Source organism: Pseudomonas sp. 05N432, assembly GCF_056396945.1.
In genome coordinates this window covers 57672-113356 of the sequence record NZ_JBFTMM010000007.1, presented here as the reverse complement: position 1 = coordinate 113356, position 55685 = coordinate 57672, and the positions used below count along the sequence as shown (strand labels likewise).

Genomic DNA, 55685 nt, shown 5'->3' with positions numbered 1-55685 from the left:
GTGCCTGCCCGCTGCGTAACGAGCTGGCGTCATCTCGCCCTGGCTCAGCGGATGCCCTTTTCGCACAACGCCAATGAAACGGTCCCTGAACAGTGCCTGCGTACGCACCTCCGGGCCTTCAGTCTTCCCCACCACCCCCGTTTCCAGATCGACGCTCCCGTCGCGAAGTGGCGTGCTGTCTTTATCGGGTTTCTGCACAAACCGCAGCCGCACGCCGGGGGCTTGCTCGCCGACGCGTGCAATCAACTGCGCGCCGAAACTCTCCACAAAACCTTCGCTGGTGCGCAGCGTGAACGTGCGGACCACCTGTTTGAGGTTGAGTGTTTCAGCCGGGCGCAGAACCGCCTCGGCATCCTGCACCAGTTGACTGACCTGCTCGCGCAGTTCGAGCGCTCTCGGGGTGGGCACAAGACCGCGTCCGGCCCTGACCAGCAGCGGATCGCCGGTGGTTTCACGCAGTCGCGCCAGCGCCCGGCTCATCGCTGACGGGCTCAGCCGCAAGCGCTTCGCGGCGCGTGCAACGCTGCCTTCTGCGAGCAGCACATCAAGGGTGACCAGCAAGTTGAGATCGGGTGTCGACATGGATCGCCCCTGGAATAACGTGAGGGTGATAAGGCGTTAGACGCACGAATTAAGTGCAAATGCTGCGTCTTCCGCCATGTTATGCGCCAGCGTAGATTTCTGACAGCTCCGTTTCGGAAGTCGCCAAACAAAGGGAACATGATKAAGCCAATCAGTGCAGCACGAGATGAGGCCGTCGCCGGCAGCGCACCACGAGTACCCTCGGTTCGCTGGGCGCTCGCCAGCCTTTCGTTATCCATGTTGCTGTCCTCGCTCGGCACCAGCATCGCCAATGTCGGCTTGCCGACGTTGGCACAGGCGTTCAACGCCTCCTTCCAGGAGGTCCAATGGATCGTCCTCGCTTACCTTCTCGCCATCACCACCCTGATTGTCAGCGTCGGACGCCTCGGCGACATCACCGGCCGTCGACGGCTGCTACTGGCCGGCATTTTCTTGTTCACGCTGGCCTCGGCCCTGTGCAGCGTCGCACCCACGCTCTGGCTGCTGATTGCCGCCCGGGCGCTGCAAGGCCTCGGTGCGGCCATCATGATGGCCCTGACCATGGCCTTTGTTGGCGAGACGGTTTCGAAGGCAAAAACCGGTAGTGCCATGGGCTTGCTCGGGACGATGTCTGCGATTGGCACCGCGCTGGGGCCGTCGCTCGGCGGCGTGCTGATCGCCGGCCTTGGCTGGCAGGCGATCTTCCTGATTAGCGTACCGTTGGGAATCCTGACGTTTCTGCTCGCGCATCGTTACCTGCCCGCCGATCGCCAAGCGCCGAAACCCGAGCGCGCCGGCTTCGATCCGTTGGGTACGTTGCTGCTGGCGCTGACGCTTGCGGCTTATGCACTGGCCATGACGATTGGGCGCGGCAGTTTCGGTCCACTCAATGGGGCCCTGCTGCTGGTGGCAGCCTTCGGCGTCGGCCTCTTCGTGCTCGCCGAAGCGCGAGTTGCCTCACCCTTGATTCGATTGGCGATGTTCCGCGATCCGCTGCTGAGCGGGAGTCTCGCCATGAGCGCGCTTGTCTCGACGGTGATGATGGCGACGCTGGTGGTCGGGCCGTTTTATCTCTCGCATGGTCTCGGACTTGATGCCGCTATTGTCGGGCTGGCCTTGTCGGTCGGGCCGATTTTCGCGGCGCTGACCGGGGTGCCCGCGGGTCGCCTTACCGACCGTTTTGGCGCACAACGCATGACCGTCTTCGGGCTGATTGCAATGGCGAGCGGTTGCCTCATGCTCTCGCTGATACCGGAGTCGCTCGGTATCGGCGGCTACACCGCCCCGATGGTCGTCATCACCATTGGCTACGCGCTGTTCCAGACAGCCAACAACACTGCGGTCATGAGCGATATTCGCCCGGACCAGCGCGGCGTTATCTCCGGCATGCTCAACCTGTCGCGAAACCTGGGGCTGATCACCGGTGCGTCCGCGTTGGGTGCGGTGTTCGTGCTTGCATCGGCAACAAACGACATCACCACAGCGCCCCCCGAGGCCGTTGCCAGCGCTATGCGGATCACGTTCGCCGTCGCCCTGGCGCTGATCGCCGCTGCGCTCGTCATCGCGCAGGGAAGCCGCACACTGGCACCCCGCCCTTCTCTCCCCGCCGACGCCTCGTGATGTGATAAAAATCTGCACATCATGTTTACGCTCCCCCCCGTAGCAGCTGCCGAGCCCGCGAGGCTGCGTTCGAGGACGAAGTCCTCGCCAATCCTGTGTACGTGGTTTGCTTGAAGGAACGCGTTGTCGGATTTTACGACCGCTGCGCCCGAGCGCGGCCCGCCTCTAACGCAGCCTCGCGGGCTCGGCAGCTGCTACRGAGGTAGTCGATGGTCATGAGGTAGTCCACGGTCATGGCGCGGAAAACAAAATCGGTTTCAGTCTAAAAAGGCATTGCGCTGGGTGGGGCTATTTCGCGCATCATGAGCGCAGTCAGCTCAAGGAGAGTTTCATGCGCGTCCTGTCATCCGTTATGCGTCTTGCCACGTTGTCGCTGGGGCTGGTGTTCGCCGCCAGTGCCGTGGCCACCGAAGAGTCGCAGCTGGTCGAGTCGATCAACACCTACCGCAGCCAGGTGCAGCGCTGCGCCAGCCTGGTGTCTCAGGAGTTGCCACCGCTAGCAGCCGATCCGCGCCTGATCCTGCCCGGCAGCAATATCGGCGACCTGCAGCAGGCGCTGGCGCGTACGGCTTATCCGATGGTCAGCGTACAGGCGATCACCTTGTCCGGCCCGCGAGATGCGCAGTCGGCCATGAAGGCAGTACGGGAGAGCTTCTGCCAGGTCGTGCTGGACCCGCAGTTCGTCGATATCGGCGTGAGCCATGAAGGAACTCTGTGGCGCATTGTGCTCGCGCGCCCACTGTTGGCCGGCCGCCTGGGCGACTGGCAGGCCGAGGGACAGAAGCTGCTCGAGATGATCAACAGCGCCCGCAAGCAAACGCGTCAGTGCGGCGCTCAGTCCTTTACCGCCACCCAACCGCTGGCCTGGAACGCCACGCTGGCGACAGCCGCCCAGGCGCACACCCAGTCCATGGCCAATCACAACTTCTTCGACCACAAGGACCGTGATGGCCGCACACCGGGGGATCGGGCTGAACTGGCAGGCTACGCCGGCCAACAGATCGGCGAGAACATCGCCGCCGGGCAAGACACCGTGCGCAAGGTGGTCGATGGCTGGCTGTCCAGCCCCGGTCACTGCGCCAACCTGATGAACCCGCAATTCCGCGAGCTGGGCGCGGCGTATGCGGTAGATCCGAAGAGTGATGCGGGCATTTACTGGACGGCGATGTTCGGTACGCCGTAAGTACTTTGGCGATCCGGCGATCGACCTATACTGTGTGGATTACCACACTCGATGCGCCACGCATTCGTGTTCGATGGGCTGCGTGACGTGTCGAGTGGTCCGTTCACGCAGGCGCAGGCCTGCCTTCGTATGAAGGAGAACATCATGTCGCGTAAATACATCGATTGCCGTGAATTTCCAAGCGGAATCAAGTGCTCTGTCGCACTGTCCGCCGATTCCGAAAAAGAATTGCTGGAGGCCGCCGCGCAGCATGCGGTGAGTGTTCACAAGCACGTCGATTCGCCAGAGTTGCGCGCACAACTGAAGACCATGTTTCACGATGGCACGCCGCCGCTGGAAGCCCGACGCGCTTGAGACAAAAGACCTGGTGGGGGATTCGGAGTCGTCTGTGGGGCTCATATCGATGAGCCCCACAGTTTTAACGCGTCTATCGAAGCCAGTCGCCCGCCTCGCTCAACCCACTCAACTCCCGGTTTTGACCTTGCTCCAGACCCGGGTGCGCACGCGCTCCATCTTCAGCGGCAATGGCTCAAGCGGGAACAAGGTCGCCATGGTTTCCTTGGAGGGGTACACCCCGGAGTTGTCGCGCACTTTCTGCTCGACCAGTGTGGTGGCGTCCTTGTTGGCATTGGGGTAGCCCAGGTAGTTGGAGGTTTCTGCAATGACCTCAGGGCGCAGCATGTAGTTGATGAAGCTCAGGCCTTGTTGCGGGTGTGGCGCGTCGTTGAGCAGCACCATGTTTTCCACCCAGACCGGCGCGCCCTCACGCGGGATGCTGTAGACCAGAGTGCGCACGTTACCGGCCTTCGCCGATGCCAATTGGGCGTCGTACACGCCTCCCGACCAGCCGAGCACCACGCAGACATTGCCGTTGGCCAGGTCGGAAATGAATTTGGAGGAGTCGAAGTAACGGATATACGGACGGACCTTCAGCAACAGCGCTTCAGCCTTGCGGTAATCTTCCGGGTTCTGGCTGTTGTAGGGCAGCCCAAGGTAGTGCAGCGCAATCGGAATGATTTCGTTGGGCGCATCCAGCATCGCCACACCACACTGACTCAACTTGGCGACGTTTTCTTCCTTGAAGATCAGGTCCCAGGAATTGACGGGGGCATCCGTTCCCAATAACGACTTAACCTTGTCCACGTCATACCCCACGCCCGTGGTACCCCACAAATAAGGCGCTGCGTAGCGGTTGCCGGGATCATTGTGTTGCACCTTGGCAAGGATCTCCGGGTCCAGGTGCGGCAGATTCGGCAACTGGCTGCGGTCCAGTTCCTTGAGCACACCCGACTTGATCAGGTTGGGCAGCAGATCGCTGCTGGCGACCACAACGTCATAGCCGCTGCGCCCGGCCATGAGTTTGCTCTGCATCACATCGCTGTTATCGAACACGTCATAAACCGTTGCGACGCCGGTTTCCTCCTGGAAATGCTTGGTCGCATCCGGCGCAATGTAGTCATACCAGTTATAGATAGAGACGTTCGGTTCAGCGGCTTCAGCGCAGGTCATACCCAGGCTGAGCAAAGAGGCCACAACCAGTTGCAAGCTACACAGAGGTTTCATCGGGAGACTCCAAAGCGATCGCGCGATCATCGACGAATGAGCGCGGCGTCTGCTGTTATTTGATTGTTATGGCAGCACCAAAATCGACTTAAGGTTCAAGCAATGCCGTGGTCAGGGAATCCGCAACTGACGCCGGCCATCGGCAAGCGCACTCTGCTCGCCAACGAGTTGCAAACGACGATCCTTGAGGTAGTCATACTCCTTGCGAGCCGTTTTCAGCAGTTCGAGATCCAGCTCGATCACCTGCCGGCATTCTTCGCGTCCGGCTTCGAACAACAGGCGCCCCGTCGGGTCGACCACCGCGCTTGCACCGGCAAACATCAACCCTTCATCCCCTGGACCGCAGCGGTTGACCATGACCGCAAAGGCCTGGTTTTCCTGGGCCCGGGCCATGATCGCGGTGCGATGCACGGGGCCGTAGGGGTCCATGTTGCCGTTGGTGACCAGGATCAGTTCCACGCCCAACTGACCCAAGGCACGCGCCGTTTCCGGCAGCTCGATGTCGTAGCAAATCAACAGCCCCACCCGCACGCCTTTCCACAGAGCCGTGGCAAAGCGATCCCCAGGCTGGAACAGGCCACGCTCCGATGGCCACAAGTGCGTCTTGCGATAACTCAGTGCCACGCCTTGCGGTATCAGCAGCAGCGAGGTGTTAAAGAAGCGTTCGCCGTCACGCTCGGCCAACCCCACCACCACCGCTACATCGCGCTCGCGCAGCGCACGCAGAACCGCCTGCACGGTAGGCCCGTCAACGGGTTCGGCCACGCGCTGCAGTTGCTCGGCACTGGCAAACCCCATCAGTTGAGTCTCGGGGAACACCAGCAAATCGATATCGGGCGCGCAGGTCTCGATGGCCTCCAGGGTTCGCTTGAGGTTATACGCCGTGTCGCCATCGCGACCGGCCAGCTGTACCAGTTCAATCTTCATGGCTTTTCCTTCGAGGTAATAGCGGACGCTACGCCGCCAGACTCAACAGCCCATACAGGCTGGAGCGGAGTATGAAGTGCGCATGAGAGCAACGTAATGACGTCGATGGGGTAACCCGAGAGGGGTAGAAAGGGGTATCGGAGGCCATCTGTCGTGGCGACCGGCGATCCCCTTCGGGCCGTCATTCCAGCGACTATGATGAGGGGGCAACACCACTGAGGAGTTGAACGATGTCGCTGACTCTTTACTACCATCCGCTGTCGTCGTACTGCCACAAAGTGCTGATCGCGCTTTACGAAAACGCTAACGAATTCGAAAAGCGGATCATCGACTTGACAGACGATGCAGACCGCGAGGAGCTTCAATCCCTCTGGCCACTGGTCAAGTTCCCGGTCATCAATGACCACCTGCGCCAGCGCGCCTTGCCAGAGTCCACGATCATCATCGAGTACMTGGATCACTACTATCCGGGTGAGCAACGGTTGGTTCCGAACGATTGGGAGGCCGCGCTGGAGGTGCGTCTGTGGGACCGTTTTTTCGACAACTATGTGCAGGGGCCGCTGCAACAGATTGTCGGTGATCGCCTGCACGGCACCAACGCTGACTTGAGCCAACAACGGTCCATGCTGGAGACGGCCTACGCCATGCTCGACCATCGAATGGCGTCGCGAATCTGGGTGGCCGGCGAGGACTTCAGCCTGGCCGATTGCGCCGCAACCCCGGCGCTTTTCTACGCCAGCACGCTCGTGCCGTTCCCGAGCGAATTCAAGCACTTGAGTGCCTATTTCGACCGGTTGACGCGCAGACCGTCCATCCTGCGAGTCATCGACGAAGCCCGACCTTACTTTTCGCTCTACCCGTTTGCGGACGCCATTCCCCAGCGGTTTCGCCAGGCACCGGACATCACTTGAGGAGCGGATACAAGCACCAGTGACACTCGACTAACGGTACTTGAGCGCACGCTCCCAGCTTCCTAGGATAGTTTTGCGCAACTGTTAAATGCTCCAACAGGTGCGTAGGTGGTGAGTGATCTGAACCCCTACCAAGCTCACCACTTGCTTCACGTGCATCTTGAGCCTCTGGGCTCTACTTCCTCCCCATCAAAGAGCTTTGAGGCTCTTTTTTTGTCTGAAAAACCCAAAAGCCGTTACGCGACCTGTAGCAGCTGGCGAAGCCTGCGTTCGGCTGCGCAGCAGTCGTAAATCCAGCGTTCGCGGTTAACCTGAAAAAACATGGTGTCTGATTTTACGGCCGCTGCGCAGCCGAACGCAGGCTTCGCCAGCTGCTACAGGGAATGTGTCGAGTGTGAAATTCATTCACTTGCCGACTGAATCAAAGTAACCGCCTCGCGAAGTCGAACGGCCGAGCGGTTACTCATTGTCAATCGCGGTGCAGGGTCAATCCTTTTGGGTTCGTGGCGGGTTGTCCTGACGATAGGTATGCTGGGGATTGATGACCAATTGCCTGACCTGACTGTCCAGCTCTTTGCTGTGATAAAGGTCCAGGCATTTGAGCAGTTCAAAGCGAACGCCTTGACGCTCTGATTCGACCAGTGGGTTGTGATAATCACGAGCCAGAAACTGGTCAATCAGAGGTCTACCGGCTTGAGGTGCTTGCTCCAGATCGAAATAGGTCCAGTCCATAAGCGCACTGGCGCTGCTTCCGGCATCCTGGGCCGCTTTAGGTTCGCTCTTGTAGGCGGTAGCGATGCAATCTGCCAGTACCATATCCTTGTAGTTTTGCGCGTAGGTGCGTTCGCCTGCCTGCGGAGAGTGTGTCGGATCATCCTTGGACCAACTGTTGGAAGGTGCGGCGGCCCAAGCCAGTACCAAKACCGCAGTTAAATATTTCATCAGGACAAACTCCAGAAGTTTGCGCGGTCGGTTTGATAGTTCACACCTGGCTCATTGAAATAGCAGTGGTCATAACACATCCTGCCGTCAAACAATGTGGCATGCCCCTGAGCGTCCGACCAGCCAGAAACCTCAAACAGAATCAGTCCCTTCCTGCCCGCCAGGGGGCCGCCATCTGCGGCCGGGAAACTGACGGTCTCGGCACTTCCCCATTGCTGCTCCAGATAGGCAATCAGGCTTTTGACGCGATAGAAGTACCAGCGCTTGTCAGCGCCAGACACGGTTTCGCCAACTATTCTCGGTATGAGTGAGCCTGAGTAGTTAAGGATATAGCTCATGCGCACTGCGCACGTGTTGATCCACCTTAGGGCTGGATCACGGCTGTTAATGTTCATTGCAACATTGCCGCCGATCACTGTCGCCACTTTTTCAGATGGATTGAGGGTGTCGTAAATCCGTTGAGAGGCCGCCCACGCGCTGGAAAATGAGGGTCGAATCATGATTCATCCTTGATTTTAGGGAGCAGAAAAACGTAGCAGCTTAATCCTTCATGCTTGAGGTGACGATGGTGGCACGCGCCGCTCAACAGGACCTCATACTTCGGCCCTTGGCGTTACGACCACCGGGGGGGGAACTGAACGGTGTACATCTGAGTAGGTAGCCAAAGCCCGAAACCATGTCTTGGCTTTGCGGGGTTGGGTAGATGATTTGGCCGGGCGCATACGAACAAACGCCAGAAACGACAAAGCCCGGCACGAGTCCGGGCTTTATCGTTTCTGATCGGTCCAGCAAGCAAGCCCCGCCACACAGTGTGTGGCGGGGCTTGGTCTTACAGGGCCATATCAGTCGCTGGATTGCTTTCTTTCTGTGGTTGCGCTGGAGCTGGAGCGGCTGGTTGCGCGGCCGCTGCCTTGCCAATCACAGGCGGTGTGGCAAGTTGCAGAATTTGACTGGTGTACGTCCACTCCTGGTAAACACGCTCAGGGCTGTCGTTCAGCTTGGTCCCGTAACTCGGGATGATCTGGTGCAGCTTTTCCTGCCAGGCCGGGGTTGCGACCTTGTCCTTGAAGACCTTCTCAAGCACGCCCAGCATGATCGGAGCCGCGGTGGACGCGCCTGGCGATGCGCCCAGCAGACCAGCAATGCTGCCGTCCTGGGAGCTGACGATCTCGGTGCCCAGTTTCAGGACGCCGCCCTTCTCTTCATCACGCTTGATGATCTGAACGCGCTGGCCGGCTTGCCACAGGCGCCAGTCTTCCTTCTTGGCGTTCGGGAAGTATTCCTTCAGGGCATTCATGCGGTCGTCGTCCGACAGCATCAGCTGGCCGGCCAGGTATTCAACCAGTGGGTACTGCTCGATGCCCACCTTGGTCATCGGCCAGATATTGTGCGTGGTGGTGCTGGTCAGCAGATCGAAGTAAGAGCCTTCTTTCAGGAACTTCGTGGAGAAGGTCGCGAATGGGCCAAACAGGATCACGCGCTTGCCATCGAGCACGCGGGTATCCAGGTGCGGAACCGACATCGGTGGTGCGCCAACCGACGCCTTGCCGTAGGCCTTCGCCATGTGCTGTTCAGCGATTGCCGGGTTATCGGTCACCAGGAACGAGCCGCCGACCGGGAAGCCTGCATACTCTTGTGCTTCAGGGATGCCCGACTTCTGCAGCAGATGCAGTGCACCGCCGCCCGCGCCGATGAACACGAATTTGGCGTCGGTCTGGGTTTCGGAACCGTCTTTCAGGTTCTTGTAGGAAACGCGCCAGCTGCCATCTTCATTGCGCTTGATGTCTTCCACTTCGCTCGAAAGCTTCAGCGCGAAGTTCGGCTTGCTTTGCAGGTAGCCAACGAACTGGCGGGTAATCTCGCCGAAGTTCACGTCGGTACCAATCGGAGTCCAGGTTGCCGCAACCTTTTGTTTCGGGTCACGGCCTTCCATCATCAGCGGAACCCATTTCTTGATCTGCTCCGGGTCTTCCGAGTACTGCATGCCGGCAAACAGCGGGCTCGCCTGCAGGGCTTCGTAGCGTTTCTTCAAGAACTGGATGTTGTCATCGCCCCACACAAAGCTCATGTGCGGAGTGGAGTTGATGAACGAATGGGGATTCTTCAACACGCCATTCTTGACCTGCCAGGCCCAGAATTGACGCGTTATCTGGAAGCCTTCGTTGATTTCAACGGCCTTGGGGATCTCGACCTTGCCATTCTTGTCTTCTGGCGTGTAGTTCAGCTCAGCCAAGGCAGAGTGACCGGTCCCGGCGTTGTTCCAGCCGTTCGAACTTTCCTCGGCGACGCCGTCGAGACGCTCAACCATCTCCATGGACATGCCAGGCTCGAGCTCATTGAGATAAACGCCCAAGGTCGAACTCATGATGCCGCCGCCGATGAGGAGCACATCGACTTTCTTTGTTTCAGCTGCGTGCAAGGGCATGAGGACCATCGACATGGCCAGGCCGAGTAGCCCTGTGTTGACTTTTTTTAACATTCAGTAATACCTAGGATAGAACGCCATCCACCCACCATTCTTGATCATGAGCTGCCCGGGCTCACCGCATGCAATGCCGCATGCCGTCGAACCCTGTACTCAAAAAGACTGATGGGTAGACATATAAGACCGACAGACACCATCGGTCTCACGTTTAGGCCCCTCCCGCGCTGACTTTTTATTAGTCATTGGCTTCAGCTACTCGGGTGACACTAATTCTGTTTTTAAAATATCGGACGCAGAAATGAACAGACGTGCGTCCAGAGCGCGACATTCTACCTCAGTGTGCCGAATCGACGAAGACGCAAAAATTTCTCATTCTTCGACGGATGCTGCACAAAGGGCCTCGCGCAGCACCTGTTCCAAAATGGCAAAAAAACCTTTGATGTGGGCCTGCTTCAACGCTTGCGGCCGGGTCACCAGATAGACCTCCATATCCGGCAGCTGGATATCCGGAAACACGGCGACCAGGTCCTTGGCCAAAATACGCGGCAGCACTGCAACCCCCATCCCTCGCCTTACCGCTTCGATCTGTGCCGCGAACGAATTCACTCTGATCTGCGCACGTTCCAGCCCCGCGGCCCTTGCCGCACGCATTTGCGGCAACATGTCCAACGGAGGGAGCAAGGCAATATTCACCGCTGTGGCCGGAGCCGCCGCTGGAAAGCGCTTGAGATAGGCCGCATCGGCGAAGACGCCATAAGCGAGCTTGCCCATCGGTCGATAAACCAGCGACGGCTCGCCCAGGTGCGCTGTGCGGATAGCGATATCCGCCACGCCGCGGACGATCTTGTGAAAGTCGGCGGTGACCAGCAACTCCACCGAGCAGCGCGGATGCACAGACGTGAAGCGATGCGAGGCCTCCAGCACACAAGACGAAAATCCTTCGCCAACGCTGACCAGGACACTGCCGCAAAGCTCCGTTGGTAATACGGATGCGCCGGTAGCGGCCTGACGCCTCAAGCCCTCCTCCGCGGCCAGCGCAACTTCAACCAGGGATTGGCCCCGCGAGGTCAGCCAGCAGCCTTCAACCCCACGCTCGACGAGTGGCTCGCCGAGTGAATTCTCAAGCTGAGTGATCCGTCGGGACACTGTCGACGCCGCGATCCCCAGCAATTGGCCAGCCTGAAGAAAGCTGCCCCTTCGCGAGACGGCCAACAACAGACGCAGATCGTCCCAATTCGCTTCTGAACTCATGTACATGCCCGCTGCTTTGCAAATGTGCAAAACCATTATGCAGCAGTCGCTGTTTTTCGGGAGTGACGACGACGGTATATCTATCCGCTTTAGTCAATGTAAGGGATGACACATGCGCAGTACATTCGTCACCGGCGCAACCGGTTTGCTGGGCAACAACCTTGTGCGTGAACTGGTCGCCGGTGGCTACGAGGTCAAGGCCCTGGTTCGTTCACGAGCCAAAGGTGAACAACAGTTCAAAGATCTTCAGGGCGTGAGACTGGTCGTGGGTGACATGGCCGATGTCGATGCCTTCGCCGCATCGATGCAAGGCTGCGATACGCTGTTTCACACGGCGGCGTTCTTTCGCGACAACTACAAGGGCGGCAGCCACTGGGAGGATCTCGAWAGGATCAATGTAACCGGCACGCGCCGCCTGCTTGAGCACGCCTACGCAGCCGGTGTCCGCAGCTTCATCCATACCTCGTCCATTGCCGTGCTCGACGGCGCTCCCGGCACATCGATCGATGAGACGTGCCTGCGCAACGAGGCTGATGCGGATGACTACTATCGCAGCAAGATCCTCGCTGACCGTGTCGTGTTGTCATTCCTGGAAGACCATCCCGACCTGCATGCCTGCATGGTCCTGCCTGGCTGGATGTGGGGCCCTGCCGATTGCGGGCCGACTTCCTCGGGGCAGCTACTCAACGATGTCGTGCGCAATAAGCTGCCCGGGCTGGTTCCTGGTAGTTTTTCTGTCGTCGATGCTCGCGATGTGGCATTGGCGCAAATCGCCGCAGCGCTGCACGGGCGACGTGGCGAACGCTACCTGGCGGCGGGACGCCACATGACCATGGCTGAGTTGGTGCCCTTGCTGGGCAAGATCGCGGGCGTCAAGACGCCGCTGCGGCAATTGCCGCTGTCACTGCTGTACGCCTTGGCGTTTACGCAAGAGCTCTATGCGCGCCTGACCGGCAAGCCGATTCTGCTGAGCATGGCGACCGTGCGCCTGATGGTGCGCGAAGCCGGGCGCACGCATTTCAACCCTCACAAAAGCGAACAGGAGCTTGGCCTGCGGTTTCGCCCCGTCGAACAGACCCTTACCGATACGCTGGCCTGGTACCACAATCATGGCTGGTTTGAAAAACCCTGACACTGCACCAGTGCCATCGCGGATCAGGCAGATTCACCTTGCACGCCAACAGCGGCGACACTCAGGCGATTTCTGCCCTGCGACTTTGCCAAATACAGTGCGCGGTCGGCCAGATCGATCAGCGACATTTCATCACGCTCGCTATCGTAGGCGGTAAAAGTCGCCAGCCCGAGGCTGGCGGTCACGCTACCGAAAGGGCTCGACAGGTGTTCAAGTCGCGCCTGAGCAATGCCGAGGAGAATGGCCTCGGCAACCGAGCGGGCGCCCTCTTCGTCTGTATTGGGCATCACCACAGCGATTTCTTCACCGCCGTAGCGGGCGGTCATGTCAGCTGGACGGCGCACGCACTGCTTGATCGACTGGCTGATGATCCGCAGGCATTCGTCGCCGGCGAGATGCCCATAGTGATCGTTATAACGCTTGAAAAAATCCACATCGATCAGGATCAGCGACAGAGGACTTCGCAGGCGCCTGGCGCGCTTGAATTCGATGTCCAGAAACTGATCGAAATGCCGGCGATTGGCAAGACCGGTCAGCGTGTCCTCGCTGGCCAGAACTTCCAGCGTCTGGTTAAGCTCGATCAGCGCAGTCTGGGTAGTTCGCAGCTCTGCCTCTGCCCGAATACGATGGCTGATATCGGCAATCAATCTGCGCCCAAGCGTAATCAGGAGTCCCAGCAACACCATCACCACCGCAACCGATTGCCTGGTCTGGCTCCACCATGCTTGCATGGCCTCGTCCTGGCCCACCGCGACCGTCGTGACAAGGGGATACTGATCGCTTCTGGTGAACGCGTAGATTCGATGGATGCCATCGACGTTTGAAACAAAATCCACGGTACCCGACGACATCTTGCGCAGGTACTCGGAAAATATCGGCGCACGAGACAGGTCACGCCCGATGTCCTGCTCCTGGAAGGGATACCTCACTAGAAGACACCCTTCGGATGAGGTCAGGCTGATCACGCCATACTGCCCAACGGATATGGTTCGATAGAGCTTGAGGAAATGTTCGAGACTCAAAGTGACGGCGATCACCCCGGCGAAACTCCCGTCCGGATGATCGATGCGCCGACTGACCGAAATAACCCAGGCACCGGTCGTACGGCCGCGAATCGCCGGACCGATGAAGATGCCGCGGTCCGGATTATCGCGGTGATGCTTGAAGAACGCTCGATCAGCATGGTTGCTGTTGGGTGAGACACGCTTGTTGGTCGAGAATATCCAGTCCCCCTGAGCGTCATACAGCGCCACGCTGTTCAATTGCTTCAGTGCACCCTTCTCCTGAGCGACCAGTACTTTCAGGCGTTCGAGCTGCTGCGGGCCGGTGCCGTCTTTCTCGATCCTGTCAGTCAGCCCCAGCAATACCACTTCACTTTGCTTGAACGTGCCCTCGGTGTACGTGTTGAGCGCATTGGTCAAATTCAACGTATCGGTTTCAATGTCTCTCAGGGTGTTCTCACGGGCTGTCCAGATCTGCCAGGCAGTCAGCACCACCACGGATACACACACCAGAGAGGTCAGCAAAGTGGCAAGTCGGAGGTCGCGTTTCAAGTAAGTACCCGGGCGGTTGAGCGCGCATTGATCAAAAGCCCGCGCAGTATAAACGCCTTCGAACGGTACAAATGACTGAAATGAAAGCTATTGGCCATCTTTCTTTCACGCCAGAGCCTGCTTGCGTTGCTTCAAAGCGGTGAGAGAGCCGCCATTCAGCGGAGTCCTGAAACAGGGCTCCGCTTCTGACTCAATAGCCCAACGACCGCTCCAGGTCCAAAGCAACGTGCGCCACAACCGCTATTGCAACGGAATATAAATATCGGTCTGCCACTGATCGTGCGGTGTCTCGGGATAGACGCTCAGGTAATCGAAGTACAGCGGCTGGTCACGAAGCTCTTCACCGCTGGCAGGCAGCCAGTCGCGGTAGATCGGATAGATCGTTTCGCCGATATGATCCGTCGAGCCCACGTGTCGCACCACCACGCAGCGGCCGCCAGGAATGACGAGCTCGCGCACGCCAAATTCATTCGGTGCCACGGCCTCGTGAATCTCGCCGCAGATTGCGAAGCGGAATTCTTCCGGCGGTGTCGTATCGGGGTTGCCGTAGGGAATGCCAAAGGTGCGACTCGATGCCACCGGCGACTGTCCGCTCTGCGTACGCCACTCGATGAACTTGCGCACGCTTTCATCGACAAGCCCGGTTGGCCCGCAGTGCTCAAGCGCTGCGACCCTGACTTCGGAAAACTCCACGATTCGTACCTGCATGATGATGCTCCTGGAAAAATGAGGAATTGCAAACACCGCCCCCCAGACCTGCCAGTTCGGTTGCTTCCTGAATGCACTCGGCGTCATACCGAACGCCCGCCTGAACGCCCTGGAGAATGCCTCGGGACTTTCAAAGCCGGCACCGAGTGCGGCGTCCAGCACCGAATGATCCGCAAGGGAGGCCAGGCGATGCGCCGCGCGTCGTAGCCGCATCAGTTGCACATAACGTGAGACCGGTACGCCCACAAACGCGGTGAATTGCCGATGGAAGTGAAATTCCGAAAAGTTCGCCACACGGCTCAACGTCTTCACCGAAAGGACACCTTCGAGGTTGGCGTCAATGTAGGCGAGTACGGCGTTGAAGCGTTTCGCGTAGGCGGCGTTGGTCGGCATGTCAGACACTGGATAAAGGCTCCGGGAAGTACGGTAGGCACAGGATCGACCATGCCGGCGTGAACGCGCCTAGCCGCGTTTGCTCAAAGCGCTTGGGTAGCCAGTAAAGCCGCATCCCTTTACGATCAGGCGTCCACACGGAAGGCGTTGCCCTCGGTGACAGAAAAAGGAGCGACCTTATGAAGCCCATCAGAATTCGTACCCTGCAAAGTGCTGATACTGAGGCGTTGCTGACATTTGAACGGGACAATCGCGAATGGTTTGAGCGCCACATTGACGCGCGCAATTCTGCTTTTTACTCGATACAGGGTGTCACCGACCACATTGCCGCTTATTTATCCGATTTTGCCGCCGGAACCTGGCACCCGTTTGTCCTCGAAGATCCTGACGGAAATATAGTGGGTCGAGCGAACCTGAAAGGCATCGACATAGCCGAGCGCTCGGCAGAAGTACTCGAACGGTGTGGCTTCTCGATCGAACATGCCTCTCGGCAAGAAGGGACTCAACAAGAAGGGACAGAGCACGATTATCGGTTTGGCCTGTCGATTTAGATCAGTGAATGAGTGGCCAATACCTGTAAAAACGGGCGCCTTCAGGACTGATGCAAGTCAGTCAAGAGACCGCGCAGGCAACACATGACCTGTAGCAGCCGGTGCAAGTTCGGGGAACTCAACCAGCAGTGCCTTGTTACCCCTGGCGATGTGCTCCGTCACCGCCAGGGCGATGTTTTGACGCACCACTCCGGCCGAGACGTAATACATGGCCCAGGCTTGTTCGGGTGTGCAATGGGCGATCTGTTCCTCAATTTCCTTGTAGGCTTTGTATTCGTCCGACTCCCCGTAGCATTGGCAATCACCTTGGCGCATGACTTTTCTCCTTCCCTGGAACTGCTGTGACAACCCTTTAGTAACTCGACTGATAAATGCAGCCCCTGCTCCCTACGTGATGACCCGCATTTTAAATAAACGCTGGCTATCGCAGGAAGCAGAAGCAACTCTTCAATAAAGACAATACTCCAGCCAGATCAAATGCCAGTCTTCACTTTGCTCCAAACTCGGGTGCGGACACGCTCCAACTTCAATGGCAGCGGCTCAAGTGGAATAAGTGCAGCAATCGTCTTTTGATCCGGGTAAACCCAAGGATTGTCTGCCAGCTTCCGCTCGACAAACTCAGTGGCGTCTTTATTAGCGTTAGGGTACAGCGTGTGATTTGAGGTCTTGGCTATAACTTCTGGTCGCAACATATAATTAATAAACGCCAACCCTTCTTTCGGGTGAGGTGCGTTTTTTAGCAGAACCAGATTTTCCGACCACACCAGCGCGCCCTCGCGAGGAAGACTGTAGGCAATCTTGCGTCCAGTGTTGGCCTTCTCGTTTATGGCCTGCGCAGCAAGGGCGCCATTAGCCCATCCCACAACCGCACAAATATTGCCATCCGCCAGGTCAGCGTCGATTCTGGATGAGTCGAAATAGAGGACGTAAGGGCGGATTTTTAACAGCAGGGCTTGTGCTTTCTGGTAATCATCCGGGTTCCTGCTGTTGCTGGGGAGCCCAAGGTAATGCAAAGCAATCGAAACGATCTCACTGGGAGAGTCGAGCATTGCCACACCACACGACTGGAGTTTGCTGATGTTTTCTTCTTTGAAGATCAGATCCCAGCTATTCACCGGAGCATTATCGCCCAATGCCGCTTTGACTTTATCAACGTCATAGCCAATGCCGGTAGTGCCCCATAAATAGGGCACAGCGTAGCGATTACCAGGATCATTGACCGCAACCTGGGACAAGATATCAGGATCGATATGTGACAAATTACTCAGTTGATGACGATCCAACGGCTGAAGGACTCCCGCCTGGATCAGACTTGGCAACACATTGGAGGTAGCCACCACCACGTCATACCCCGTGCGCCCCGCCATTACCTTACTCTGCATGATTTCGGCACTGTCGAACGCATCCATATGCATTCTGGTACCGGTTTCCTGCTCAAACTCCTTTGGGGTCTCCGGTGCGATAAGCCCGAACCAGTTATACAGATACATCCCGGGCTCTACAGCCGCCACTGATGTGCTGATCCCTACACAGAGAAGCGAGGCTGAAAAAATGCTTCGCAAAGGTGATTTTCTCATGCAACTATCCTTGTCAAGACGATGTGCCCTCATGGCCATCCCAAGCCCTGAATAGTGAATATACCGAGCACTCGCGAATAGTAAATACCTACGAATACTGACCTCTGGCCTACGAATCCCTAACCCTAAAGGGGTAGAAAATGCCACTCAACCTTCACAGCCTGGCCTGGCACCGATCGATTGGAAAGCTGATCATGCAGTTGAACCGTCCAGAATTCTGGAGATCGCTTATTCGCACATTAAATGAATATGTGCAAATCGATAACTATGCATTTCCGCTGGCAGCAACATCCACTTCAATCAAGAACAAATAACAACACGCAAAAAATGACGTACTCAAATTGCTACTAAGTGGCTTTTCCAACAAAGAGATAGCCGGAAAACTTTCCCTGTCGACAGAAACGATAAAAGTGCACCGCCGCAATATTTACGCCAAATTAAACATCAAATCACAATCCGAACTATTTGCCCGTTTCTTTATGCCAAAACAGGATAGCTTCTCTACAAATTGAAGTGTGTGCAGGTCGCGTGATCATCGAACGCGCAGACAATGCAATCAATCATTGCGGCGATGTGCGCGGCGCTCACGAACTGATTGATTCAAGCACACACTTTGGAAAAATCGTCCTGACGACGGGTGCCGATCTCGCTGGCTGACGCCGGGCTTGTCTTTGCCAAGAGCATAAGCCGAAGGATTTGAATGACAAAAACCTTGTGGGAGCGGGCTTGCTCGCGAAGAGGCAATCACATTCAACATCCCTGTTGACTGATACACCGTCTTCGCGAGCAAGCCCGCTCCCACAGGTGCGCTCCTTGCGCCGCACGCGTTCAGCCACTGCGGCGCCATTGGCTCAGCGACGGCGGGCGTCGAGGCTGAAGCGACCGGCACCGAACGCGACGACCTGCAACAGGCCACCCGCCATGGCGATGTTCTTGAAGAAGTGGATGAACTGGTTCTGGTCGCCCAGGTTGTTATGGAATGCCAGCGCGGTGATCACGCTGAACAGGGCAAGTACCAGCGCCACGGTACGGGTGCGGTAGCCGGCGATCAGCGCGATACCACCACCGATTTCAATGATGATGGCCAACGCCAGAGCAAGTTGCGGGAACGGCAAACCCACCGAACCGATGTAGCCGATCATCATCGCCGGGGCGCTCAGTTTGGAGATGCCCGAGAGGATAAAGATGGCGCTGAGGAACACACGGCCGACCAGTGCCGCCGTGGCGGTGGTAGCGACAGTGCTGGACAGTTCATGGGTATCTTTGGAGGTTGTAGCTGCAGATTGGGACATGGTCGTTCTTCCATCAAGTAGGGCGCATCCACCATTGGAGCACCGCGTTGAAGAAAGTCTGCCACCCACTCTACAATCGCAATAGCCGACTAATTTCGACGATTACGTTCGAGTAAATAGAAATGATCTCAGACCCAGGCACTCCCACTCTCGATCAACTGCGTGTGTTCCTGACGGTTGTCGAGGTCGGCAGTTTTGCGGCCGCCGCCCGAAAACTGCACCGAGCCACTTCAGTCATCAGCTACTCGATCGCCAATCTTGAGATGCAACTCGGCGTGTCGCTGTTTGACCGCCACACGACGCGTAAACCTCAGCTCACCGATGCCGGCCGCACCGTGCTGGCCGAAGCCAGAACCATCGCCAATGGCATTCATGGGTTACGCGCCAAAGTAAAAGGCCTGCTTCAGGGGCTCGAAGCTGAAGTTCATGTGGTACTGGATGTGATGCTTCCCGCTGAGCGCGTGGTGGACGCACTCAAATCATTTCGAGAGGAATTTCCTACGGTTGCACTCCACTTGCATATGGAGGCGCTCGGCGCAGTCACTCAACTGGTGATCAACGGCGGCGCGTCCGTCGGCGTCAGTGGCCCGATGAATGAGGGGATTGATGGTATCGAAAGAATTGCGGTCGGCAGTGTTGAGCTGATTCCGGTGGCAGCCCCCAATCATCCACTGGCTTCAAGCGGGTTGAATATTCCAGGTGCTGGACGCGAGTTCATCCAGCTTGTGCTGTCCGACCGTTCGCTCCTGACAAAAAACAAGGATTTCGCAGTCCTCAGTACCCGTACCTGGAGGCTGGCCGACCTCGGGGCTAAACACATGTTGCTGCGTGAAGGCATTGGCTGGGGGAACATGCCGATCACGATGGTTCGGGAAGATCTGGATACTGGCCGACTCGTCCACCTGAAAATGCCGGAATACAAAAGCGGGATGTACACCTTCGACGCCATCTATCGCACGGACCTGCCACCAGGCCCCGCCGCGAAGTGGTTGATTGATCGGTTCATTCAACAAGGCTCAGCGGGCGATGCGCCCGCTCTTCGATAGCACCGGGATAATCTGCATCACTGGGGTTTCAGACCATCGCGCCAGGCGATTGCTTCGAGTTCGACCCGGACCGCGTCCTCGACGGCAACCACAGGGCGTGCCTGGAACTCGAATGCAGGAAACGTCGAACAAACCTTGTGAACCGCCAGCGGATCGTCGCAGTCCACCAGCATGTGCCCGCCCCACTCGCCCACGCGCACGACAAACACCTCGATCTTGAAATTGTCCGGGGCTTTCCATTGACCGAACACCTCCAGGATCCGCTTCTGCGCACTCTCGTACTCCGCAGGCGAACCTTGTGGCCGTTCGAACCAGCTGATCATGTACTTCATCGCCATCCTCCTCTGGAGAGGTAAGGATAGTTCTCGATGCAAGTTCTCGCTTCAATCGCCTCAAGCAACCCGCCCTTGCATTACAACTTTGTAATGGCCCTGTTCGTCAGCTGTTGGAGTTGCCTTGTTACCGTGAACTCACTGCCAAACAACAGGCAGCCCACTTCAGGCAAGGAGATACTGCCATGAAACTGTTAACGCTCGGACTCGCCACCCTCCTCGCCACCGGCTCAGCCTTCGCCGGTACCAGCGACACTTCGGCGGTGATCCACGACAGGACCGGTTTCTTCGTCCACCTGGACGTTGCGAAAGTCCTGTCCACGACTGAGATCTCGGACCAATGTGACGTCACTCCGGCCCGTCTCGATTACCTGGATCATCAGGGTCGGGAACATGTGCTGGACTATTCGGTTCAAGGACGTTGCACCAACGGAAACTGATGGGATGCTGTATGCACATGACTGTCCTGGAGCAGGCAATACGCAACAAAACCTGATGATTGGGCTAAAATTGCGCGACCTGCTCTCGGCGTTCAGGCCCGTTCCTTTGGGTTGAAGGCCGACACCGAACCAAGGTCATTCTCATGAACATCCTTGTCGTGGAAGACGAGCCCAAGGCGGGCAATTACTTACTCAATGGTCTGCAGGAGCAGGGATACTCCGTCAGCCTGGCCCGCGATGGCGTCGAGGGCTTATACCTGGCCCTGGAAACGCCTTTCGACGTCATCGTGCTGGATGTGATGATGCCGAAAATGGACGGCTGGGAAGTACTGCGCCGCCTGCGCAAGGAAGCCGACACACCAGTACTGTTCCTGACCGCGCGCGATGACATCGCCGACCGAATCAAAGGCCTGGAGCTGGGGGCCGACGACTACCTGATCAAACCCTTTTCGTTCGCCGAACTGGTCGCACGCCTGCGCACCCTGACTCGTCGAGGGCCGACCCGGGAAGAAGAGCAACTGCAGATCGCCGACCTGCAGATTGATGTCATCAAACGCCGCGTCACCCGCGCCGGCGTGCGAGTGACGCTGACAAACAAAGAGTTCGCGTTGTTGCACCTGTTCGCCACGCATCAGGATCAGGTGCTGTCGCGTTCATTGATCGCCTCCCGGGTCTGGGACATGAACTTTGACAGCGACACCAACGTGGTCGACGTGGCAGTGCGACGCCTGCGCCTGAAAATCGACGACCCTTTCCAGCTGAAGCTGATCCACAGTGTGCGGGGCATTGGCTACCGCTTCGATACGCAACCATGAACCGTCGCCATTACTCCCTCACCCTGCGCCTGGCCGTGGTGTTCGCCTTGCTGGCCTTCGCCCTGATGGCCACCACCGGCGTCGCACTGTACCGCGATCTTGAGCGCGAACTGATCCGACGCGACGAGTCCACTTTGGTCTACCGCATCGATCAGCTGCGTACTTTCCTCAATGGCAGCAACACGCTGGAACTGATCAAGACCAAACCTATTCTGTTTCAGAACATGCTGGGCAATCGCGAATACATACTCACCATTGGTGTTCCAGGGGAAGCCCCGTTACTGCTGGTCAATCCCCGTCATATCGATATTCCCGACCTCACTCCCGTGGCCATGGACCATTCCCTGTCACTGACCGATGTACAGCATCTACCCGCCGTGAACGGAACCCCCTTCGCGGCCATCTCCGCGAGTATCGACTCGGGCACGCTGAAACTGACCGTTGGCTGCCTGATGACCGAACGAACCGCCGTACTCGCCAGCTATCGTCTCAGCGTCTACATCCTCGCCAGCCTCGCGGCGATTGTCCTGGCGCTGGCGGGATATGCCCTGCTTCACCGCGGGTTGTTACCCGTCAGACGCCTGGCGCAGCAAGCCCACGGTATCGGCATCGGTAACCTGACAGAGCGACTCGACAGCCAAGGCGCTCCGAAGGAGTTGCTGCCGATGATCGACTCGTTCAACACCATGCTTGAGCGACTCGCCAAGGGTTTTGCGCAACTGAGCCAGGTCTCGACCGACATGGCCCACGAACTGCGCACGCCCATCAACAACTTGCTGGGCGAAATCCAGGTCGCCATGCATAAAAACCGCAGCGTGGAGCATTACCAGCAGTTGCTCGCCTCCAACGTCGAAGAACTTGAACGCCTGGCACGCATGCTCGACAACATCCTGTTCCTCGCGCGTACGGACCCCGGTAGCGCTCGTGATCAGCGCCAGGAACTGGGCGCCGCCGACGAACTGGAACGCGTAGCCGATTATTTTGAAGGCCTGGCAGCAGACGTCGACATGACCATCCGCGCTGAGGGCGACGGCCTTATCTGGGCCGAGCCCATGCTGCTACGCCGCGCCTTGGCCAACCTGTGCGCCAATGCGATCAAATATGGCGCCCCGCATTCCGAACTGTTGATCCAGGCCACACCGTCCGAGGACGGCATCAATCTGCGCGTGCGCAACTACGGAACCACCATTCCGGCGGAACACCTTCCAAGATTATTCGAGCGTTTCTACCGCGTTGATCCATCACGCGAGCGCTCGGCCCAGTCCAATGGCCTGGGGCTTTCGATCGTCGCCACGATCATGCAGTTGCACAGTGGCCGCTACAGCGTCACCAGCGAAAATGGCGTGACCTGTTTCGATCTGTTTTTTCCGATACGGGAGCAGTGAGAGCCAAAGCACGGGTGGATCAATGGATTGATTGGCAAGCGTCAGATCTCAACAAGTCGTGGAGTTATGCCTTCATGTCGCTGGTCCGGCATTCACCTGAACATCAGGACGGCCACGCATTGGCAGCCGCATGCAGCAACTGGTCGAGGCACATGGAGATCCTCAATCGACAGCTCGAATCAACCGGGGCCTACGTCAGCGGCGACGAGTTTTCTCTGGCAGACATACCGATCGGCCTATCGGTTAATCGGTGGTTTCAAACGCCGCTTGCTCATCCGGACTTTCCTGCCGTGAGCGACTATTACGAACGCTTGAGTCGTCGACCAGGCTATCGCCTGCATGGAAGAAACGGGACGCCATGATCTAAGTTTCGGGGGAGTTTGGTGTCCTGCATTGGGTCGATTACTGCCCTTGGCGACAGGCAGAAATCGGCCGACCGTGTTGAAAGGTCGGCTTCGGTTTCCACTAGTGTTTACACATCAGGCCATGCAGAACGCCGAACCTCAAGCCTGGCTCGGACGGAGTCATATGCGGGATACCAAATACCTTGAACGCCGCCAGCATGAGCACCAGGCCGCCGGGCAAGGCGCTCAGGCGATGGGTTGGCAAGCCCGCCAATTTGAGTCGTTTCACATGCCCCGCGTCCAGCAGACGCAATGACAAACGCAACAGACCGCCGTAGGTGATTCCGCTTTGGCCAGAGTCGTTCAATCCGTTGGCCTTGAGCACTTTGGCCAGCACCCTTGCGGTACCTGAAGAACCGATAGTCTGCTGCCAACCGAGTGCACGATAACGACGTGCAACTTTTTCAAACTGTAGAGTGGCCACCCGCTCAGCCTCGAGGAGCGCCTGAGCCGTGATACCGCCGCCCTGAAAGTAACGTGCGCCAAAGGTGCCGCTGCCGATGGCAATGCTCTCGGTCAACAGGGGGTGAGCACCCTGCCCCAGAATCAATTCAGTGGAGCCACCGCCGATGTCCACGACCAGTCGCATACTCTCAGTACCCGGTATCGTGTGGGCAACCCCGGCGTACACCAGTTGGGCTTCTTCATGCCCAGAGATGACGTCAATACGAAAACCCAAATGTCGCTCCGCACTGGACAGAAAAAGTTGAGCATTATCAGCTTCGCGGACGGCACTGGTCGCCACCGCACGTACACGACCGGCCTCAAAGCCGCGTAACTTTTTGCCAAATCGCGCGAGTGCCTGCCATCCCCGATCCAGCGCAAATTCGTTCAGCGACCCGCCCTGAAATCCCTCCGCCAGGCGGACAGGCTCACGCAGGGTTTTCACCTCCTGGATAATGAATTGCTGGTTCCGTTTGACCGACTGGCCAATCATCATGCGAAACGCATTGGAACCCAGGTCAATGGCCGCAAACAGGGAGGTGTCTCCTTTCATACGGGTATTCCTCGCACATTCATCAGCCATCAGGCGGAGCACTGCTGAGCGCTCAAGACGGTTTGCGAGGATCTTGCCATCGGTTCGATGACGCCATGATGACACCCACTCTCCATTTTCAATGCAACAGGCACCAGGCCAAGTTGTCTGGCAGAAGCCGAAGCGTTCGTAAAAAGACTGGAAGATCGTGTAGTCGCAGAAGCCAACCCGCCATGTGCTAACGTTCGCGCGTCGTCACTTTAAAGTCATTCGCCGATGTCTATTGCAGATAATCTCCTCGCCTTTACCTTCGCAGCCACTCTGCTAACGCTGACGCCCGGCCTCGATACCGCTCTGGTTTTGAGAACCGCAACGGTGGAAGGTAAGCAACAGGCGTTTCGCGCTGCGCTGGGTATCAATGCTGGCTGCTTACTGTGGGGCGCCGCTGTCGCCTTTGGCCTGGGTGCTCTGATTGCGGTATCGGAGCTGGCGTACAGCCTGTTGAAATACTGCGGCGCCGCTTATCTGGCATGGCTCGGATTGAACATGTTGCTGCGCCCGCGTAGCTCACTGTCGCCCGTCGAAGATGACGGCAAGCCAAATGCAAACTGGTTCCTGAAGGGCATGATGGGGAACGTCCTCAATCCCAAAATCGGCATTTTCTACGTCTCTTTTCTCCCTCAATTTATCCCCCACGGACACAGCCTGGTTGCCTGGACATTTGGCTTGGTCAGCATTCACGTGGTGCTGGGTCTGATGTGGTCTTCGACGTTGATTGGCGCGACTCAATCCCTTGCCGGCGTTCTGCGACGTGAGAAAGTGATCAAGTGGATGGATCACACCACAGGCATGGTCTTTGTTCTGTTCGCAGCTGGACTGGCCTTTAGCAAGCGCTGATGGCGCCATCCCCACCTGGCCGTGATTTACCTCCAGGCTGATTGCAGCCTTTCTCGATAGGCAGCAATCAGCCTGGAGCGCACGCACGGCTCCAACAATAAATTCCCCCCTTTGCTCGTGAAACTTGTGTTGAGGCCCACAGTCTTAGCCCGGCTTTGGAATCCATTTGCGAGCCAATACAGCGAAACGCTCTGCGGTCATTCCTCAGCCCACTATCGCCATTACCGTCGTCATCCCATCAGAGCTGCCCGCCTCATGCACCAGACCGTTCGCTCCTCCCGCGTTTTCTCGCTCTGCCTTATTCCTTTGCTCCCCCTGTTCGCCAGTCCCGCCCATGCCGGCGGGGAAAGGCAACTGGTGGAGGACATCAACGACTACCGCGCCCAACCGCAGCGCTGCGCGGGGCGCACGGTCCAAGCCTTGACGCCGCTGGCCCTGAAGTCGAACCTGGCCTTGCCGATCGGTTATGGAGGCGTTACGCGGGAGACGTTGAAGGATTCCGGCTATCAGGCGGCGTCTGTGCGGACTATCCGCCTGGTCGACGCTGAAGATGCCGAGGAGGCCTTTGACATGCTCGAGAGCCGCTACTGTGGGGCCCTGCTCGATACCCAGTTCACCGATATTGGCGTGTATCGCGACGAGAGTGAATGGCAGGTGGTGCTGGCGCGGCCCTTGCTCGATAGGCATCTGGACGACCCGCGAGCGGCGGGCAAGACGTTGCTGGCGCAAGTCAACGCGGCACGGGCGAAACCGCGCCTGTGTGGTCGTCAGCGCTTCGCCGCTGCACCGCCGCTGACCTGGAATGCCGCCCTGGGGACAGCGGCGCAGGGGCACAGCCGGGCGATGGCCAACGACAATTACTTCGCGCACCAGGACCCCAACGGTGATATGCCGTGGGACCGAGCGAAGGCCGCCGGCTACGGTGGCCGGCAGATCGGAGAGAACATCGCCGCCGGGCAGCGTTCGCCGGACAAGGCTATGGAAGGCTGGCTGGCCAGCCCCGGGCATTGCGCCATTCTGATGAACCCGATGTTTACCCAGGTTGGCGCGGCCTATGCCGCGAACTCGCATAGCGACAACGGCATCTATTGGACGATGCTGTTCGGCGCGAAATGAGGAGATGGGGGACACCCGTTAGCCGGTCCTGCGTCAAGATCCAAAGCCTACCCACGAAGACTACGCTGCTGTGCTGTCGGTGAACCTGAATGGTTTCTTCTACATCACCCAACTCGCCATCGCCGAGATGGAAAAACACGGCAGCGGCCATGTCGTCAGCATCACCACCAATCTGACGTATTCAGCCGGTCGCGACAGGCAGTAATCGGCCGAAGCTGTGTAAAAACGATTTAGAGCAAGTTAAACGGTCAGAACCAGAACGTTACTGGACAGTCGAGACTACAGTCGGCCTGGCAATACCCCCCTTGAAGTCTCTGTACGAACGCATTCTGCCCGCCTATTTCTCCATACAGGCCGTCTTCACCACCCTAAGTCTGGCGGGGTCTGGCTGCTGATTAAATCGCCCTGCCCAGGCAATGTTCGACCTACACCAGCACGGTCAACCAGGCCGACACCAGCAGCAAAAAAGCCAGTGCATGGTTCACGCGTTTGAACGCCTGTCGCGAACCAAAAAACCGAGCACTACCCACGCCGAACAACGCCCACAGGGTCATGCACGGCAAGGAGACCAACAGAAACACCAGCGACAACAACACCAGCCGCATGGTCTTGTCGCCGCCACCGGCAAACACGCTCGCTACCGCCACCGCCATCATCCAGACTTTGGGGTTGAGCAATTGCAGGGTGGCGGCACCGAATACGCTCAGGCCCTCGTCGCGCGGGGTAGTCGGGTTCAGGGACGGCGGCGCGCTTTGAAAGATCTGCCAGGCCAGCCAGCTCAACCAGAGCACCCCGGCCCAGGCCATCGCCTGCTGCACTCGCGGAAACCGCAGCAGCGTCTCGCCCACGCCGAGCCCGACTGCAAACACAATCAGCGCCGCCGCCACGCATGCGCCAAAAATGATCGGCAGCGTAGCGCCCAGCCCCCACCGCGAACTGTGGCTCAGCACCAGAATATTGGTCGGCCCCGGAGTGATCGAGGCAACGAACGCAAACAGCAGGAAAGGCAACAACGATTCCATGGTTCAGACTCCCTGAGGACACATCGAAGGGGCAGAAAAGAACAGCGCAAAAGACATGGCATGGACTCCTTGATCAGATAGGAGGCCTATGGTCGCGGGTCAGCTGGATTCAGTATGGAAGGTTTGAGCAGCGCTTGCGGTAGTCCGCTGGCGTGAGCTGGTAGGCACGGCGGAACCAGCGCCCCATATGGCTTTGATCGGAGAACCCGAGAGCACTGGCCACCTGCGCCGGCGACTCGCCCCGCGCCAGTAGCTGCCGCGCCTTGGCCAGACGCAGCTGGATCAGATAAGCATGAGGCGCCAGCCCAAAGGCTGCCTTGAAGGCCCGCGTCAGGCGAAAGCGATCGACACCACAGGCTTGAGCCAGATCATCCAGCCCGATGTCCTCGTAGACATGGGCATGCAAATAGTCACGCGCAACCTGGGCCACCAACGGCAGACGCGGATCAAAGGCCTGCCGCTTGCGCCAATCAAGGTGGCAAGTGAGCGAACCCAACAAGGTATCGATGGCGCTTTGGCGCACGATGCGCAAGTCACCCTCTTGGAGCACGTGGAAGGCTTGATAAATGGCAGTGGCCAGGCCCGGATCCTGGCTCAGGGTGTCGGCAAAACCCGGCTGACTGTTGGTCGGCGCGTGCTCGAACAACGCGTGCAACTCCCGTTCCAGCCAGTGCGGATCGAGGTAGAGCATGGAATAGGTAAACCCTTCCTCGGTCGGCGCATGCCCATCGTGGATTTCCCCCGGCTCCAGCATGAATACCTTTCCCGGCGTACTGAGGTGGCGAACGCGTCGGCAATTGAACTGCTGCACCCCCTGTTCGGTGACCCCCACCAGAAAACTGTCATGCCAGTGCGGATCGTAGGCATGCCCCCGAAAATGGGCACGAATCGATTCAATCCCGGTATCGGCATCCTGGGACAGCTCAATCCAGTTGCGTTTATCCACGGAAGGCTCCAGAGGTAATGGTTCAGCTTTGAACTGTGCGGGCGACTAAATTACCGCGCTTTGGAAAAGGACGTTTAGAAGATTTGTGCGGGTTGATGCTGAGCCATAGCTGCCTATGCTGAAAGGCAGAAAACGGGTCGATTTCCGTCAGTCGTGACCGGCACAAATCGGCCAAAAGCAGTCGTTGGCGATGGACTGCTTCCGGCCAGAAGCGGTCATCTACCCCATCGACTTACTTCACGCAATCACTCTCGCATACACCGAGCGGTCCACATTCCCACCGGACAGAATCACCCCCACCCTTCTTCCAGCCATTGCTTCACGCTCCTGAATCAGCGCCGCAAGGGCCGCCGCACCCGCCCCTTCGGCAAGATTGTGGGTATCGGTGTAATACACGCACATGGCCTCGGCAATCTGCGCCTCACTGACTGATACGATTCGCTGTGCACCTTGCGCGTAGATGGCAAAGGCTTCTGGAATTGGCTTACGCACGGCAAGGCCGTCAGCAAAGGTATTCGCCGAAGCGGTTTCGCATATTTCTCCTGCGTCAAACGACAACTTTGCGGCCTCGGCATTAGTGGAAACCACACCCACCACCCGGGTGTTCAGGCCAAGTGCGTCGCGGGCGGCGATCACCCCACAAATCCCCGAGCCACAGCCAATCGGCACGTAGACCGTATCCAGATCCGGCGCAGCCTTGAACAGCTCCAGCGCATAAGTGGCCACGCCTTTGACCAACTCGGCATGGAACGGCGGAACCAGATAGAGGCCATGCGCTTGCGCCAGGCGCGCGGCCTCTTCACGGGCTTCATCGAAATCGCGACCACACTCGACCACTTCACCGCCAAAGGCGCGCATGGCATTGTTCTTTTCTACCGAGTTACCCTCCGGCACTACAATCAGCGCCCTCAAACCCAGCGCGCCGGCTGCCAGCGCCAGGCTCTGGCCATGGTTGCCGCGGGTGGCGGTGACAATACCCTTGATGCCCGGGTGCTCGCGCTTTAGCCAGTGCATAAAGGTAATGCCGCCACGCACCTTGAAAGCACCTGTCGGTGTGTGGTTTTCGTGCTTGACCCAAACGGTGCAACCCAAGCGCTCGGCCAACAAGGGCCAAGGGTATTGAGCGGTAGCGGGCATGACCTGATACACGTGGTGAGCAGCGTGTTCGATATCGTCGCGAGCCAGTCTGAGCATGAGTCGTCTCCCTGAGGTTTTGCCCAGTCTAGACACGAGCGCATCACGCAGGCTTTCAAAAAACTGACCTGACTTTTGTGCCCCCGCTTCACTACTATGGTGTTCATGAACCATCGAAGCCGCCTTCAGCCAACGCCCCGCCCCGAACCGGTCCGCCGAGTCGAGGCAGGGCCATGGACGATAGAATTGCTACCCGGCGCCGCCTACGCGACCCGGTATGTAGCGCCCCAGGCAGCGATTGGCTTTGCCTTCGACAGCCAGCGAGGCCTTCACGCCATTGGCAGCGACCGAGTGCTGCCCTTCGATGCCATGCCCAACGGTCTGGCGTTCGTCCCCGCCGGCTGTGACGTGCTGTCCGAGTCACCCATGGGCGGTGAATACCTGCGGGTAATGCGCACTGACGGTAATGCGTTGGTCGGGGAAAGTGCATTCAACAATCGCATTGATCAGCAGGCCATTACCCTCGCCCTGCGAATGCGCAGCGCGTTGTTGCAAACCTCCGTGGACGACGATTGGGAGGCCTGGGCACTCGCATTGGCTGAACGGGCGACGGGCGATCAAACATTTTCGGCTCCACCCCAAGGCTCTATCACCGGCAGCCGGATGCGTCTGCTCGATGAGTTCATTGACGCTGGTCTCGACGGGCCGCTGGGCATACCGGCAATGGCGGGCTTACTTGGATTGTCCGAAGGCTATTTCATGCGGGCGTTCAAGAACGCGACGGGCAAGAGCCCGCACAGTTACCTGATCGACCGACGTCTTGCCAAGGCCCGCGCACTGATACGCGATTCGACAGCAAGCCTGGCAGAGATCGCCCACACCTGCGGTTTTAACTCCCAGGCGCACATGGCAACCACGTTCAGGCAACGCCTTGGATTAAGTCCGGTACAGTTGCGCGGATATGTGAGGTCGTTAGTACAGGTGTCGGGTAGCTATCGGCCAGAAGCGGAAACACCGGCCTGTGTTGCGTCGGAAAACAACTAGAGATTATTAGAATGCCGATTCAGTGCCAAAGGTGCGGTCAAGGCTCAGTCCGAGCGATGCGTATCCGTTCTACGCACATTTTGCTGTGGGTCTGCGAGGAGTGTGAAGCAACATGGAAAAGCCAAGAGGACGTCAACGTCGGTGAGTTTGAAGACTACGGAATGCTAATGATGAGTATCGGACACAGTCCTTTGTGGTCGGAACTGAAGTCCCAGTAAAAAGCGCGTCCCCCTTCGTTTTACACTTTCTGCGAACCGTCCGCTTCGGGTCCAGTCTGTGTGAAAACGTTTTAGAGAAGGTTTGACGGTCAGGACTGGAACGAAAATCGCGTTCCTAAACAAACTTCCGGCCTGCTGATTAACCAAGCGTTGGCAGATTTACGTAGCAACGCAGATTTCAAAACGGCGCATGCGTTTTCACACAGTCTGGGTCAATAACAGGCCTTCGCGACAGGCAGATATCGACCAAGAGCGGTCGGTCGACACCGAAACTGCTCACGGGTTAAATTGCCGTCTTCATCATCAAACGGCGTCCAATATGACTGATATCTTTCAGGGCAGCTGCCTTTGCGGTGCCGTCAAATACGAAATCCAGTCACGACCAAAAGTTCTTTCTCACTGCCATTGCAGCCAATGCCGCAAAAGCCACGGAGCAGCGTTTGCCAGCTATGGCAGCGTGTTGCGCAGCGACCTGCATCTTGTCCAGGGCGCCGACGGCATCAAGTCGTACCCATCCTCTGAATCAGTACTTCGCCAGTTCTGCGCCGAGTGCGGTTCGTCGCTGTTCTGGTCAAGAAGCCAAGGTGCGTACGCCGAGTGGATCTCGATAGCGATGGGCACTCTGGACTCCACGTTCACTTCCGACAAGCAGAAACATATAGAGGTAGTGTCCAAGGCAACATGGTATGAAATTCAGGATCATTGGCCACAGTCCAAGTGACCATTTGGGGTTGATAACGGCCTATCACCATGTCCATGCGGGATCTCGCTACCTCACCCTTAAACTCAGATAGCAGCGTAGAGATCAGAGTCAGCTCAGTCGTTGCGCGCTTGATTGGACGACGTCATCCTGTATCAATGACGCCTAAGGGGATTTCAATGGATATTGACCGCCTTCTAAAAAAGCGGCAACTGAACGTGCAGGAGCAAAATGCTGTCATCGGCCACAAGCTCAGGCGAACCGCCAAGGCTTGGCTGGACGTTGGTGTTCCTGTTGCCTTGGCACGGTATGGCGAGACCAAAGGCATTAATTGGTCAGAAACCGTCGTACTTGAACTTGATATCGACTTCCCCGGAATGCCACGCCTCTATGGTCTGTTGCTTACTCAGGCAGAGCAGTTCATAGCGTTTGAAATTGATACCGATAGTGCTCATCAGCACATCGAATCGGTGGATCAATGGGAGGATGTGTCCGCTTACCAAGACTATTCGATTTCCAAGCGTGGCACTGGAAAAGGCTTCGCAGCGATTGCTCTCCAGGTCAGAGGTGAACTTTTCCCCCACTTGTAGGCGCCCGTTATCATTCGAAGTCGCACCAGTCAGGCTGAGCTCTTCTAGCTTTATTGAGTACAGTTTTAGATCGGTAGCAGCCCTTCATGACAGGCAAATATCAGCCAAAAGCAGCCATTGGAATATCCTCCCGACCATGAGACAACGACCGGGAGCCCTGCGAACCACCTACCCAATCGAGGAGAGTTGCACATCATGGACGAAGCCATTACTTACCGAACCGCAACGGTAGAAGACGCACTTAGCATGTGTGAGTTGGGACAATTGCTTAACGCGGTGCACCACGCTGCCCGTCCCGATATTTACGCGGCTGCCACCCAAGACTTTTCGCGCGACCTTCCTCACTGGTCAGGCCTTTTCGAGAAACCGGGTCAGGTTGTATTCATCGCGAATGTCGGTCACCAGACCGCAGCCTTCATTACTGCCAGCCTGTCGGCAAGTTCTGGGCCGCTGATGCAACCGCTGAATGTTGTTCGCATCGGATCGGTATGTGTTGCCGAGCAATTTTGGGGGAAAGGTATTGGACGTAGGCTTATTCAACTCGTTAAAAACTGGGCAATCGAACATGACGCTCAGGACTTGAGGTTGTCTGTCTGGCCGTTCAATGCACGTGCGGCTCGCATGTACACAGAGTTCGGGTTTGAGACTCGTGCTTTCGAGATGGGAATGCGCCTGTAAAGGCGATCACCCTAAAGGTGAAAAGAGGTTCAAGGGACCTCAGCGGGGTCATTCGCGACTGACAGCCAATTGCGGTCATTCATTCTTGAACACCAAAAAATCGATAGGACTGAATATGAGCGAGCTACCGAAGTCCGGCACGGGCCATGATGATGTAACACGGAAGAAAATCCATGCTGCCGTAGCGGCGAGAAACTTGGCAAGCGCATCGAACAATACCAAGTGGGATGAGCTGATCAACCATTTCCGCCAGCTTCAGGGTTGGCGTCCGTCATACCGATTCAAGTCCGTCACTGGATACATCTCAGGGTGGGATGTCGAGTGGTTTTACCATCTACCGTTTCCATTTGCGTCCGTCGAATGGTTCGACATTGGTTTGTTGGAAGCAGCCCCCTCAAAAGGAAGGCTGCTTGCACGTACAACCATTGACCATACAGACGAAATATCGAAGGTCGTCGCACACATTGGATTCGAGTTTGACGTGCGCGCTGACGTTCTGAGAATTTGGGGGTACATCCCAAAATCGTATGAAGACTTTCCGCCTGTGTGACAGTCTGTAATGAAAACAGGACAGACTTATTTCTCTGTCATCAGCTTCGACGGCAATGAAGAATAAATCTGTCCCCCTTTTTCCACATCGTAATGTCACCCTGTGGTTTCCCGGCCCATCAAATGCTTGGGCTCTGGTGTACTCGCTTCAGGATGCCAGTGCCCCGTACCTTGACTTCATGTACACCAGCAAAGAGCCGCCTCAGGAAGCCCTGTCCGCATTGCTATGGAAGTATCCACAGTGCACCGTTATCGATTGGTCGCTCGGACGTTTGGCCTGCATCAAGGCCCAGGGTGTGGATGTTGAGACGCTAGCGGAAATTATCCGGGAAGTCGCTGAAACTGCTTGGGGTGAGCGCATCACAGTCGTCGATGCTTCGTACGAGGAAATGGGTAGAGCGTGACCCAAGAGCGGACACTTGATCAAGATTTTCGGGCACCATAAAGCCAAGCAATAACGAGTAGTGGATAGGAAACATGAACTTTGGCTGGAACCGGATGGCTGCCAGACTTTCTGCCTAGCCGATGCTCACGGAGATGGGGCGCGCAGGCTTCTTCACGAAAAAGCCAAACTTATCTGGGAGGTTGAAGCTGAAAGTCACTTCGTAGCGATGACCAAATACTATTCGTATATGGACTGGGGCGAATACCAGACAGACTTTCCCGAACAAGATCAAATCCCCTACACGGAACCAGGATGGGGTGTTTAGCCGTAGCACCGTCCTCCTCTATCGGCTCTTGACGTCTATGGTCTCATTCGGATCGATAGCTGCCGGTCTACGCCGACAAAAATCAGCAAAATGAAGTCGCTGGCTGCTCGGTTTAGCGTAAGCAGCTAGCCAAATCACCTAGTGCCGACCACTGATTCAGCATCGACCTAGCTGAATGCTCACCAAAAAGGTTGATGAGCACTCTATGATTCAATAAATCCGAGTCTGATAATACCCTGGATATCAGGGTCCTAGACAGGGTAAATAATGGATAATTATGCAGCACGCTATGTGATATTTGCTTTGTCCCTCTTCGTGTTGTGCGAGCCAGTACAAGCATCAGTATGGCAAATTTGCAGTATGGAACTACGTATCACTAATGTATTGAAACGTCCGTATCCGCAGCTACAGGCCCAGATCCTGAAGGTAATCCCGGCATCGCCCACTGTGGAATGTCCAAAAGAAGGGTCCACCCTCACTTTTACCCCAGAAACTACAAACTACCAAAGTGAGCTCCCACGTCGACAGTGGCCCAACAAAGGACAGTCCGTGCACGTTAATTACCGGTATTTGGATGGCATATGTAAGGGAGATGGCAATAATTATGGGTGCCGTATTAAGCACTACCCAATAGTCGGCCCTTGAGTGGCAAGAGCCTCCCAATTCAATCTACATTAGTTGGGTCGGCCCCCACTGATGCGGCAGCAACCGGTCGATCTCACTCGCCCGCTGCGTCGGCAGGCGCGTGAGAACATCTTTCAGATTTGCATACGGATCATGACCATTGAGCCGCGCAGACTGGATCAAACTCATGATCGCCGCCGCCCGTTTTCCACTGCGTAACGAACCTGCGAAGAGCCAGCTTTTTCTCGGTCGCCGCTGGCACTGCTTGCAAGGCCTGAAGCTCTGCTTCAATCGCTGCGATATCGGTATCGATCAGGTCATCGAGCAAACTGGCCTGCTCAGGATTCATCTGCTCGCTGCGCTTGGCAAACTTCAAACGCTTGAGCTGGGCGATTTCGTGGGTCAGCTTCTCGATCACCGTCTGATTGCGGTTGATCTTCTTGCCCATCGTCTCAATGGTTTTACCCATCGTTTCGACCGTCTTACCCAGCGTGTCAACCTGACGGTAAGGCATCTCAACACGCTGCATCAACTGCGCGTTGCCATGGCAGTCCCAGCACCAATGCCTGAAGTTGCTCGGTATCCAGTTCCATCTCAGAACCATGGCGAATGCCAGGCCAGTGGAACTTGCCTTGGTTCAACCGGCGAGCCGCCAGCCATATTCCGAATCCGTCATGCACCAGCACTTTCATGCGATTGGTGCGGCGGTTGGCGAACAGATAAGCACAGTGCGGCTGCGCGCAATCACCTTGTCTAAAGCCGTATCGGTGCCTGCGCGCATGTCCATCGGCTCGGTGGTGAGCCAGATGGAGTCGATGCGAAGTAAGCGAACACCAAACACACCTTGTGAAACTGACCGGCGCCTCTCCTGATACAAACTCCCCCCGCAACACTACCCCCTGTTCCATCGGCAGTCTTCAGTCAACACGAAGATCTCCGCGACCACGGCCCAGAAATTTCGAGCATCGTGGTCAATAGATTGGGGAGCAACTGAGTCGATCAATCAGCCATTGTCCAGCTGGCCCCGGCAGTGAGTCTGTCGCGTGAACTGCGCAGATATCTATTTTAACTCCCTCCTTCGGCGAACCTTCCACATCGAGCGTAGCCAGAGCGCCAGCAACTAAGTCGTGTTCGACCATGTGCCAAGGCATGCTGCCCCATCCAACACCATCCTTGAGGAACGCGTACTTCGTCGATAGATCAGCCAGACGCCAGGTCGAAGGCGACAGCACGCCAAAGTCCTTCCCCGCCAGCAGTTCTGATCGATCCGTCAGCACCAGTTGAACGTGCTTGGCCAATTCCCGCCGAGGAATCTTCCCACTCAGCCTGGATAGCGGATGATCAACTGATGCCACCACCACTAAAGAGAATTCGCCAATTCTCTCGATTGACAGGGTGGGAAATGAAACTGGCAGTGATGCCAGGATACCAAGGCTGCACCGACCATCGAGTATCGGTTGATAGCCCGCACCGAGGCCTTCGACGAAAATCTTTAGGCGGGTATGCGGGAATCGCTCGGCAAACTCTTTGACTACGGCAGTAATGGCAGACGTCGGAAAGAACACGTCAACTACTACGGATAATTCAGGTTCCAGCCCTGACGTCATGAGCTTGGCTCGCGCCTTCAGAGTGTCGACGGCCGAAATGATGCTGCGCGCATCTGTCAGCAGCAGAGCACCTTGGGGTGTCAATTTGGGGAAACGACCTGAACGATCAAAAAGCGTTACCCCAATCTGATCCTCCAAGCCGCTCACCCAGCCGCTCACTGCCGATTGCACCCTGTTGAGTTTCCTCGCGGCCGCAGAAAAACTGCCTTCATCTACGGCCGCGACAAAAGTTCTTAGCTGATCAAGCGATAGACCGTCGAGCATCTCGCCCCCATCCATCCGAATTAGCGATACATAGCATCTCAATATACCGTCTTTTCAGATCCTCAAGAACAGCTCATCTTTCACATGCCCATTAAACCGTAAGCTTGGTGAATGAAATGCAAATCCTCCATCTTGACGCCAGCATCCTAGGCGACGCGTCTGTCAGCCGTACCCTGTCTTCGCAGATCGTCGCGCGCCTCGCTGCGCTCCACCCGGACAGCAAGGTGATTTACCGAGATCTCGGCCAAGACCCTGCACTACATCTTTCCTTGGAGCATCTATCAGCCTGGCAAGGCACTGTGGCCAAAGACCCAATGTTGGTGAACGACCTTTTCAAGGGAAATAGCTATCTGCAAGAACTCCTCGATTCGCAGATCGTGGTAATAGGCGCGCCTATGTACAACCTGACGATCCCGAGCACGCTCAAGTCCTGGATTGACCGGGTCGCGATAGCAGGCAAATCGTTCCAATACACCGCCACTGGCCCAGAAGGCCTCTTGAAAGGAAAGCAGGCTTACATCGCTTCATCACGTGGTGGTGTGTATTCGCCAGGTAGTCCTGCGGCAGCTTTAGAACATCAAGAGAGCTACTTGATCGGGCTATTGGGATTTCTGGGCGTCACGGATACACGAGTCGTGCGCGCGGAAGGCTTGGCTGTAAGTCCAAAGGCCAAGGATGAGGCGATAAATAGGGCTCTTCAAGAAATCGCCACGATTGGCGCTTGATCAAATCAATTTTCATTTTTTCTTCAGGAGTTCGAAAATGAAATACGCCATTATTGGTTCCGGTAACGTCGGAACCGCCATTGCTCGCCAATTTGCCCGGGTCGCGATTCCAGTATCTATTGCGAACACTAGAGGGCCAGAAACGATTCTCCCCCTCACAGCAGAGTTGGGAGAAATGGTCACAGCCACCTCTTTGGAAGAGGCGCTCTCTGCCGACGTTCTATTCCTGGCACTTCCATTTATCGCAGTGGAGGCTCTCGCTCGTAGTCGATCCGACTGGGCTGGCAAGATCATCATCGATCAGACCAACGCCTATGGTGTACCACCGGAAACACTTGCGGGACGGCTCTCTTCTGACATTGTTGCCCAAGCGCTGCCAGGCGCGTCGGTCGTCAAAGCTTTCAACCAACTTCCGGCTGGCGTACTGGCCCGAGATCCCTCTCAGGATGGCGGACGGCGTGTCGTATTCGTCTCCAGCAACGACGAAAAAGCTGCCTCGACCGTCAAAGCCTTAGCAGAGCAACTCGGGTTCTCGCCAATCCTTGTCGGGCGAATCGATGAAGGTGGTCGCCTTCTTCACATTCCTGGCCCACTGGTGCTTCACAACTTGATCGAGCATCCACTCAAATAAGGCGATGAGCATGAAGACTGACGAGCCGATGTTCGTTCGTGAGGTAGCTCGTGTTGCTAACCCTGACACCTCAGCTGGACGTATGGCCGGGCATCGGGCTCGCCGACTGATAGATGGTGATCCAACCTTTTCCGATCCCTTCGTAGTGATGGCCGAGGACTGGATGCCCCGTGGAGCATTTCCTCGTCATCCACACCGAGGCATGGAGACAGTGACCTTTGTGATTGATGGGGTTGTCGAGCATCGTGACAGCGCTGGGAATGGGGGCATGATCAAAGCAGATGGCGCTCAATGGATGACAGCGGGTCGAGGGGTTTACCACGAAGAAAATGCGCTTCCAGGAACGATTGCCCATACGTTGCAACTATGGGTGAACTTGCCAGCGGCACTGAAGATGTCCGAGCCGCGTTATCAGGATCTAGCTGGCAGCACGATGCCCGTCAGGCGAGAGCCGGGGGTCGAGGTTCGAGTCTTCTCGGGTCAGTCCGGGAGCGTAAGCTCGTCCACTCTCAACCATGTTCCAATCATAATGCTGGATGTGCGAATTGAGCGCGGAGCGTCATTTCGGCAGATGCTCCCAGCCACAGACAACGCTTTCATGTACGTCTTGGCAGGCATACCGAAAATCGGGGAGGCTGGGAGGCTCGTCCCGGCCAGCCAACTGGCATGGCTGACCCGCTCTGAGAAAAGTGGGCAGTCAGAGGTCACGCTCAGCGCCGAGAATACGGATGCCCGGTTGCTGTTCTTCTCAGGCAGTCCATTGCGCGAACCTATCGCTCTTGGAGGCCCGTTCGTGATGAATACAGAGGAAGAGATTCAAGAGGCGTTTGTCGACTTTCAGACTGGGCGGTTTTGAGTAACAAAGCACTGTGTGTTGGCGCTGATTGAAAACTGACCCACCCTGCCGATGGAAAATTGACCCAGGACGGATTGCTGACTTTTGCCCCAGCAATTGTGGATAAGCTTAGCAGCAGTGTTCCGGTTGAAGACGCATCGGGCCCGACCGCATGCAGGCATGCAGCAGGGCACTTATGGTGCGGATCAAAACGGCTCATCGTCCTCGATACCATCTCCGTCCTTACGCTTTCGTTCCCGTGACTTGATCTTTGTCTGGGCGGCCAAGGTGCTGTGTTGCAGGCGGTAGGTACAGGTTGCGTAACGGCAACCAGTTATGCGGCAACAGCTCGGCGATCCCACTGGCCCGCTGCGTCGGCAGCCGCGTTAGTACATCTTTGAGATAAGCATACGGATCATGCCCGTTAAGCTTGGCCGATTGGATCAGGCTCATCAGCGCAGCCGCGCGTTGACCGCTGCGTAACGACCCCGCAAGTCGAGTCAGCCGAAGGGAGTTTCACCCCTCGGCTGCTCACAGAACCGTACGTGACAGTCTCCCGTCATACGGCTCTTGATCACACATTCGATGCACGTAGTAGATACCAATGCGCGAACAGCTCCGGATTCTCTCTTCGAACAAGACGCAGCCGATGCTCCGCTTGACGTATAGAGATTCGGTACTTGCTCTTCATCCATTTGAGCAGACGCGATTGCAACGCGCTCCACAATCGATAGCTGAAGTTTCTGTACCAGAATTTACCGTAGTATTCGATCCATCCTCGAATCACAGCATTGTACCTGCGAGAAAAATCCCGCAGGTCATCAGTCGTGGATCGATGGATGCGCCAGTGTTTGATCGTGTCTACCATCCTGCGCATCGCCTTCATCGACGCTCCCGGCATGCACTTACGGAAGAGTTCGCCCTTGGAGTTCCTAAGGGTTCGCACCTTGAAGTCATATCCGAGAAAGGTGAAGCTCGTCGCGACATTGTGTCGCTCGAATATGTCGATGTAGACAATCTTCGACTTTTCTTCGTTGATGGTCAGGCGCACTTCACTCATCCGTCGCGTCAGGCTCTCCCTGATTCGAACAGCCTCGCTCATCCTTGTGCAGTGGATAACAATATCGTCGGCATACCGTTCAAACGGCACGCCGCGATGCGTCCTGTCTATCCAACGATCAAAGGCGTAGTGCAGGAATAAATTGGCTAGCAAAGGCGAGATCACACCCCCTTGAGGTGTCCCTCGTCCCCGCTCCTGGAGCAACCCCGCCTCACTCTGCATCGGCGCTTGCAGCCAGCGTCGGCAGTACAAGATCACCCATTTCGGCATCTGGTGATGTTCCAGAGCCTTGATAATCAGGTCGTGTCCAACGTGGTCGAAGAACGCGCTGATATCCACTTCCAGTACCCAGTTCTTACGACGGCACCGAATGGAACATTGACGCAAAGCATCGTGGGCCGATCTTCCGGGTCTGTACCCATACGAGTCAGGATGGAAAATCGGATCGATCACAGCCTCCACATATCTTTTCACTGCTCCTTGGGCTACCCGATCAGAGACCGTTGGGATGCCAAGGATGCGCTCCTTGCCGTTGTCTTTTGGAATGCGCTTTTCCCGTACAGGTGGCGGAAAATACGACCCTGAGCACAACCGGTTCCAGATGCGGTAGAGGTTATGATCGCGTTGCCGATCAAAGTCCGTGAGCGTCTGACCATCACAGCCCGGCGCGCCACGGTTGCGGCGTACATCCTGATACGCCATCCACACCAGCGATTTCGGTATTTCGAATGCTTTTCGCTGCACTAAAACGTCATCCTCGTTCGAGTTGTGTCCCACACAACGAAAGTGATCCCCACCCCTTCGCTCCAGCCCCATTACAGGTCTTTCATCACTACTACGGGTGAGTCCGCCCCTACCCTCTCGGTACGTGCCGAGGATAGGTTCTCACGTTCCCCAAAATGGCCTGGCTCAGGTTCTTGCTGCCTTAACAACGGGTGCCGTGCAGTCGGTAGACAGGTGTCCTCTGCACTTCTCGGGGCCCGGCTATACAAGCCCGTTTTGACACCAACTAAGATTTCGTCGCTTCATCAGTCAGTTCACTTGCGTTCAACTACCTGAGCCTTACGTGACAGTAGTTTCTCTGCCTTTTCCCGAATCGCTCACCACCAGCATGCTGAACATGCTCGCAGCATCGGGTCGTTTGATCAGTGCGCCTGTACGCCCTGACCGGAGGGTCGACCTCCATCCACCTTGGAACATGGAGTGTCATGCCGCCGTTTTCATGTCGTCGTCATGACGTCTCCTTCGTGACACACAGAGCCAGTTCTTGCGCCCAAGAGCCCATGGCCGGATTTGCTGCTCTATATGGTTGTTATCAATAGGCACCGCACCGTCATCCAGATAACGTGACAACGCCGTCCAGCGTTTCAGACTGTAATCCAGAGCCTTGGCGATGGCCACGCCATCGTGCACAAGCTCACGCTGGGCGATCATCCAGGCGTGCAGCATGTCAATCACGGGGACAGCTTTTTCTTGTCGTATTCGTCGCCGTGCATCTGGCTCCAGGTCGCGGATTTCACTTTCGATTTCGTACAGCAACTGGATATAGCCCAGGGCTTGCTCGGCGAGCGTGCTTTTGTTGGTGGCATGCAGGTCGAAGAACTTGCGCCGGGCATGGGCCATGCAGCCAATTTCGGTGACGCCCAGTGCAAAACTGGCCTTGTAGCCACCAAAATCGTCGCACACCAGTTTGCCTTTCCAGTCTTGCAGGAAGGCACGAGAGTGGTCGCCCGAGCGGCTTGGACTGAAGTCGTACACCACCGAGCGGACATCGGCAGACGCGGTGGTCGCGTAGGCCCAGACGTATGCTCGATGGGTTTTCTTCTCGCCAGGCATGAGCACCTGTACCGGCGTTTCATCGGCGTGCACCACGTTGTGGGCAAGTACCACTTCGCGCAGCGCATCAACCAGCGGTTGCAGTTGCACACCGCAGAGACCGACCCACTGCGCCAAGGTCGAGCGCGGGATGGCGAGGCCGGCCCTACCAAAGATCTTTTCCTGACGGTACAGCGGCAAATGATCACCGTATTTGGCGATCATCACTTGAGCCAGCAGACCTGCCGTGGGGATGCCTTTGTCGATGATTTGCGCCGGAACCGGTGCCTGGATCAGCGTTTCGCATTGATCACAAACCCACTTGCCACGGATGTGCTGTTCGACAGTGAACACGCCGGGCGTGTAGTCGAGTTTCTCACTGACGTCCTCACCGATACGCTTGAGAGCGCAGCCACAGCTGCACTGCGTGTTATCGGGTTCGTGATGGATCTTCGTGCGCGGAAACTCGGACGGCAAGGCGGTGCGTTTTGGTTTCTGCCGGGCCACGGCAGGGGTTGGAGCGAGTTGCAGCGCCTCAAGCGCAGCTTCGATGACCACGATGTCGACGTCGATATGCTCATCGAGCAGACTGGCTTGATACAGGTTTAGTTGCTCGCTGCGCTTGGCAAACTTGAAACGCTTGAGCTGTGCGATCTCATGGGTCAGCTTGTCGTTGACCGTTTTGTAGTGGTGGATCTGCTTGTCCATGCACTCGACTTTTTGATCGAGACTCTCGACGCGCTGCATCAACTGCACCGCGATAGTGCGCAGTTTTTCAGGGCTTAGTTGGTCGAGATTGGGTAGCGAAGTCATGCGGCCGATTTTGCCAGAACAGAATATTACCGACGATAGGCTCATCGGACAATTGCCTGACGACGCTGACCAGAGCAGGTGTTACATCATGGTAATCGCGCTGTTTTGCCCGACTCTTTGCCAAGGCAAACCCAGCACCAAAGCCCGAAGCTGTTCATCGCTCAACTCTACCTGAAAGCCATGACGAGAACCTGGCCAGAAGAACTTGCCTTGATGCAATCGGCGAGCCGCCAGCCAGATACCTAGGCCATCGTGCACCAACACTTTCAGGCGATTGGCGCGGCGGTTAGCAAACAAATAAGCACAGTGCGGCTGCGCCGCACCGAACACGGCCACCACCCGCGCCAGCGCGGTGTCAGTCCCGGCGCGCATGTCCATAGGGTCGGTGGCGAGCCAGATGGCGTTGATGCGGATCATCGCAATAGGTCTCGAAGAAAGCTCGCACAGACAGCCGCGCTGTCCGCTGGCCAACTAATTTTTACGGTGCCGCGCCGATGCTGGATCTCAACGCTGATGTTCGATGATGCCGCTTGCGACTCCGCGCTGGCGAGTGGCATGGGCAGTGAAACAAAAGCGGGTTGTAGCGCCGTGCTTTTCTGCGGTTGCAGCCGAATCCACTTGTGGACGAGGTTCGCGTTGAGGCTGTGGTTCAGCGCGATGCTGGCAATCGAGGCTCCGGGCTGGGCGCACTCCTGAATGACTTGAGCCTTGAACGACTTGGAATAGGAACGGCGTTGTGGCTGCATGAAAGACCCTCTTGAAAGGCTAGAACTGGTGTCCACTTAAATGAGGTGGACACCATCGCCTTTGGCGGTGGGGTCAGTAAGGTGTGTTAGCCGGCCGGTTACGATGCGAATCATCGCAGAAGGTCTCGAAGAAAGGTCGCGCAGGCAGCAGCATTTTCAGTGGACCAGTTCACTTTGACGGTGCCACGCGGGTGCTGGATTTCAACACAGATATTCGGCGATGCAGCTTGCGAGTTTGCTCCAGGCAGCGGCATGGGGAGCGGAGTAAATGCGGGTTGCAGCGCCGTGCTTTTCTGCAATTGCAGCCGAGTCCATTTGTGGACGAGGTTTGCGTTGAGACTATGGCTGAGTGCAACGCTGGCAATCGAAGCGCCGGGTTGGGCACACTCTTGAATGACTTGGGCTTTGCGGGGCTGAGTAGATGACTTGGCCGGACGCATACGGCTTAGCTCAACTCTTACGTCTACAGTAGAATCCGTCTCCAGCGCCCAAGCGTGAAGTCGGGCTAATAGCCACGAAGGGAACAAGTGAATCTACAGGTTGAAATCGAGAGAATTTTTGGCGGCAAAGCATTTGCCAGACCTCTTTTCTATTCCTACCCAGGAGGTCTGCGTTTTGAACTCTCCGAAACGGGTGGGGTGATTGAGCAGTTCCTATCAGCACTACGAAAATCAACACAGATCTGCGGCGATGTCTTCCTTGATGAAACGACACTTGTTGCTTGTCTACGCGTTCACTCTGGCAGCAGCCATTTTGCTCATCGGGCCTCGATTTACGCCCTTCGATCTGCTGGCATTGACATCCCTACTGAACGGTCAGTCTGGAGCGAGAAGATAGATCCAGAGGATTGGTATTGCGAAAGCGAACCGGAATATTGGATCAATATCGCATTTGAAGCGCCTGTGGCCCTGCTTCAAGCATTTCTTTGGTGTGCATTGGCTAGAGATTTGGCTGCAATTGAGCCTAAACCCAAGTGTGCTTTGTACCTCTTCAATTTGAAGAAGCGGGTCATGGTTTTCCCATATGACGACAGGGGTATGGATGTAGTTGGCCCTAACAAAGATCTGCTTTCACAGCTGTATCGTCAGCATCATACATACCTGCTGGATTACGACCGACACGTGATGGACAGCACATTCGCAGGGCCTGCGCGCTAGCCTTGCTTACATTGGAGCTGAAACTGTGCCCACTGGGCCGCCACCTCCTTCAGGTCGATTCCACTCAGTTGCCACCTGCAAAAAACAACCAAAAGCCGACATTCGATCGTAAGCGTCCGGTTAAGGCACGTTGCGATGAGTAAACGCCTGGCAACTGGCTACATATGGCTCCCTCAGCGAGCCTCCAACTGCGGATTTTCGATAAAAAAAGCCGCTTCACTGAAGCGGCTTTTCTTTACTTGGAGATGTTTGCTAATACTGCTGCTTTCGCGTCTTTACCGTCGACGGTAGTCACACCAGCCAGCCAGCTATCCAGAGTCTCAGGATGAGCGGCCAGCCATTTTTTCGCTGCACTCAAAGCGGRCTCCTTTTTGTCGAGGGAGTTCATGATGCTGCTCTCCATGTCGACCGTGAATTTCAGATTGCTGTACAACTTGCCAACGTTACCGCAGCGCTCGGCATAGCCTTTGGATGTGATGGTTTTGACCGTTGCTGCGCCGAAATCGGGACCGAAGGAATCATCACCACCCGTTAGATACACGATGTCCATGTTCACGTTCATTGGGTGAGGCGCCCACGCCAGGAACACAATGGGCTTCTTGCGTTGAATCGAGCGACCTACCTCTTGGATCATGCCTGCTTCACCAGACTCGACCAGTTTGAAATCCTTCAAACCATACGAGTTGTCCTTGATGATCTTCTGCACCAACGTGTTTCCGCCGCTACCAGGCTGGATGCCGTAAATGCGGCCTCCGAGCTGAACTTTAAATTTCTCGATGTCCTTGAAATCCTTCAACCCCTCATCGGCCAGAAATTTTGGAACTGCGAGTGTGTATTTTGCACCTGTGAGGTTAGGGGCCGGGAGAACGGACAAAGAGTCCTTTAGGGGGGTAATCAGAGGATCCTGAGATGGCGACCAGTAGTTAATGAACGTATCCAGCTTGCCATCGCTAAGAGACTTCAGAACGATTGGCAGTGAAAGCATGCTGTCGTCAAATTTATAGCCCAGGCCTTCGGCAACCACCTGAGTCAATGCGTTTGTCGATATACCATCGAGCCATCCCACGTTCGCCGTCTTGATGACTTGGCAACTGCTGGGTTCTTGAGCCATAACCAACACGCTTTGAGATGCCAAGGTTACTGCGATCACGGTTTTGTAAAACTTGTTCATCCGACTCCCCTCTAGAGTTGTACTAACTCTGTTTGACGTATCTGGATGGCAGACTCAAATTTGCACGTGGCTGACACTTATGAATTGCGCCTTTCCCGCTTCGATTATCGGCCAATCGCCAGTACGGCATAACCGCGTTTCTATTATGAGGAGCATGCGGTTTTCTTATGGATCAGTAGGGAGGGATCCACCTGGATACCTTTCGCTTAGACACTTCACGAGAGCCGTTGGATTAAGCTGAGGACCTGTCGGAAGCTTTCGTCTTCAGGAGCCAGAGTGAGTCCTGCTGTTTTGCGGATGGGGACGTGGTAAGGAGATGTGCCGCGTCAATCGCCGCCGCCCAGCCCCTCCAGCATTTGCAGGTTTTCGTTTCTCACCTTTGCAGATCGAGCAGCCAGCTCTGCAAATCCATCATCGCTCATGACCTTCTCCATGTTCAGCAGGCATCGATGAGGTTTGTACAGGATGAGGTCTTACAGGTCGATCACCCACCACGAACCTCAATACCAGCACACAAAGCAGAAGCGATGGCCGAGATAGTGGCGAGCTATCTGGAGAGTGTACTCATGGGTTGAAAACACGGAAGGTGGGTATATCAAAGGTGCAGATGTGCACGTCGTAGAAAAATTTACCTTTCCACTGATCGAAATAGCTCCAAGCGCGACAACCTGGGTAGCCTTCCTGAGTTCTGATCACAGGTATGCACGTAATAGCGGCAGCACGCTGCCGCTATTACGCAAATTTGAACCGTAAGTAAAGTGCCTAGGCCACAGGTTGGTCGAGCGCGCTGCGGCCCATAGTCTGGTCACCAACGTACTTTTGATCGAATGCTGGCCGAGTGAAAATCCTCCGGAGCATAGGCTCGAAGTGCTCCAAAGGGCGAGTCGGGTAATCGGGGTCAAAGGACGATTGGTCCCATTCCTCACAGAAGCGCACACAGCTCTCGTAGTACGGGTGATCCTTGTACAGATCCCGCTCATTACGATCACCGCCGAAGAAGTGCACGTAGTAGTAGTTCTGGAAGAGGCCGTGATAATTGATGACCCAGGTCACCTCTGGACGAACATATGGGCGAAGGATGGATGCTGCATACTGGGAGTGGTTGTAGGGGGCGATCTCGTCACCCAGGTCATGGATCAGCGCTGCAACCACCATTTCCTCGTCTGCACCAGCGTCCTCAGCCCTACACGCGGTCTGAAGCGAGTGAGCTAGCCTGCTCACCTTGTAACCGCTCAGAGAGTGCTCAAGATCCCGCAAGCATTTGAGAATGCGGTCGGGCAGCTCCTTTGCGAAATCAGTTTCCAGCTGGGTCAGCATTTCATATTCGGCTTTGGTGCCGTCTTTCATTTGGGTAAAGGCTACGGTTTCCATCATCAGTCCTCAGGCTTTCGAATCTTATTGAGCTTTCAAGCTTCTTTTCATGGCTTTGTAGATGCCTTTGGGGCCGTCCATATCCATGTAGCAACCTTGCAGATGGCGGCGACCTTCATTGGTATCAAAGCTCGTCCGTCCATGGAGGACACGGGTGTTGTTGAACATTTGCAACTCGCCCTTCTCCAGCTTGAAACGTCGCTCGAATGCCGGATCCACAAAGAGCTCCCCCATGCGACGACGTGCACGGTGGAATATGGCCATGTCGTGTTCATTCAGCAGCGGTAGATAGTCGAGGCGCGGGCTATAGCTGACACCTGTCATTCGGCCTAGCGCGTCAGTCATGATGATCGGCCGGCGTTCAATCAACTCCACGTCGTTGTCGACGTGGCGGTAACGTACCGGCACGTTGGCCAGCAGTTCGAAGCCTTCAGGATCTTCCAGCTTGAGCTGCTCTGCGACCGCGAGACTGTCTACGAGTGTAGAGAGGCCTCCCGATGTTTCGTTGATCAGGCAGTGCAAGAGCTGGATGCCAGGCATCGGGTCGCGATAGGGGTTATCGGTATGAGGATCGAGGTGAATCGAGCGATAGGCCAGGTCATTGGAGTTAGGCCGGGAGTAGACCTCGAAGTACTTGCCGAAATTAGTTTCGCGCACCTGGCCGAAGATTTTGCCTACATCCAGAACTGACTCTGCTTCGGTGGGCACGTACTGGATAACGACAACCCCGTAGGTCAAAAACTTGCTGAACGCCTCCAGTCGATAATCGAAGTCGGTCAGTCGGTTGAAGTCGATGTAGATGAGTTGGGTGTCAATGTTGCTCTTCCAACTGATGGGCGTTGGCAGGCCATCCAACGGATCGAAGTCGGCACGAAACTCCGTGAGGTCATACAGCCCCGCATAACCATCACTGAATGACAGCCATGCCTGATCTACGCCTTTGGCCTCTGCTTCTACCAGAGTGATGCCGTCAGGAAGGTTATGCGGGTTAAACAGTCTTTGCTGAGTAGTGACATCAAGACTGACAGCGTCCTGGCAGCGCTCCCGCAACCACAGAGGCGCTAGCACAATGGTTTCCCCTGGCAACTGTGCGATCACGGATGCCGGTTGTTGCTTGATTTCAAAAGTGACCTGTACCATGAGAACCTCCAAATAGGTGGTCTCAGTATCCTTACGTGCTCAGGGGATAAACACCCGCAATCCCCTTATTAGAGGTATGCATAAACGTTATGGAGCCGAGCGAACAGGACCTCCCGCCACTTAAATCTTTGGTCGCCTTTGAGGCCACAATCCGCTTGGGTTCGATGACGGCCGCAGCTGTTGAATTGGGCACTACTCAACCGGCGATTTCTCAGCGGATTCGCACCTTGGAGGAGTCGCTTGGGTGTGTACTCTTCGAACGTAACGGTAAGCTGTTGCGACCCACCTATGAGGGTCAGCAGATTTATTCAGGCCTAGCATCCCCGGTGAGTGAAATTAAGGCAGCGGTCAAGCGCATGCGTCGCCATTTCAACAAGCAGAAACCTACCATCTCGATCGCTGCGAATTTTGGATTCTGCTATTTCTGGCTTATGCCGAAATTGCCTGCGCTCCAGGGCCAGTTCCCCCAGATCCAATTCAAGATTCGCCCAGTAAACCTTGACGATGATCCGATGCTTCAAGATGCCGATATCGCCATTCAGTTTGGATCCCTCGACGGTGACTTCCGATTTGAAAAGCTACTGATCCCCGAGACGGTATTCCCAGTGTGCAGTCCAGATCTGGCTGAAAAACTGGGGCTAATGGAAGGTACGAAAATAAGCAGTATCGAGGATCTACCGCTGCTTCATAAGGACAGCGATGACTCCCGGTGGCTGGATTGGCATCACTGGTGCCTGCACGCGAAGATCACTCCGCCAGAGGAAGCTCCAGTTTTTTGCTTCAATAACTATCCGTTGCTGCTGACCGCTGCGCAGGAGGGTCAAGGTATCGCCTTGGGCTGGGCTGGGCTGATCGAAGAGCAGATCAAGGCGGGCAAATTGATCGCTCTCGGGCCTTCAGTAGACCGGCCTCACCGGGGTTACATTGTGAGATCGAACTATCACGAGACACTTCTGGTGAGGGATGTCCTTCAGTGGCTGATTGCGGCAAGCTGACCTTGAAGCCTGCGCCGTTGAATGTCCGCCAAATCCGTTTCCGCTGCTGAAAATCGTGCTGGCGAGGTATTAGATTAACTCGATGCCGATCCCGCCAGGGACCAGACTCGTCTATCTGGCGAGCATTTTCGCCTAAATGGGTGTCCGGTTTCATTAGACCACTACATGATGGTGACGCCCTACAGATCGAACTGATTCCCCACGCCACCCGATTCCCTTCCTGTGGCGGCTGCCAAAAGCCTTGTTCAACCACTCATGAGTATTGCGAGCGAAGTGTTCGCGATCTTCCCATTCTAGGTCGTGCGGTACGCCTTAGCGTTTTGCTCAGGCGGGTTGGCTGTCGTGACTGTGGCAAACGCATGGAGGCCGTCAGTTGGCTGGATCGCTATGCGCGCATGACGCGCCGCTTGGCCGATACGGTCATTCAGGCCTGCGAGCGCCTTCCCACTCTGCACGTGGCCCAGATGTTTGGGTTGCATTGGGACACCGTTCGGTTGCTGGAGCGTCGTGCCTTGCAGGCGGTGTTGAGCGAGCTGCCGAAGGCGCAACCGCGACGCCTGGTGATGGACGAGTTCGCTCTGTTCAAAGGGCATCGCTATGCCAGTGTTGTCTTGGATGCCGATACGCGACGAGTGCTGTGGATCGGTGAAGGCCGTAGCCGGGCTGCGGTTCGGCCCTTTTTCGAAGAACTGGGGCCAGAGGGCTGTACTCGAATCGAAGCGGTGGCGATGGACATGAATACTGCTTTTGATCTGGAGGTTCGCCAGCATTGCCCGAAAGCGCGAGTGGTCTACGACCTTTTCCATGTGGTGGCCAAATATGGTCGAGAGGTGATTGATCGGGTCCGCGTCGACGAGGCTAACCGGCTGCGTCATGACAAGCCGGCGCGCAAGGTCATCAAGCAGGCGCGATGGCTGTTGCTGCGTAACCCGCAGAACCTGAAAACGCCGGAACAACAGGTCCATTTGCAGGATTTGCTGGCGGCCAACCAAGCGTTGATGACGGTCTATTTGATGAAGGCTGAACTCAAAACGCTCTGGACGCCGAGTGGCGCCTGGGCTTGGAGATCGGCCTGGAAGCAATGGCTGCGCCATGCACATGAAAGCGAAATACCGGCTCTGATCCAGTTTGCCAAACGGCTAAAGGGGTACTGGCGCGGTATCGTCAGTCGGGTTCGCTGGCCGATGCACACCGGTCAGTTGGAAGGAATAAACAATCGAATAAAGGTCATCAAGCGGATGGCGTACGGCTACCGGGATAGCGAGTTCTTTTTCATGAAGATCAAGAGCGTCTTTCCCGGTAATCCGTGATGAACCAAATTTAAGTGCACACCATGTCTTGGCTTTGCAGGGTTGGGTAGGTGACTTGGCCGGACGGGTACATTCGATCGATACAGATACGCGACACAAAAAGCTGTCTGCTTACCCGTCAACACTCTTGATTTGCGCGTTTAACCACGCGAAGTCGATAGACCAGAATCGATTGGCTAGGGAAGATGCTGCCTAAACCAGCGACTTTTGAATTTGATGATCAAATGTATCCAGAAAATCGCGCATGCCGATGTCTCCGAGATCTACAGCTTTAGCGCCGCCGGCCGCAACAAAGGTGACATCGGTGATACCCAGGACGTTCAGGATCAGTTTCAAATACTGGGTCGCAATGTCACGGTCTCTAATCGGGGAGTCGTTGGTGTATACACCTCCCGAGGCGAGCAGCACCGTTGCCTTTTTACCGGTCACCAGCCCTTTACCATCAAAGCCCAAGGTCAGGCCTTTACGTACCACGTGATCCACCCACGCCTTGAGCGCCGCAGGGACGTTGTAGTTGTAGACCGGCGTAGAAATAACCAGGTGATCGGTTTCCAGCAACTCGGCCGCAAGCTCATCGGATAGCTGCAACACGGCTTTCATTTCAGGCGAATGTTGGGTTTGCGGGGTGAAGTAAGCCTGTAACCAAGGGGCCGTCACGAACGTCAGCGAAGTGTCCGTTAGATCCCGTATTTTGATGGCGCCCCCCGGGTGTGCAGCTTCCCACGCGGCCACAAATCGGCGAGTGAGCTGCCGGGAGATTGAAGCATCCCCACGTGGACTGGTTTCAATGGTGAGAAGCCTGGACATGTAAGTAACTCCTGCGCAGTGACGCGGCGGTATGTTTTGCGTTGTCGCTCTAGGCGATGTGCGACACACTCTACCCAATACGATCTATACGCAGGAGTGATGTAAATATGATTAAATCCATCTGTTTAAGTGATGGGTCATGATCGGAAGTCTCAGCCTGGATCAGTTGCGAATCCTTGTAACCATTGCTGATACAGGCAGTTTCTCGGCAACGGGACGTCATCTGCGGCGTGCTCAATCTGCCATTAGCCAGTCGATTGCCACACTTGAGTCAGTTCAAGGTGTGAGGCTGTTTGATCGGAGCGGCCATCGTCCAACGCTCACTGAGGTCGGTAGAGTGCTGGTGGTTCAAGCGCGCGCCGTGCTGGCAAGCGCTGCCCAGTTTGAAGCAATGGCCTCAAGTACGGCAGCCGGGGTTGAGCCGGAGTTGGCGCTCGCCATAGACCCTTTAGTCCCTAGCGCACCGCTCATCGAAAGCCTGCGCGCTATCCGTGAGGCTTTTCCGCATCTGGCAGTGAGTTTTTCTACGGAAGGCTTAGGCGGCGCAGAGCGCCGATTGCGCAACGGCGATGCGGCACTGGCGCTTTGCACATTGATTCCGACAGTGCCCGACGATGTCACCGCACTGCCGCTGCTCAGCGTCGACTTGAGGCCAGTAGTAGCCAGCGGGCATCCCCTGGCCATGTTAGGCCGCCGGGTAACAAGTGCAGACCTCAAGCCTTACGTGCAACTGGTACTTTCCGATCCGGTTTCACCCGACGGTCCTAGCTATGGGGTGACGGGCAGTCACCAGTGGCGGTTTGTAGATTTGGCACGGCGGATGGATTTTTTACTCGCCGGGTTCGGTTGGTGCCGAATGCCAGAGCATCTGATTGCCGATCACCTGGCTTCAGGACGCCTCCTGCCGCTTGAGTTAACCGCCGAACTTCAGCGCACACCAGACACACTGACGATCTACGCAGCGCACATGCAAAATCGCTCTTTAGGGAAAGCAGGCCGATGGCTTCTGAATGATCTGACCCATCGTCTGTGCAGGTGATGATACGAAGACAACTAACGTCAGCGGTTTGGTTATCCCGTTGGCCAAAGGGCCGATGCGGTTAATCGTTATGACTCCTCGGCTTTATTCACGATATTTCTATCTTCATCTACTTGATACGGTGTATCAGCCTCTACTCCGTCTTTGCCAGTCTTGGCGACCACGTTGGTGTAACGCTTTCCGTCCCAGCATCTGAAAATCAGCGTCGAGTTCTCCCCGCCCGTCAGCGTTGAGCCAAGGCTGCCGATGAGCCTGCTGCGAGCACCCGCTGTCAGAACGCTGTTCTTGCCGGCAGTGAGTGTGCTTCGGTCTCCGGCCATGAGCACACAATCGTTGCCAGCGGTCAGTTTGCTTCGATCGCCAGCAGTGAGATAGCTGTTGCTGCCAGCCAGTAGTTTGCTTCGGTCGCCCGCTGTCTGGGTGCTGTCTTTACCGGCAATCAGCTTGCTGCGCTCACCTGCCATCTGGATGCTGTCGGCACCGGATATCAGCGTGCTGCGATAACCGGCTGTTTGCGAACTGCCCTTGCCGGCGATCAACATGCTTTTATGCCCGGCAATTTGAGTGCTGTCATAGCCCGCAATCAGTGAGCTTCGATGACTCGCAATCTGGTTGCTGCCGTATCCGGCGGTCAGGCTGCTGTGCATACCAGATGTCAGGCTGCTGCCATATCCCGCCGTCAGCACGCTGCGAAGTCCGCTGATCAAGGTACTGCCGTAACCCGCTGTCAAGAAGCTGCGAATGCCGCTGGTCAAGGTGCTGCCATAACCCGCAATGAGCGAACTGTCCTGCCCCGCCGTTCCGGTGCTGCCGTAACCGGCGGTGAGCGTGCTGTCACGCTCTGCCGTCTGCGTACTGCCATACCCGGCAGTCAACGTACTCTCGTAACCGGCGGTCTGCGTGCTGCCGTAACCTGCGATCAAGGAGCTGGAAAATCCAGCCGTTTCGGTACTGCCATAACCAGCGGTGAGCGTGCTGCTGTCTTGAGCGGTCAGCGTGCTGCCATAACCCGCCGTGAGCGTGCTCTCGTAGCCCGCGGTCTGGGTGCTGCCATAACCTGCGATCAGTGAGCTCTCATAGCCTGCGGTCGACGTACCGCCATAACCGTTCGTCAAACTGCTTTTGTAGCCGGCGGTTTGAGTACTTCCGTACCCGGCGATCAACGTACTGCTATAGCCCGCCGTTGAAGTACTCCCGTAGCCAGTGGTCAGTGAGCTTTCCTCCTGCGCCGTTTGGGTACTGCCATAGCCTGCTGTCAGCGTGCTTTTGTAACCGGCAGTTTGGGTACTGCCATATCCGGCAATCAGTGAACTTTCATAGCCGGCGGTGGAAGTGCTGCCATAGCCAGTGGTCAGGGAGCTGTTGTCCTGAGCGGTTTGTGTACTGCCATAACCTGCTGTCAGTGTGCTTTCGTGACCTGCGGTCTGAGTGCTGCCGTAACCTGCGATCAGCGAACTGTCCGCGCCGGCGGTTCCGGTACTGCCATAACCGGCGGTGAGTGAACTCCCTTCCTGGGCCGTTTGCGTACTGCCGTACCCCGCGGTAAGGATGCTGCCATGGCCGGCAGTCTGAGTGCTGCCGTAGCCGGCGATCAGCGAACTATCGTATCCAACGGTTCCGGTGCTGCCGTAGCCAGCGGTCAGAGAGCTGCTTTCCTGAGCGGTTTGTGTGCTGCCATAACCCGAGGTCAGAATACTTTTGTACCCTGCAGTTTGGGTACTGCCGTAACCCGAAATCAATGCGCTTTCGTGTCCGGCAGTTTGCGTACTGCCGTAGCCGGCGATCAGCGAACTGTCGGATCCCGCGGTGCCCGTGCTGCCGTAGCCAGCAGTGAGATCGCTGCCCTCCTGRGCCGTTTGCGTGCTGCCATAACCCGCTGTCAGCGTGCTTTCTTCCCCGGCGGTTTGTGTGCTGCCGTAGCCGGCRATCAGCGARCTGTCGGATCCCGCGGTRCCCGTGCTGCCGTAGCCAGCAGTGAGATCGCTGCCCTCCTGRGCCGTTTGCGTGCTGCCGTAACCCGCYGTCAGCGAGCTTTCTTCCCCGGCGGTTTGTGTGCTGCCGTAGCCGGCGATGATTGAACTATCAGCTCCTGAAGTTCCGGTACTGCCATACCCGGCAATCAGCGTGCTGCGATCTCCAGCGGTTTCAGTACTGCCATAGCCTGCGATGAGCTGACTCTGATTTGCGCCCGTGAGCGTACTGCCATAAACAGCCGTCTCTAGCGTTGGTGGAGCTTGAGCCGTTGCTGCGGGCGACCTAGAAGAGTCCTTGTTCATTTCCGAGCGCACTTCAGGAAAAACAAATGTCTCAATCAAATCCGTTGAAGATGATTCATAGTTCGAAATATTGTTTGAAATATACCCCAATGCGCTATTTCGCGTCCCGACATGAACCACTTCAGCACGAGGAAACTTAACGCCTCCCTCCGCATCCAGACGGATAATATCGTCAACCTCGACTTCACAAACAACCCACCTGGCATCTGCCTGCATATTTAAATGAGCGCTCGCCCCCTTCCCCCACAGCAAGCCGGAAAGCCCGTTCTCGAGCTTTCTCGTAGGTTCCCAAAATTTACATTCGATAATCCCGGAAACAGGCCAGATCAATCCACAGTGGTCGAACATATTATTGGCACATGTTCGCAAAACCAAAACTTTTGCATCACTCATCTCAACACCCTTATGATAATTTTACTAAGAACGCCATCGCGCTTGTAAAAAATAACACTTAATGAGTGCAAAATGACTATTTATAATGCCGCCGGTTTTAGGTGGAGTAATTTCATAGAAAGGAAATACGATTGAATTTCTGATTTTTTGCTCAGAATTCCGTGAGGATTTATTTTTTCTGGATCGCGAATGCATACAGCGCATTACTTTGTCTTGCGAACATAGAGATGAAGGGTTAATTTAAAAATTCAAATAAATTCAAAGCCTTGCCTCAGCATAAATAAGGATTTTGTAGATATTACAAATTGGCGTGAAGCGACATAACGAATTTCCTGCAACTGACAATAAATATGAGAGCCTCATTGTTTAACAAGGTAGGCTTTGGATCTTGACGTAGAACCGGCTATGGGTGTTCCCGGTCCCTTTCCCTGAGAACAATCCGCTGGCGCGGAATTTCAGTGAGAGGTCACTGAGCAATCTGGCAGCGGGGGGACAGGTGATGTAGAGGTTTTGGGTGAAAGCTTGAAGGGTGCCGTCCCTTAGGTTGTAGCGTGCACTTTGATTTGCAGATGCATGGAAGGCCGCTTTGGGGGTGTGGGTTTCGGTCAGTTGTGAGAGGCCGCAACCAAAAGCGGTCACTGACCACCGGCTATTGCCGTTGCTGCGAGATTGGGCCAATTGCCGGCGCAGCGTTGACCCACTACCAGTAACCGCTGCATCTTGGATCAATGATGTTTCGGATGGTGGGTCAATCTTGCGGTAACAACTCGACCACTACAGTGAGAGGTTGAGGTAGATTAAAACCTGCTGGAAGAGCGACTGTATCCAGCTCGTTCGAGTAGTCGGCTAGCCTCGGCGATGTCCAGCCGCTGACGCTCTGGATCCATGAGATCCGTATAAAAAAGGGCGCAACCACCAACAACATGACCGCTCCAGTACGAAATCTCTCTATCGGCTCTACCGATTATCCGGCGAAGGATCTGTTTGAATGTTACTGCTCGAGAGATAGCTACAGTATGGGGATTGCCCTTGGCAATATAGTCATCCAGATCCAACCGTATGGGGAGTCGCAGACCTTCCATGTGATCGGCCAGATCCAGGACGATATTGAAAGAAATATATTGGATTCTTACATCAGGAAGGTCAGTGGTCAAAATTCGGTTCAACACATTGTCACGACCTCGGTCTGTATTATACAAGCTGGTTCCCAAGCCTTTCTGAGAGGATTGAACAACCACGATATCGGCGTGTTGTGTCCAGCCCGAGTCGTCCATGACAACGGCATATTCAGCAACGAAGGGTTGGGAATCGTTGC

At 56.2% G+C, this 55685-nt stretch carries 56 protein-coding genes and 7 pseudogenes (2 of these 63 cut by a window edge); 29 read left to right on the top strand and 34 right to left on the bottom strand.

The window, feature by feature from the left end; all coding sequences use genetic code 11:
* Positions 1 to 582, bottom strand: the 5' portion of a protein-coding gene (locus AC1DHT_RS09670) for a LysR family transcriptional regulator (protein WP_427546868.1). Its footprint begins 348 nt before the window's first position; the window shows 582 of its 930 coding nt (coding positions 1-582); the start codon lies at positions 580 to 582; its stop codon lies off the left edge, out of view.
* Between the two features lie 138 nt (positions 583 to 720).
* Here AC1DHT_RS09670 and AC1DHT_RS09665 point away from each other — a divergent pair, with 138 nt between their 5' ends.
* The 3 genes from AC1DHT_RS09665 to AC1DHT_RS09655 all read left to right on the top strand — a co-directional run bounded on the left by AC1DHT_RS09665 (position 721) and on the right by AC1DHT_RS09655 (position 3718).
* Positions 721 to 2181, top strand: a complete 1461-nt coding sequence (locus AC1DHT_RS09665; RefSeq protein WP_477761342.1) for an MFS transporter — start codon at positions 721 to 723, stop codon at positions 2179 to 2181.
* 331 nt (positions 2182 to 2512) lie between these two features.
* The gene (locus tag AC1DHT_RS09660; RefSeq protein ID WP_427545019.1) at positions 2513 to 3364 is read left to right on the top strand and encodes a CAP domain-containing protein; all 852 of its coding nucleotides are present in this window, start codon (positions 2513 to 2515) and stop codon (positions 3362 to 3364) included.
* A 144-nt stretch (positions 3365 to 3508) separates the two neighbouring features.
* Complete coding sequence (locus tag AC1DHT_RS09655; RefSeq protein ID WP_024264661.1) at positions 3509 to 3718, top strand: DUF1059 domain-containing protein; 210 nt, start codon at positions 3509 to 3511, stop codon at positions 3716 to 3718.
* Between the two features lie 108 nt (positions 3719 to 3826).
* Here AC1DHT_RS09655 and AC1DHT_RS09650 read toward each other — a convergent pair whose 3' ends face one another.
* Both AC1DHT_RS09650 and AC1DHT_RS09645 read right to left on the bottom strand, forming a co-directional pair.
* Positions 3827 to 4927, bottom strand: coding sequence for a polyamine ABC transporter substrate-binding protein (locus tag AC1DHT_RS09650; protein WP_427545017.1), 1101 nt, complete (start codon positions 4925 to 4927; stop codon positions 3827 to 3829).
* A 111-nt stretch (positions 4928 to 5038) separates the two neighbouring features.
* Positions 5039 to 5854, bottom strand: coding sequence for a carbon-nitrogen hydrolase family protein (locus AC1DHT_RS09645; RefSeq protein WP_427545015.1), 816 nt, complete (start codon positions 5852 to 5854; stop codon positions 5039 to 5041).
* A gap of 230 nt (positions 5855 to 6084) precedes the next feature.
* On the opposite strand from AC1DHT_RS09645, the gene AC1DHT_RS09640 reads away from it, so the two are divergent.
* Positions 6085 to 6765, top strand: a complete 681-nt coding sequence (locus AC1DHT_RS09640) for a glutathione S-transferase family protein (protein WP_477761341.1) — start codon at positions 6085 to 6087, stop codon at positions 6763 to 6765.
* A gap of 486 nt (positions 6766 to 7251) precedes the next feature.
* Here AC1DHT_RS09640 and AC1DHT_RS09635 read toward each other — a convergent pair whose 3' ends face one another.
* The 4 genes from AC1DHT_RS09635 to AC1DHT_RS09620 all read right to left on the bottom strand — a co-directional run bounded on the left by AC1DHT_RS09635 (position 7252) and on the right by AC1DHT_RS09620 (position 11383).
* Positions 7252 to 7707, bottom strand: coding sequence for a type VI secretion system amidase immunity protein Tai4 (locus AC1DHT_RS09635; RefSeq protein WP_427545011.1), 456 nt, complete (start codon positions 7705 to 7707; stop codon positions 7252 to 7254).
* On the bottom strand, positions 7707 to 8207 hold the full coding sequence (locus tag AC1DHT_RS09630) for a type VI secretion system amidase effector protein Tae4 (protein WP_427545010.1): 501 nt from the start codon (positions 8205 to 8207) through the stop codon (positions 7707 to 7709). The genes AC1DHT_RS09635 and AC1DHT_RS09630 overlap by 1 nt, the downstream gene beginning before the upstream one ends.
* 329 nt (positions 8208 to 8536) lie before the next feature.
* On the bottom strand, positions 8537 to 10186 hold the full coding sequence (gene mqo / locus AC1DHT_RS09625; RefSeq protein ID WP_427545008.1) for a malate dehydrogenase (quinone): 1650 nt from the start codon (positions 10184 to 10186) through the stop codon (positions 8537 to 8539).
* Positions 10187 to 10501: 315 nt separating this feature from the next.
* Positions 10502 to 11383 carry a LysR family transcriptional regulator gene (locus AC1DHT_RS09620; RefSeq protein ID WP_427545006.1) on the bottom strand — a complete coding sequence of 294 codons (882 nt, stop codon included), beginning with the start codon at positions 11381 to 11383 and terminating at the stop codon, positions 10502 to 10504.
* A gap of 112 nt (positions 11384 to 11495) precedes the next feature.
* Between AC1DHT_RS09620 and AC1DHT_RS09615 the strand changes: the two genes are divergently transcribed.
* Entirely contained in the window at positions 11496 to 12515 is a 1020-nt protein-coding gene (locus AC1DHT_RS09615) for an SDR family oxidoreductase (RefSeq protein WP_477761340.1), read from the top strand.
* Between the two features lie 23 nt (positions 12516 to 12538).
* Here AC1DHT_RS09615 and AC1DHT_RS09610 read toward each other — a convergent pair whose 3' ends face one another.
* Complete coding sequence (locus AC1DHT_RS09610; RefSeq protein ID WP_427545002.1) at positions 12539 to 14068, bottom strand: sensor domain-containing diguanylate cyclase; 1530 nt, start codon at positions 14066 to 14068, stop codon at positions 12539 to 12541.
* A gap of 240 nt (positions 14069 to 14308) precedes the next feature.
* The gene (locus AC1DHT_RS09605; protein WP_427545000.1) at positions 14309 to 15178 is read right to left on the bottom strand and encodes an AraC family transcriptional regulator; all 870 of its coding nucleotides are present in this window, start codon (positions 15176 to 15178) and stop codon (positions 14309 to 14311) included.
* A 170-nt stretch (positions 15179 to 15348) separates the two neighbouring features.
* On the opposite strand from AC1DHT_RS09605, the gene AC1DHT_RS09600 reads away from it, so the two are divergent.
* Positions 15349 to 15720, top strand: coding sequence for a GNAT family N-acetyltransferase (locus AC1DHT_RS09600; protein ID WP_427544998.1), 372 nt, complete (start codon positions 15349 to 15351; stop codon positions 15718 to 15720).
* A 57-nt stretch (positions 15721 to 15777) separates the two neighbouring features.
* Here AC1DHT_RS09600 and AC1DHT_RS09595 read toward each other — a convergent pair whose 3' ends face one another.
* On the bottom strand, positions 15778 to 16035 hold the full coding sequence (locus AC1DHT_RS09595) for a hypothetical protein (RefSeq protein WP_427544996.1): 258 nt from the start codon (positions 16033 to 16035) through the stop codon (positions 15778 to 15780).
* Between the two features lie 158 nt (positions 16036 to 16193).
* Positions 16194 to 17297, bottom strand: coding sequence for a polyamine ABC transporter substrate-binding protein (locus tag AC1DHT_RS09590; RefSeq protein ID WP_427544994.1), 1104 nt, complete (start codon positions 17295 to 17297; stop codon positions 16194 to 16196).
* Positions 17298 to 17437: 140 nt separating this feature from the next.
* Between AC1DHT_RS09590 and AC1DHT_RS09585 the strand changes: the two are divergent.
* A pseudogene (locus AC1DHT_RS09585) lies at positions 17438 to 17809 on the top strand (response regulator transcription factor).
* Between the two features lie 16 nt (positions 17810 to 17825).
* Positions 17826 to 17954 (top strand): hypothetical protein, encoded by a 129-nt coding sequence (locus tag AC1DHT_RS09580; protein ID WP_427544992.1) that lies wholly within the window; start codon positions 17826 to 17828, stop codon positions 17952 to 17954.
* 194 nt (positions 17955 to 18148) lie between these two features.
* Here the strand turns inward: AC1DHT_RS09580 and AC1DHT_RS09575 are convergent, their stop codons facing one another.
* On the bottom strand, positions 18149 to 18589 hold the full coding sequence (locus AC1DHT_RS09575; RefSeq protein ID WP_427544990.1) for a DoxX family protein: 441 nt from the start codon (positions 18587 to 18589) through the stop codon (positions 18149 to 18151).
* Positions 18590 to 18711: 122 nt separating this feature from the next.
* Between AC1DHT_RS09575 and AC1DHT_RS09570 the strand changes: the two genes are divergently transcribed.
* Positions 18712 to 19635 carry a LysR family transcriptional regulator gene (locus tag AC1DHT_RS09570; protein WP_427544988.1) on the top strand — a complete coding sequence of 308 codons (924 nt, stop codon included), beginning with the start codon at positions 18712 to 18714 and terminating at the stop codon, positions 19633 to 19635.
* Positions 19636 to 19652: 17 nt separating this feature from the next.
* Here the strand turns inward: AC1DHT_RS09570 and AC1DHT_RS09565 are convergent, their stop codons facing one another.
* Positions 19653 to 19967 carry a DUF3303 domain-containing protein gene (locus tag AC1DHT_RS09565; RefSeq protein WP_103315934.1) on the bottom strand — a complete coding sequence of 105 codons (315 nt, stop codon included), beginning with the start codon at positions 19965 to 19967 and terminating at the stop codon, positions 19653 to 19655.
* 185 nt (positions 19968 to 20152) lie between these two features.
* On the opposite strand from AC1DHT_RS09565, the gene AC1DHT_RS09560 reads away from it, so the two are divergent.
* The 4 genes and pseudogenes from AC1DHT_RS09560 to AC1DHT_RS09545 all read left to right on the top strand — a co-directional run.
* A complete protein-coding gene (locus AC1DHT_RS09560; RefSeq protein ID WP_427544986.1) occupies positions 20153 to 20407 on the top strand; it encodes a DUF2790 domain-containing protein in 255 nt (84 codons plus the stop codon).
* 143 nt (positions 20408 to 20550) lie between these two features.
* Entirely contained in the window at positions 20551 to 21222 is a 672-nt protein-coding gene (locus AC1DHT_RS09555) for a heavy metal response regulator transcription factor (protein WP_019689699.1), read from the top strand.
* On the top strand, positions 21219 to 22607 hold the full coding sequence (locus AC1DHT_RS09550; protein ID WP_427544984.1) for a heavy metal sensor histidine kinase: 1389 nt from the start codon (positions 21219 to 21221) through the stop codon (positions 22605 to 22607). The genes AC1DHT_RS09555 and AC1DHT_RS09550 overlap by 4 nt, the downstream gene beginning before the upstream one ends.
* A pseudogene (locus tag AC1DHT_RS09545) lies at positions 22598 to 22969 on the top strand (glutathione binding-like protein); the annotation flags it as partial. The gene AC1DHT_RS09550 and the pseudogene AC1DHT_RS09545, both read left to right, overlap by 10 nt.
* A 103-nt stretch (positions 22970 to 23072) precedes the next feature.
* Here the strand turns inward: AC1DHT_RS09545 and AC1DHT_RS09540 are convergent.
* Entirely contained in the window at positions 23073 to 24008 is a 936-nt protein-coding gene (locus AC1DHT_RS09540) for a Ppx/GppA phosphatase family protein (protein ID WP_427544982.1), read from the bottom strand.
* Between the two features lie 255 nt (positions 24009 to 24263).
* Between AC1DHT_RS09540 and AC1DHT_RS09535 the strand changes: the two genes are divergently transcribed.
* The 3 genes and pseudogenes from AC1DHT_RS09535 to AC1DHT_RS09525 form a co-directional block, all read left to right on the top strand.
* Complete coding sequence (locus AC1DHT_RS09535) at positions 24264 to 24884, top strand: LysE family translocator (protein WP_103315940.1); 621 nt, start codon at positions 24264 to 24266, stop codon at positions 24882 to 24884.
* A gap of 255 nt (positions 24885 to 25139) precedes the next feature.
* The gene (locus AC1DHT_RS09530; protein ID WP_427544980.1) at positions 25140 to 26000 is read left to right on the top strand and encodes a CAP domain-containing protein; all 861 of its coding nucleotides are present in this window, start codon (positions 25140 to 25142) and stop codon (positions 25998 to 26000) included.
* Between the two features lie 49 nt (positions 26001 to 26049).
* Positions 26050 to 26175, top strand: a pseudogene (locus AC1DHT_RS09525) (3-oxoacyl-ACP reductase); the annotation flags it as partial.
* Positions 26176 to 26425: 250 nt separating this feature from the next.
* Here the strand turns inward: AC1DHT_RS09525 and AC1DHT_RS09520 are convergent.
* From AC1DHT_RS09520 to AC1DHT_RS09510, 3 genes are all read right to left on the bottom strand, one after another.
* Positions 26426 to 27022, bottom strand: a complete 597-nt coding sequence (locus AC1DHT_RS09520) for a LysE family translocator (protein WP_427544978.1) — start codon at positions 27020 to 27022, stop codon at positions 26426 to 26428.
* Positions 27023 to 27131: 109 nt separating this feature from the next.
* A complete protein-coding gene (locus tag AC1DHT_RS09515) occupies positions 27132 to 27968 on the bottom strand; it encodes an AraC family ligand binding domain-containing protein (protein WP_427544976.1) in 837 nt (278 codons plus the stop codon).
* A 237-nt stretch (positions 27969 to 28205) separates the two neighbouring features.
* Positions 28206 to 29162 (bottom strand): threonine dehydratase, encoded by a 957-nt coding sequence (locus AC1DHT_RS09510; protein ID WP_427544974.1) that lies wholly within the window; start codon positions 29160 to 29162, stop codon positions 28206 to 28208.
* Between the two features lie 96 nt (positions 29163 to 29258).
* On the opposite strand from AC1DHT_RS09510, the gene AC1DHT_RS09505 reads away from it, so the two are divergent.
* The 6 genes from AC1DHT_RS09505 to AC1DHT_RS09480 all read left to right on the top strand — a co-directional run bounded on the left by AC1DHT_RS09505 (position 29259) and on the right by AC1DHT_RS09480 (position 33285).
* Positions 29259 to 30146 carry a helix-turn-helix transcriptional regulator gene (locus AC1DHT_RS09505; protein WP_427544972.1) on the top strand — a complete coding sequence of 296 codons (888 nt, stop codon included), beginning with the start codon at positions 29259 to 29261 and terminating at the stop codon, positions 30144 to 30146.
* Between the two features lie 537 nt (positions 30147 to 30683).
* Positions 30684 to 31085: a GFA family protein gene (locus AC1DHT_RS09500; protein ID WP_427544970.1), complete on the top strand. Its 402-nt coding sequence runs from the start codon at positions 30684 to 30686 to the stop codon at positions 31083 to 31085.
* Between the two features lie 158 nt (positions 31086 to 31243).
* Positions 31244 to 31654, top strand: a complete 411-nt coding sequence (locus AC1DHT_RS09495; protein ID WP_427544968.1) for a hypothetical protein — start codon at positions 31244 to 31246, stop codon at positions 31652 to 31654.
* Positions 31655 to 31849: 195 nt separating this feature from the next.
* Positions 31850 to 32332, top strand: coding sequence for a GNAT family N-acetyltransferase (locus AC1DHT_RS09490; protein ID WP_103315962.1), 483 nt, complete (start codon positions 31850 to 31852; stop codon positions 32330 to 32332).
* 115 nt (positions 32333 to 32447) lie between these two features.
* Positions 32448 to 32882: a DUF6678 family protein gene (locus AC1DHT_RS09485; RefSeq protein ID WP_054598013.1), complete on the top strand. Its 435-nt coding sequence runs from the start codon at positions 32448 to 32450 to the stop codon at positions 32880 to 32882.
* 55 nt (positions 32883 to 32937) lie between these two features.
* Positions 32938 to 33285 (top strand): hypothetical protein, encoded by a 348-nt coding sequence (locus AC1DHT_RS09480; RefSeq protein WP_427544966.1) that lies wholly within the window; start codon positions 32938 to 32940, stop codon positions 33283 to 33285.
* 975 nt (positions 33286 to 34260) lie between these two features.
* Here AC1DHT_RS09480 and AC1DHT_RS09475 read toward each other — a convergent pair.
* From AC1DHT_RS09475 to AC1DHT_RS09460, 4 genes and pseudogenes are all read right to left on the bottom strand, one after another.
* Positions 34261 to 34461: pseudogene (locus tag AC1DHT_RS09475) on the bottom strand (transposase domain-containing protein); the annotation flags it as partial.
* Positions 34439 to 34729, bottom strand: a pseudogene (locus tag AC1DHT_RS09470) (transposase domain-containing protein); the annotation flags it as partial. The pseudogenes AC1DHT_RS09475 and AC1DHT_RS09470, both read right to left, overlap by 23 nt.
* Before the next feature lies 1 nt (position 34730).
* Positions 34731 to 35123, bottom strand: coding sequence for an IS66 family insertion sequence element accessory protein TnpB (gene tnpB / locus AC1DHT_RS09465; protein WP_427544964.1), 393 nt, complete (start codon positions 35121 to 35123; stop codon positions 34731 to 34733).
* A 63-nt stretch (positions 35124 to 35186) separates the two neighbouring features.
* Positions 35187 to 36086, bottom strand: coding sequence for a LysR family transcriptional regulator (locus AC1DHT_RS09460; RefSeq protein ID WP_427544962.1), 900 nt, complete (start codon positions 36084 to 36086; stop codon positions 35187 to 35189).
* A gap of 116 nt (positions 36087 to 36202) precedes the next feature.
* On the opposite strand from AC1DHT_RS09460, the gene AC1DHT_RS09455 reads away from it, so the two are divergent.
* Genes AC1DHT_RS09455 through AC1DHT_RS09445 form a run of 3 tightly spaced genes read left to right on the top strand, consistent with a single transcriptional unit; the run spans position 36203 to position 38298 of the window.
* Positions 36203 to 36811 (top strand): FMN-dependent NADH-azoreductase, encoded by a 609-nt coding sequence (locus AC1DHT_RS09455; RefSeq protein ID WP_427544960.1) that lies wholly within the window; start codon positions 36203 to 36205, stop codon positions 36809 to 36811.
* A gap of 37 nt (positions 36812 to 36848) precedes the next feature.
* Positions 36849 to 37442 carry an NADPH-dependent F420 reductase gene (locus AC1DHT_RS09450; protein ID WP_175553968.1) on the top strand — a complete coding sequence of 198 codons (594 nt, stop codon included), beginning with the start codon at positions 36849 to 36851 and terminating at the stop codon, positions 37440 to 37442.
* Positions 37443 to 37452: 10 nt separating this feature from the next.
* Positions 37453 to 38298, top strand: a complete 846-nt coding sequence (locus AC1DHT_RS09445) for a pirin family protein (RefSeq protein ID WP_027912985.1) — start codon at positions 37453 to 37455, stop codon at positions 38296 to 38298.
* Positions 38299 to 38483: 185 nt separating this feature from the next.
* Here AC1DHT_RS09445 and AC1DHT_RS09440 read toward each other — a convergent pair.
* The 7 genes and pseudogenes from AC1DHT_RS09440 to tnpA (AC1DHT_RS09410) all read right to left on the bottom strand — a co-directional run.
* Positions 38484 to 38588 (bottom strand): annotated as a pseudogene (locus tag AC1DHT_RS09440) (AAA family ATPase); the annotation flags it as partial.
* 13 nt (positions 38589 to 38601) lie between these two features.
* Positions 38602 to 38769 (bottom strand): annotated as a pseudogene (locus AC1DHT_RS09435) (transposase domain-containing protein); the annotation flags it as partial.
* 82 nt (positions 38770 to 38851) lie between these two features.
* Positions 38852 to 40081 carry a group II intron reverse transcriptase/maturase gene (ltrA, locus tag AC1DHT_RS09430; protein ID WP_427544958.1) on the bottom strand — a complete coding sequence of 410 codons (1230 nt, stop codon included), beginning with the start codon at positions 40079 to 40081 and terminating at the stop codon, positions 38852 to 38854.
* A 462-nt stretch (positions 40082 to 40543) separates the two neighbouring features.
* A complete protein-coding gene (gene tnpC, locus AC1DHT_RS09425; RefSeq protein ID WP_427545023.1) occupies positions 40544 to 41860 on the bottom strand; it encodes an IS66 family transposase in 1317 nt (438 codons plus the stop codon).
* 186 nt (positions 41861 to 42046) lie between these two features.
* Positions 42047 to 42382 carry an IS66 family insertion sequence element accessory protein TnpB gene (tnpB, locus tag AC1DHT_RS09420; protein WP_427544956.1) on the bottom strand — a complete coding sequence of 112 codons (336 nt, stop codon included), beginning with the start codon at positions 42380 to 42382 and terminating at the stop codon, positions 42047 to 42049.
* Positions 42379 to 42711 carry an IS66-like element accessory protein TnpA gene (gene tnpA, locus AC1DHT_RS09415; protein WP_427544954.1) on the bottom strand — a complete coding sequence of 111 codons (333 nt, stop codon included), beginning with the start codon at positions 42709 to 42711 and terminating at the stop codon, positions 42379 to 42381. The genes tnpB (AC1DHT_RS09420) and tnpA (AC1DHT_RS09415) overlap by 4 nt, the downstream gene beginning before the upstream one ends.
* A gap of 110 nt (positions 42712 to 42821) precedes the next feature.
* Positions 42822 to 43151: an IS66-like element accessory protein TnpA gene (gene tnpA, locus AC1DHT_RS09410; RefSeq protein ID WP_442114582.1), complete on the bottom strand. Its 330-nt coding sequence runs from the start codon at positions 43149 to 43151 to the stop codon at positions 42822 to 42824.
* Positions 43152 to 43238: 87 nt separating this feature from the next.
* On the opposite strand from tnpA (AC1DHT_RS09410), the gene AC1DHT_RS09405 reads away from it, so the two are divergent.
* Complete coding sequence (locus AC1DHT_RS09405; protein ID WP_427544940.1) at positions 43239 to 43868, top strand: DUF3885 domain-containing protein; 630 nt, start codon at positions 43239 to 43241, stop codon at positions 43866 to 43868.
* 235 nt (positions 43869 to 44103) lie between these two features.
* Here the strand turns inward: AC1DHT_RS09405 and choX are convergent, their stop codons facing one another.
* From choX to AC1DHT_RS09390, 3 genes are all read right to left on the bottom strand, one after another.
* Positions 44104 to 45039 carry a choline ABC transporter substrate-binding protein gene (choX, locus tag AC1DHT_RS09400; RefSeq protein WP_477761339.1) on the bottom strand — a complete coding sequence of 312 codons (936 nt, stop codon included), beginning with the start codon at positions 45037 to 45039 and terminating at the stop codon, positions 44104 to 44106.
* Between the two features lie 762 nt (positions 45040 to 45801).
* Entirely contained in the window at positions 45802 to 46410 is a 609-nt protein-coding gene (locus AC1DHT_RS09395; RefSeq protein ID WP_054616230.1) for an HD domain-containing protein, read from the bottom strand.
* Positions 46411 to 46434: 24 nt separating this feature from the next.
* On the bottom strand, positions 46435 to 47550 hold the full coding sequence (locus AC1DHT_RS09390) for a TauD/TfdA family dioxygenase (RefSeq protein WP_054051198.1): 1116 nt from the start codon (positions 47548 to 47550) through the stop codon (positions 46435 to 46437).
* A gap of 89 nt (positions 47551 to 47639) precedes the next feature.
* On the opposite strand from AC1DHT_RS09390, the gene AC1DHT_RS09385 reads away from it, so the two are divergent.
* Together AC1DHT_RS09385 and AC1DHT_RS09380 are read left to right on the top strand one after the other, a co-directional pair.
* Positions 47640 to 48545, top strand: a complete 906-nt coding sequence (locus AC1DHT_RS09385) for a LysR family transcriptional regulator (protein WP_442114581.1) — start codon at positions 47640 to 47642, stop codon at positions 48543 to 48545.
* Positions 48546 to 48658: 113 nt separating this feature from the next.
* Positions 48659 to 49855 carry an ISL3 family transposase gene (locus AC1DHT_RS09380; RefSeq protein ID WP_427542953.1) on the top strand — a complete coding sequence of 399 codons (1197 nt, stop codon included), beginning with the start codon at positions 48659 to 48661 and terminating at the stop codon, positions 49853 to 49855.
* Between the two features lie 192 nt (positions 49856 to 50047).
* Here AC1DHT_RS09380 and AC1DHT_RS09375 read toward each other — a convergent pair whose 3' ends face one another.
* The gene (locus AC1DHT_RS09375; RefSeq protein WP_427542753.1) at positions 50048 to 50662 is read right to left on the bottom strand and encodes an FMN-dependent NADH-azoreductase; all 615 of its coding nucleotides are present in this window, start codon (positions 50660 to 50662) and stop codon (positions 50048 to 50050) included.
* Positions 50663 to 50801: 139 nt separating this feature from the next.
* On the opposite strand from AC1DHT_RS09375, the gene AC1DHT_RS09370 reads away from it, so the two are divergent.
* Complete coding sequence (locus tag AC1DHT_RS09370; protein WP_427542756.1) at positions 50802 to 51701, top strand: LysR family transcriptional regulator; 900 nt, start codon at positions 50802 to 50804, stop codon at positions 51699 to 51701.
* A gap of 68 nt (positions 51702 to 51769) precedes the next feature.
* Here the strand turns inward: AC1DHT_RS09370 and AC1DHT_RS09365 are convergent, their stop codons facing one another.
* Together AC1DHT_RS09365 and AC1DHT_RS09360 are read right to left on the bottom strand one after the other, a co-directional pair.
* Positions 51770 to 54370 carry a beta strand repeat-containing protein gene (locus AC1DHT_RS09365; RefSeq protein WP_477761338.1) on the bottom strand — a complete coding sequence of 867 codons (2601 nt, stop codon included), beginning with the start codon at positions 54368 to 54370 and terminating at the stop codon, positions 51770 to 51772.
* Positions 54371 to 55167: 797 nt separating this feature from the next.
* Positions 55168 to 55685: the 3' portion of a hypothetical protein gene (locus tag AC1DHT_RS09360; RefSeq protein ID WP_427542762.1), read on the bottom strand. 22 nt of this gene lie beyond the right edge of the window; the window shows 518 of its 540 coding nt (coding positions 23-540); its start codon lies beyond the right edge, outside the window; its stop codon occupies positions 55168 to 55170.

What these genes read in the sequence shown, in the direction of transcription:
- AC1DHT_RS09510 (WP_427544974.1), bottom strand. Translation starts at nt 29,162, where the DNA reads ATGCTCAGACTGGCTCGCGACGATATCGAACACGCTGCTCACCACGTG.
- mqo (WP_427545008.1), bottom strand. Translation starts at nt 10,186, where the DNA reads ATGTTAAAAAAAGTCAACACAGGGCTACTCGGCCTGGCCATGTCGATG.
- AC1DHT_RS09660 (WP_427545019.1), top strand. Translation starts at nt 2,513, where the DNA reads ATGCGCGTCCTGTCATCCGTTATGCGTCTTGCCACGTTGTCGCTGGGG.
- AC1DHT_RS09555 (WP_019689699.1), top strand. Translation starts at nt 20,551, where the DNA reads ATGAACATCCTTGTCGTGGAAGACGAGCCCAAGGCGGGCAATTACTTA.
- AC1DHT_RS09645 (WP_427545015.1), bottom strand. Translation starts at nt 5,854, where the DNA reads ATGAAGATTGAACTGGTACAGCTGGCCGGTCGCGATGGCGACACGGCG.
- AC1DHT_RS09500 (WP_427544970.1), top strand. Translation starts at nt 30,684, where the DNA reads ATGACTGATATCTTTCAGGGCAGCTGCCTTTGCGGTGCCGTCAAATAC.
- tnpB (WP_427544956.1), bottom strand. Translation starts at nt 42,382, where the DNA reads ATGATCCGCATCAACGCCATCTGGCTCGCCACCGACCCTATGGACATG.
- AC1DHT_RS09620 (WP_427545006.1), bottom strand. Translation starts at nt 11,383, where the DNA reads ATGAGTTCAGAAGCGAATTGGGACGATCTGCGTCTGTTGTTGGCCGTC.
- AC1DHT_RS09505 (WP_427544972.1), top strand. Translation starts at nt 29,259, where the DNA reads ATGGTGTTCATGAACCATCGAAGCCGCCTTCAGCCAACGCCCCGCCCC.
- AC1DHT_RS09495 (WP_427544968.1), top strand. Translation starts at nt 31,244, where the DNA reads ATGGATATTGACCGCCTTCTAAAAAAGCGGCAACTGAACGTGCAGGAG.
- AC1DHT_RS09550 (WP_427544984.1), top strand. Translation starts at nt 21,219, where the DNA reads ATGAACCGTCGCCATTACTCCCTCACCCTGCGCCTGGCCGTGGTGTTC.
- AC1DHT_RS09390 (WP_054051198.1), bottom strand. Translation starts at nt 47,550, where the DNA reads ATGGTACAGGTCACTTTTGAAATCAAGCAACAACCGGCATCCGTGATC.
- AC1DHT_RS09540 (WP_427544982.1), bottom strand. Translation starts at nt 24,008, where the DNA reads ATGAAAGGAGACACCTCCCTGTTTGCGGCCATTGACCTGGGTTCCAAT.
- AC1DHT_RS09630 (WP_427545010.1), bottom strand. Translation starts at nt 8,207, where the DNA reads ATGATTCGACCCTCATTTTCCAGCGCGTGGGCGGCCTCTCAACGGATT.
- tnpB (WP_427544964.1), bottom strand. Translation starts at nt 35,123, where the DNA reads ATGGAACAGGGGGTAGTGTTGCGGGGGGAGTTTGTATCAGGAGAGGCG.
- AC1DHT_RS09600 (WP_427544998.1), top strand. Translation starts at nt 15,349, where the DNA reads ATGAAGCCCATCAGAATTCGTACCCTGCAAAGTGCTGATACTGAGGCG.
- AC1DHT_RS09560 (WP_427544986.1), top strand. Translation starts at nt 20,153, where the DNA reads ATGAAACTGTTAACGCTCGGACTCGCCACCCTCCTCGCCACCGGCTCA.
- AC1DHT_RS09480 (WP_427544966.1), top strand. Translation starts at nt 32,938, where the DNA reads ATGAAGAATAAATCTGTCCCCCTTTTTCCACATCGTAATGTCACCCTG.
- AC1DHT_RS09395 (WP_054616230.1), bottom strand. Translation starts at nt 46,410, where the DNA reads ATGGAAACCGTAGCCTTTACCCAAATGAAAGACGGCACCAAAGCCGAA.
- AC1DHT_RS09375 (WP_427542753.1), bottom strand. Translation starts at nt 50,662, where the DNA reads ATGTCCAGGCTTCTCACCATTGAAACCAGTCCACGTGGGGATGCTTCA.
- AC1DHT_RS09575 (WP_427544990.1), bottom strand. Translation starts at nt 18,589, where the DNA reads ATGTCCCAATCTGCAGCTACAACCTCCAAAGATACCCATGAACTGTCC.
- AC1DHT_RS09485 (WP_054598013.1), top strand. Translation starts at nt 32,448, where the DNA reads ATGAGCGAGCTACCGAAGTCCGGCACGGGCCATGATGATGTAACACGG.
- tnpC (WP_427545023.1), bottom strand. Translation starts at nt 41,860, where the DNA reads ATGGACAAGCAGATCCACCACTACAAAACGGTCAACGACAAGCTGACC.
- AC1DHT_RS09650 (WP_427545017.1), bottom strand. Translation starts at nt 4,927, where the DNA reads ATGAAACCTCTGTGTAGCTTGCAACTGGTTGTGGCCTCTTTGCTCAGC.
- AC1DHT_RS09530 (WP_427544980.1), top strand. Translation starts at nt 25,140, where the DNA reads ATGCACCAGACCGTTCGCTCCTCCCGCGTTTTCTCGCTCTGCCTTATT.
- tnpA (WP_442114582.1), bottom strand. Translation starts at nt 43,151, where the DNA reads ATGCGTCCGGCCAAGTCATCTACTCAGCCCCGCAAAGCCCAAGTCATT.
- AC1DHT_RS09520 (WP_427544978.1), bottom strand. Translation starts at nt 27,022, where the DNA reads ATGGAATCGTTGTTGCCTTTCCTGCTGTTTGCGTTCGTTGCCTCGATC.
- AC1DHT_RS09455 (WP_427544960.1), top strand. Translation starts at nt 36,203, where the DNA reads ATGCAAATCCTCCATCTTGACGCCAGCATCCTAGGCGACGCGTCTGTC.
- AC1DHT_RS09595 (WP_427544996.1), bottom strand. Translation starts at nt 16,035, where the DNA reads ATGCGCCAAGGTGATTGCCAATGCTACGGGGAGTCGGACGAATACAAA.
- AC1DHT_RS09535 (WP_103315940.1), top strand. Translation starts at nt 24,264, where the DNA reads ATGTCTATTGCAGATAATCTCCTCGCCTTTACCTTCGCAGCCACTCTG.
- AC1DHT_RS09385 (WP_442114581.1), top strand. Translation starts at nt 47,640, where the DNA reads ATGGAGCCGAGCGAACAGGACCTCCCGCCACTTAAATCTTTGGTCGCC.
- AC1DHT_RS09450 (WP_175553968.1), top strand. Translation starts at nt 36,849, where the DNA reads ATGAAATACGCCATTATTGGTTCCGGTAACGTCGGAACCGCCATTGCT.
- AC1DHT_RS09490 (WP_103315962.1), top strand. Translation starts at nt 31,850, where the DNA reads ATGGACGAAGCCATTACTTACCGAACCGCAACGGTAGAAGACGCACTT.
- AC1DHT_RS09370 (WP_427542756.1), top strand. Translation starts at nt 50,802, where the DNA reads ATGATCGGAAGTCTCAGCCTGGATCAGTTGCGAATCCTTGTAACCATT.
- AC1DHT_RS09565 (WP_103315934.1), bottom strand. Translation starts at nt 19,967, where the DNA reads ATGAAGTACATGATCAGCTGGTTCGAACGGCCACAAGGTTCGCCTGCG.
- AC1DHT_RS09460 (WP_427544962.1), bottom strand. Translation starts at nt 36,086, where the DNA reads ATGCTCGACGGTCTATCGCTTGATCAGCTAAGAACTTTTGTCGCGGCC.
- AC1DHT_RS09655 (WP_024264661.1), top strand. Translation starts at nt 3,509, where the DNA reads ATGTCGCGTAAATACATCGATTGCCGTGAATTTCCAAGCGGAATCAAG.
- AC1DHT_RS09445 (WP_027912985.1), top strand. Translation starts at nt 37,453, where the DNA reads ATGAAGACTGACGAGCCGATGTTCGTTCGTGAGGTAGCTCGTGTTGCT.
- AC1DHT_RS09570 (WP_427544988.1), top strand. Translation starts at nt 18,712, where the DNA reads ATGATCTCAGACCCAGGCACTCCCACTCTCGATCAACTGCGTGTGTTC.
- tnpA (WP_427544954.1), bottom strand. Translation starts at nt 42,711, where the DNA reads ATGCAGCCACAACGCCGTTCCTATTCCAAGTCGTTCAAGGCTCAAGTC.
- AC1DHT_RS09590 (WP_427544994.1), bottom strand. Translation starts at nt 17,297, where the DNA reads ATGAGAAAATCACCTTTGCGAAGCATTTTTTCAGCCTCGCTTCTCTGT.